The following is a 52,136-nucleotide window of genomic DNA, read 5'->3' as shown; positions in this document are numbered from 1 at the left end:
GGGTCGGAGCCGTTGCCGAGGTTGATGCACTCGAAGCCGTAGAAGCGGCTGTTGCCGTCGACGGCGCCGGCGCTGCCCTGGTGTTCGCGCGGGGTCGGCGGCCGCACCCCGTACGTCTCGCTGATGACGGCCTGGAGGACGGACGGGTCGCCGCCGCCGGCGTGGTTGGCGCGGCCGGCGGAGATCAGGTGGACGGTGCCGTCCTTGGCGATCACACCGTGGCACAGCGGTCCGGGCAGTCCGGCGTAGCCGTTGTAGCAGAGCTCGACGGTGTTGTCGGTGCCGGCGCTGACCGTGTGGTGGATCACGACGCCGACGACCGGGCCCCAGGCGCCGTGGCCGTTGCGGTCGTGGGTGCGCCAGCCGTCGTGCTCGACGACGGTGACGCCTTCGGCGCGGAGCGCGGCGACGAGCCGGTCGGCGGAGAGGGGAGTGGCCATCTGAGTCCTCCGGGCATGAGAAAACCCCGGCCGGTCCGGCGCGGGGCGTGGGCGTACGGGGTGGGGCGGGTGGTGCTGGCGGTGCGGGCAGTGCTGTTGTTACGGGGCGGGCTGGACCGTCGGCTCGGGAGCCGGCGGGGCCGGGGCCCAGTGGGCGCAGAGCTGGGTGTAGGCGTCGCGGCGTGCGTCGAAGTCGGCGACGGCCGCGGCCACGGCCCGCTGGACGGCGGTCGGGTCGGGGACGGCCGGGTTGCCGTCCTTGCCCGGGACCGTGACCAGGCCGTAGCCGCGCAGCACGGCGTCGCCCGCGCCGTTCTCGGCGAACTGGGCGGTGACCTGCACCGACGGGTACTGGCCGGTCACCGGGTCCCGCTCCAGGGCGCCGCCGAGGGTGTTGTCGTAGACGCGGATGGTGAAGGTGTGGCCGTTCTCGACGACGGTGGCGCGGCCCGCGTAGTCGATGGCCACGCCCCAGGGCTGGGTCGGGTCGATGTTCAAGGTGTGCTCCTCGTGGTCCTCGTGCTGCTCGGTCGGCTGCTGGGTCGGCTGATCGGGCGCCGGATCAGGTCTGGGTGCCGTAGATGAGGACGGGCTGGGCGTAGACCGTGCCGCCGGTGGCCATGGCCTGGATCTCGATCTTCATCGTGGTGCCGAACTTGGTCTTCATGTCGCCGGGCAGCAGGTTGACGTGGTCGTACGTGGAGCCGGCGGTGACGGTGGGGCCGAACTGGACGTCGTCGACCATGACCCGCACCTGGCCGGTCGCGCCGCTGGACGCTCCCGTGTTGACGGACAGCCGGAGCTTCGGCTGCCAGACCGGGTTGAACGAGCGGGCGATGGTGGTGAAGGTGGCGCTGGTGGTGGACGGCCACTTGGTCATGTCGACCGGGACCGGCGGCATCAGGTGCAGCCAGGGCCGGGCGAGACCGCCCGTCATGATGTCGTCGGCGAAGATCTCGTGGTCGTAACCGTCGAAGATCCGGAACAGCGGCCGGGTGATGGTGACGCTTCCGGTCTGCGTGGGCGGACGGATCTCGCTGACCGCGGGCCGGGTGTTGACGGCGGTCGAGAGGGCCTTCAGCCGGCGCTCCATCTGGTTGAGCCGGTCGATGATGTCCTCGGGCAGCTGGGGCATCAGGCCTCCTCAAGGTAGAGCTCGGCGGTGTCGGGTCGGCCGCGTTCCGGCGGGGTGATCTTGACGCCGATGATGCGGTAGCGGGCGTCGAGGCCCTGCGAGTACCACTCGTCGGTGATGCGGATGCGGGCCACCCGCCCGATGAGCGCGGGCGGGACCATCCCGCCCAGGTGGATGCTGATCGCCGGGATGACGACGGCGCCGCGCGCCTCGTCGAGCTCGGCCTTGGCCAGCGAGTTGAGCGTCAGCTGGTCGCTGATCTCGTTGTGGTCCGAGGACAGGTCGATCAGCGGCCAGCCGTCGGCGAGCAGGTCGGTGGCGGTCTGCGGGTCGGAGACCAGCGGCCGCGACTCGGTGCCGGCGTTGCCGTTGGGCGACGAGCCGCGGGCCACGGCGGTGGTGCCGCCGCGCGTCGCGTCGTACGGGAAGGAGTACGACAGGATCACGCCGGGCCGGTCGAAGAGCAGGTCGGTGGCGCCGGTACGGATCTTCGGGTGGCCGAGCCGCAGCTGCCGGATGCGCTCGCCGGAGAACGGGTCGCGATAGACCAGGAACTGGTACTCGAAGCCGTCCTGGAGCGAGGCGAGCTGGTCCAGGGCCTCCAGATAGACCGTCTCGTCGCCGTTGCGCCAGCTCACCGTCCGCTTGACGTCGGACTGCTCGTCGCCGTACGTGATCTTGAAGCAGGGGCCGCTCTTGGCCGTCATCTGCTTCCACAGACCGCGGGCGATGTCGAGCTGGTCGACGTCGTTGTAGACGAGCTCGTCGGTACGGATCCGGCGGCGGCCCGCGTACGAGTCGAAGGTGGCGGCCTGGATGCCGAGGGTCAGCACGCCGCGGCCGCTGGACTGCAGGGTGGTGGTCCAGATGATGCCGCCCCACCACAGGTCCCCGCCGCGCTCCAGATAGACCGCGGTCCGGCCCTCGCGGACCTTCTTGACCCGGTCCGCGATCTCCTTGTTGGGGATCGGGATGGTGCCGGACAGGGAGCCGGCCTTGCCGATGTAGTCGTCGAAGGAGACGTCCCGCAGCGGCAGGATGTCGATGGTCTGATCGGTGATCAGGTCGCAGAAGATGGCCCGGTAGGGCGTGTCGAGTGCCATGGCGGGCCTCCCTTACAGGACGTAGGTGGCGGAGATGCGGATGGCCTTGCCGCTGGCCAGCGTCGCGTTGGGCGACCAGGTCCGCAGGTTGATCACACCGCCGGTGGTGATGTCGGCGGCGCCGTTGGCGTAGCCGTCGGAGGCGACGGACTCGAGCCCGAAGGCGGGACGCCAGCCGGAGGGCAGGGTGCACATCGGCTCGTCGGCGATCTGCCCGGCGTTGTCGGCGGTGACGGTGGGGCCGGTGCGGCTGACGGTGACCGTGACGGTGCACACCCCGCCCTTGGTCTTGCGGCCCGAGAACGCCACCACGGACCAGTTGGCGAGGGCGGTGACACCGGTGGTGGCGGTGTCCACCTCGACCGAGGCGTAGTTCACCCAGGTGCTGCCGTTCCAGCGCTGCAGGTTCCCGCCGTTGTCGCGGTACTGGCCGGTGTAGCTGCCGGTGGCGACGGTGCCGTTGGGCGCGATGCCGCCGATCTCCTTCGGGTAGGCGACCCAGGCGGTGCCGTCCCAGCGCTGGAGGAAGTGCGCGTTGTTGTTGTCCTGGTACTGGCCCGGGTAGGAGCCGGGCATGCCGGCGTTGTTGTAGACGGGCAGGATGCCGCCGACGCTCACCAGCGTCTGCCGCAGGTCGGTGGCCGCGCCGCCCGCCCAGTCGATGCCGCCGTTGCCGGCCGACGCGCCCTTCTTGACCAGGACCGAGTACAGCGTCACGGTGCGCTCGGGAGCGGTCGGGGCCTCGGGCAGGGCCTTCGGCGTGCCCTTGATGATCTCGATGGCGGCGTCGTACTTGCCGAGGGAGTCCACGTCGTTGTCGTAGACGCGGACCACGACGAGGTCGATGCGCGGGTTGAGCGGGTCGCCGTCGGCGAAGGTGAGGGTGGTGTCCTGGTCGAGCGCCACCTGGTAGGCGCCGTCGGTGGTGTTGCCCTGGATGACGGCCTTGCCGTGGTAGACGGTGGCCGTCATCGGGCCGGTGCCGTTCATCCACAGGCCGCCGACCTGGTACTTGCCGTCGTACGTGCCGGGCAGGATGCCGGTACGGGACGCGAGCGGGTTGACCGGTGTGGTGGCGCCGATGGAGGTGATACGGGTGTTCTGACGGGTCTGACCGGTGGGCAGCAGCCAGCCGGAGCGTACGGGCATGGAGAACTCCTGGAGGGTGGGGCGGTCGGTCGGCGGCCTCGCGGGCTCAGTACTGCGGGGTCACCTGGATGAAGGTGTTGTCGAACCAGGCCCGCACGTTGGCGTTGGAGGTCCGGTAGTACGCGGTGACGGTGTAGGTCGCGCCCGGCGTCAGGGTGTGCAGCCGCTGGGTCGTCGAGGCGGAGAACGCGTCCGTCGGGTCGGCGGACTTGGAGGCGATGGCGGCGAGCTCGTCGTCCAGGTCGCGGTGGACGGTGGTGCCCTGCATCACGCGGACGCACATGTACGCCGAGCTGGCGATGCCCGTGGTGCCGCTGTTCAGGCTCAGCTCCATCCGGGAGCCGAAGGTGAGGATCGCCTGCCGCGACTCCGGCGCCACGAAGGTCACCGTCAGCGGGTTCTCGGCCCGCTCGATCAGGCTGTTCACGTAGGTGGTCGAGGTGGTGTAGCCGGCGTCGATCGAGTCGTTGAAGTACGGACCCGGGTACGCCGCCGCCCACTTGGCGCCGTCCCAGCGCTGCAGCGGACCGGACGTCATCGCCCGGTACTGGCCGGTGTAGCTGGCCTGGGTGGTGGCGGCGGAGGTGGGGATGATGCCGCCGACCGCCTCCGGGTAGGAGACCCACTTGCCGCCGTCCCAGCGCTGGAACTGGTTGTTGGAGGTGTCCTGGTACTGGCCCGGGTGGGCGCCCGGCAGCACCGCGCCCTCGACCGGGAGGATGCCGCCGACGGAGACGACCGGGGTGCGCAGGTCCTTCAGGGCGGTGGCCCACGGGATGCCGCCGTTGCCGGCGCTGGCGCCGGCCGGCACCGTCACCTGGTACAGCGGGAGGCTGCGCACCGGCGTCGGCGGGACCTTCGGGGTCTGCTCGGCGACGCCCTTGACGATCTCGATGACGGCCTCGTTGCGGGTGCCGCCGTCGTAGAGCTTGTCGTAGACCTTGAGGACGACCAGGTCGATTCGGGCGTAGGCCTCGCCCGGCGCGAAGGTGATCTGCTCGGCGACCGGCAGGGCCACCGGGAAGACGCCCTGCGAGATGTCGCCCTGGATGACGGCGCGGCCCTCGGAGACGGTGGCGCTCATGGCGGAGGCGCCGTCCATCCAGAAGCCCGACAGCCGCCACTTGCCGTCGTAGGAGCCGGGCAGGATGCCGGAGCGGACCTGCACCGGGTTGATCATGGTGGTCACGCCGACCTGGTTGAGGCGGGTGTCCTCACGGGTCTGGCCGGTCTCGGCGACCCAGCTGCTGCGCAGGTTCATGGGGTTCTCCAATCAGGGAAGTTGACGGGACGTCAGGACGTGATCGTCAGGACTTGATCCACTCGGCGGACAGGTTGCAGGCGTAGCCGGAACCGCCGAGCGTCTTCACCGCTGCCGTGTGGGAGTGGTAGGCGGCGAGCTGCAGCGTGTTGCCCGCGGTGAGCTTGACCAGGCCGCTGCCGCCGACGGTGATGGCGCCGTTGCCGGCCGCGATCAGCCAGGTGGTGCGGTTCAGGCCGGCGCCGTTGACGAGGATCCGGGCGCCGCGCGTGCCGGTCTGGCCGTCGTTGGCGAAGGCCACGAGCCCGGAGACCCGCCACCAGCCGGTGCGCGGGACGGTGTAGGTGGTGGTCCCGTTCCAGGCCGAGGCGTCGTCGACGTCGACGGTCGGCAGGTTGACCGTCGTCCAGGTGGTCGGGTTGATCGTCTGCTGGTGTGCCGTGAGCAGCTGCGAGGCACTGAGCAGGACGCTCGCCGTGCCCTGCGCGTACTGCCAGGCCGAACCGTCCCAGCGCTGCAGGATCCCGGAGTTGTCCCGGTACTGGCCGGCGTAGCTGCCGGTCGAGACCAGGGAGGCGGGCGCGATGCCGCCGATGGGCCGCGGATACGACACCCAGGTCGTGCCGTCCCAGCGCTGCAGCATGCCGGCCGCGTCGCGGTACTGGCCGACGTACGCGCCCTTGAAACCGCTGGTCGGGGTGATGCCGCCGAGCGCCACCGTCGGCCAGTGCTGGGTGGCGACGCCGCCGGTGGTCCAGGCGATGCCGCCGGTGCCGGCCGAGGTGCCCTTCGGTACGCGGACGGTGTAGAGCGGCTGGGTGGTGCCGGGGCCGCCGGCCGGGGCCACCGGGGTGGCCGAGGGCGTGCCCTTGACCAGGCGGATGACGGCGTCGGTGGTGCCGGTCTTGTCGTAGTCGTCGTCCAGGACGGCGAGTTCGATCAGGTCGATCCGGTCGTTCTGCGGATCGCCGTCCTCGACGGTGATCGTCTCCGGCGACACCACGGTGACCAGGTAGGCGCCCTGGCGGGTGTCGTTGCCCTGCAGGATGGCGCGGCCGGTGCCGATCGTGCACTGCATCGGAGCGGTCCCGGTCAGGACGAAGCCGCCCGGCAGGATGCCCGGCCGGGAACGCAGCGGGGTCTCCTCCGGGCTGGCGCCGCTCGGGGTGAGCAGCGCGGCCAGGGTGAGACGGGTGTCCTCGCGGGTCTGGCCGGTGGGCTTCAGCCAGGCGGCCCGTACGGTCATGGGTTCACCTCTTCTGGGGGGAGCGGACGGGGATTCGGTTCACGCGGAGGGAGCCGGGACGCGGCTCGGGGCCCGGACGGGGCCGGTGGCCGAGGCCCGGACGGTGGCCGGGGCCCGGGCGGGGCCGGGGGCCCCGGTCACCACTCGGCGCTGCGCCAGCGGACCGTCATCAGGGCGTCCGGCGTCGACGAGTCGGCGCGGAAGGACAGCTCCGTGCGGCCCGGCTCGAGCAGGAACAGCTCCTCGGGGCTGGAGTCGGCCATCGCGGTGTGCCGGCGCGACGCGGTGTTGTTGAGCATCACCGTGCCGTTGGCGGTGTCCACGACCAGCTCGTCACCGGCGGCCAGATCGATCGCGTACCGCAGCCGCCGCTTGCTGACCCGCTCGGTGACGGTCGGCATGGAGCAGGGACCGCGGAAGACGATCACCGGGTGGGTCGCCGCGGAGCCGGTGTTCTCGGCGACCGCGTCACCGGTGGACTTGGCCTGGCCCCAGTTGAGCGGCCAGGTCAGCGGCCAGGTCAGACCGGACTCCGGCTGCGGCGGGGAGGTGGTGGCGACCTGCTCGTTGACGGCGTAGCGGCGCGGGTCGGAGGCCAGCCACTGGATCGACATCTTCGAGCTGCCCTGGGTGGCGAAGCCCTGGTCGGCCGGGACCACCCGCTGGGCGATCCGGGCGCGTACGGCGAGCATCTCGCCGTGCAGCTGGACGGTGAGCCAGCGCTCCTCGTCGAGCAGGGCGAGCGCCTGGCGCAGCGCGCGGATGGCCGGCACGGCCTCGCTGTACTCCGGCACCAGCACGATCGTGCCGCTGATCTTGCGCGGCTTGGCGTACCGGGAGCCGGGCCAGGCACCGTGCGAGGTGGGCCGGTCGGCGTCGGAGGAGTCGTACTCGGGCAGGTCCTCCCAGCCCTGGAGACCGGCCCGGTCGACGGCGAACGGCGTGTCGGGACCGATGAGAAGCCCGGCCCACTGGATCTGCCCGTCCTGGGTGATCAGCGAGCCGGGCGCGAGGTCGGCGGTGAAGTTGCTTCCGGCATATGCGGTTGTGGTCTCGGCCATGGGGCCGTCACCTCACTTCTGAGCGGGCTGTCGGGTGAGAAGGGGCTTCAGCGGTGGGCGGCGACGAGGAAGAGCAGGTCCTCGGCGGTCGCCCGCGGGCCGGCCCCCGGCTCCTCGTGGAACTCCCGGATGCGGTGCGGCTGTCGCGGAGCCTCGGTGAGCGCCGGCACACGGCGGGACTCGAGCACGGTGAGCGGATCGATGCGCGGCGCGCTGTCGGCACCGGGGAAGACGACACCGCCATCGGCGAGCATCGGGATCTTGTCGATGTCGACGCCGAAGTGCTTGCCGAGGAAGTCGAAGCTCAGCTTGTTGAGCCCGTCGATGATCCAGTTGGCGAAGGCGATGAGACCGTTGATGGGGCCCTTGACGACCCCGATGACGGCGGTCAGAGCGCCCTTCACCAGCTCACCCATGCCGTGCAGGGCGTTGCCGACCGCGTCCTTGGCGTGGCGGAAGAAGCCCGGGATCTTGTCGGTGAAGAAGGACAGGAACGGCTGGACGGCGCTCCGGATCCCGCCGATGGTGCGGGAGGCGATGCCGCGCAGCGCGTTGGAGGCGGAGGTGACGGAGGAACGGACGCGGGAGAACCCGTTGATGGCCGCGCCGATGAGCGTCAGGGCCGTCTTGAACAGGGTCAGGTAGGCCTTGAAGTAGGTCCCGACGGCGTTGCCGATGAGCTTCATGACCGGCTGCAGGAACTTCCAGACGGACTGGAAGCCCTTCAGCGCTGCCTGGAAGACCTGCTTCATGATCTTCTGGCCGGTCTTCGTCTGCATCGCGTACTCGATGAACCAGGCGGCGACGGGCACGAGGATGCCGACGAGGAAGCCGATCGGGTTGGCGCGCATGGCGAGGTTGACACCCGTCATGGCGACGGAGGCGACCGTCATGACGGTGCCGTACGTCTCCATCAGCTTGGTGATGGTGTCGGTGATCGGGATCAGCGGCGCGAGGATCGACAGGATCCCGCCGATCGCGGGGCCGAACTTCCCCGCGGCGGTACGGGCCTTGCCGGCCGCGGTGCCGAGCTTCTTGGCGCCGGCGCCGGCCTTGGACCGCTCGATCTTACGGACGGAGGTCGCCGCGCCGGAGGCAGTGGAGCCGAGGGTGCGGACGGAGGTGCCGGCGGTCCGGATCTGGGAGACGAGCGCGTCCAGCCCGCCGCCGGCGCGCTGGACGTTCTGCTTGAGCTGCCCCAGCGCCTCCGACGCGGGGCGGAGGGTCCGCTCCAGTGACGCGAACACCGGTGCGACCCCCGCGAACGGGTTCCGCATGGCGAACGCACTCATCCGCGTGCCTTCGCCAGGTACATCAGCGCGTCCGCGGTGGACTGCGGGTCACTGTTGCGGGCCGCGTGGTAGTGCTCGATGTGCAGCCCGGCACCGACGCCCTGGCCGGCCTGCATCTGCGCCGTCATACGGGCACGCCGGGCGGTCATGGCGAGCAGCCGGTCCAGCTTGGACAGCGGCAGGACGGCCTCGGCCTCGCCGGCCTCGGCGAGGATCGCCGGGACACCGCCGCTGCGCGGCATGACGACACCACCGGTGGCGAGCATCGGGATGGTCGGGATGTGCACGCCGAAGGTCTTGCCGCCGACGAGCGGCACCCAGCCGGGGACGCTGACCTTGACGCCGTTGACGGCGCTGATCATCCGGTTGATCAGGCCGATGACGGCGTTGATCGGGCCGGACACACCGCTCTTGATGCCGTTGAACGCCCGGGACGCGATGTCCTTGAGGCCGTTCCAGATGGACGACATCTTGTCCTTGACGGCGGAGAAGGCGTTCGGGATCGCGCTCTTGATCCAGTTCACGACCGGCGTGATGACGGACTTGATGCCGTTCCAGACGGTGCTGATGACCGCCTTGATCGCCTTCATGACGGTCGTGATGACCGTCTTCCAGATGTTGACGTAGGTCTTGATGACGGTGGCGACCGCCTTGACCACGGTCGAGATGGCCTTCTTGATGCCGTTCCAGACCGTCTTGATCAGCGCGCCGGCCTGTTTCATGATCGGACCGACGGCCTTCATGACGGCGCTGATCACGACCTTGATGCCGTCGAAGGCCTTCTTGAGGACCTTCTGCATCGTCTTCGACTGCAGGGCCATGTCGACGATCTTCTCGATCAGCGGCATGAAGAGGTCGATGAGGCGGGCGAGGAAGTTGCCCTTCATCGACTTGTTGAGCTTGTCCTGGCCCTTGGACGCCTTTCCGGCGCCGGACTCGTACTTGCCGAGCTTCTTGCCGGCGGTCTCGGCGGTCTTGCCCGCCTTGGACATGGCCTTCTCGGCCTGGTCCGAGGACGTCTTGAGGTTCTTGAGCTGGGTGTGGGAACCCTGGGCGTTGGTCTTCAGGGTCTTGAGCTGGCCGGATGCGGACTTTCCGGCATCTCCCACCTTCTTGACCGAGCTGCCGGCGCCGGAGGCCTGCGTCTTGAGATTGCGCAGGGCGTCGGACGCCTTCTTCGTGGAGCTTGCGAGGGACACGGGGGACCTCCTTTCGTGGTGGGATCAGGCCATCCGGGCCGCGAGCTCGGCCGCGTCATCCTTGAGGGCCGCGAATCGGCCCTGCAGGCTCAGGCCCGCGCGGTCGAGCCGCTCGGCGGCCTGCGCCGAGAGCTTGAGGTCACGCGCCTTGGGGAGCTTGTCGCGGTCGAAGTGCTTCACGGCGCCGGTGAGCTTGCCGGTGGTCCGGGCGACCTCGGCCACCTTGGCGGTGTTCACGCCCTCGACGGCCTTGCCGATCTTCTCGATGCCGCCGGCTGTCTTGTTGAGCTCACGGGGCTTGGGCGTCTTGGCGATCTCTCTGGTGAAGATCTGGAGCTGCGGGTTGAGCGCGGTGAGCCGCTCACGCAGGGTCGCGAGCCGGTCCGGGTCCAGGTTCTCTCCGGTCGCGCCGCCCCCGCCTGCCGCGCCTTCCCGTTGCTGTTGCTGCTCGTTCAGAACGTCATCGACGGGACGCAGATGAGGCAGGCCGTAGCGGCTGGCCGGGTTCGCCGTGAGCGTCTGACGTTGCCTGGTGCCGTCCTCGGCCGTGGCTCGGGGCAGCACGAAGCTGGTGAGCTGGCGGGTGATGGTGCCCGCTGCGATGGTGGCGGACTGCTTGATCGCGCCCACCAGAAGGGCGCCACCGGCGATGGCGCCCGCGGTCGCCAGGGCGACCCAGCCGCCCTCGGTGAAGAGGTGGTAGAGCTTGGGGACGATGCCGAGTTCGAGATCCTCCATCGTCTGTTCCCATTGGGGCTTCTCCTCTTCCTTCTTCTCACCGCCTTCTGCCGGTGCCGAGGACTGACCGCCCGTCGGTTCTGCTGGTTCTGCCATGGGTTTCTCCGCTTCTGCGATGGGGGCAAGACGACGAGACCCCTGCCGCTGGGGCGGCAGGGGTCTGCTGAACGCGGAACTGAGTCCGTCCGGGGCGCGATCCCGACCACTCGGGAGTGGTCGGCGGCGGTGGTGCGGGCCCTCTCGCCCGCGCCGCGGCCATGAACTAGCATCCGGCGGATGACCGCCCTCAAGATCGCACTGCTTGCCTTGGGAGTTCTGTCCTGCGTCCTCGGGGTCTTGGTGCTGCCGTCCGTTTCGAGCGCACGCTCGCGGGTCGGACGGCTCAAGGAACTGGAGGACATCGGGATAGAGACCGAGGCGCAGGTGGTATCCGTCCGACAGGGAACCGGCGGCGGCTCCCGCGCGAGCGTGACGCTCAAAGTGGGAGCGGCGGGCGGTGACGTGTCTCAGCGAACACAGTGGATGACGCTCACGCCCGGCCTGGCAGCGGGGAACGCGTACCCGGTGGTCCGCCATCCTCAGTTCTCGGGCCAGTTCGAGCCCGGCACCAAGGCGGATGTCGCTCGCAAGCGTCGGAACGAGGAGACGGCGACGATTCCGCGGCTTCGCAGGTATGTGGTGAGCGCCGTCGTGATCGGTGCGGGCCTGATCGCGGCGGGCGTTCTCCTCTAGCGTCGGCCCACCTGGCGCTGGGGCGTCGGAAACGAGGTCAGGCGTCCTCGCTCCGGCGGGAGCCGCGGCGCAGCGTCGCGAGGGCGTCGTTCCAGCCGGCCGCGTAGGCGACGGCCTCGCGGCGGTTGACTTCGGCGTACAGCGTGCCGAGCAACGCTCTCTTGTCGAGGGCCGCGGGCCCGTCCAGCAGCTGGGCGAGGCGGTCGTGGAGCGGGATGTGCGGTCGCGATGCCTCGGCCTCGGCCTGCTGGGTCATGGACGCCTGCCTTCCGGTTGCTTGCCCGTGCGTGCGTGGCGGCGCCGCGGAGTGAGGCGGGGGCACCACGTTTTCGAACTACTGTGCGAACAGAGTGTGGAACATCTGTTCGGTGTTTGTCGAGCGGGAAACGTCTGACGGCGTGTCTTCATCCGTATCCCGGGTAGGGGTTGGTCCTGAACGGAGCTGGTGTTCGAGCCGGGGTACCCTGGAGGACGCGTTCCCCGGGCCTGACACAGTCGGGGGGCGGGGGGCGCGAGGGGCGCGTGGGGACCCCAGGGGGTTGGAAGGCAGTGCTGACGCATGGACACGGAGCCGGGCGCTAACCGGCGGGAACGGGCCACAGACTGGCTTGAATCCCACCCGGACCTGCCCCATCTCTTCGCACGCCTCGCAGAGCTCGTCCACGTCGCCGGGTACGCCCCGGAGGACCTCGTCGTCATGCCCCGCGCCGAAGTGGACCGACGGGAGACCGCCGCGTTCACCGCGGGCTGGGCCGAGGCCGTGTCGGACGAACTCCCGCGCATCCGCAGGGAGTACGAGAGACGCGTTGCGGACGCATACGCCCAAGGGCAGGGTGACGCGCGTGGAATCCGCCGCCCGCAACGGCGTACGGACGTCAGCCAGGACGGGGCCCGGGTCATCCCGCTGCCCTTCGCCCGGCTGCTCGAACCGCCGGCCGTGGTCGTCCAGGCCGAGGAGCGGGTCCGCCGGGAGCGCGAGCTGTTCGAACAGCGCCCCGAGCCGGAGCCCGTGCACGAGGTCGAGCCCGAGCCCGATCCCGCGTACGTCCCCGAGCCCAAGCCCGAGCCCGGGCCGGAGCCTGCGGCCGAGCGCGCGCCCGAGCCGGAGGCGGACGTCCTGGTGACCGCCCAGGAAAGCCGCACCCGCAGGAACGCCCAGTCGGTGCGGAAGGTCGTCCGCGGCAAGGGCGGCCGCCCGATCGTGCCGCCGCTCGCCGGCGTGCCGGCCCAGACCGGCGGCGGCCCCGAACGGCGCGCCGCCGACCCGGGCGAGGCGGACGCGCGCGCGAGCGCGCGTGGCCGCCGGCTCTCCGACCGGGCCAAGGCCCTGGAGGAGGAGCTGGCCGCCGAGCGAGCACAGCAAGCGCCCCCGGAGCCCGCTCCCTGACGGGAACGGGCTTCGGGGGCCGTGGGGAGTGAGTGTGACTTCTGCGGCTGGGGAGGTCAGCCGAAGAACCGGGCGAGCTGGTGCGGGGAGATGGCCGGAGTGGCCTCTTCCGAAGCCTCCCCGTCCCGCTCCTCCTCGTCCTCGTCGTCCACTCCCGGACGCGGGACCGGCTTCGGGGGATCGGGCTGATCGCCGTCCTCGTCGGTATTGACCATCTGGAACATCCAGTTGGAGACGGCCAGATGGTCCACGGCCGCGGCGAGGAGGTGATCACTGATCGACCACTCCGCCGCCTCCCCGTGCAGCTGCCGCTGTACCGCGCCGTCCTGCGGAAGGTGCTTGATCAGCACCATCAGCCGCCGGCTGGACAGTTCGCCCCGGTGCCAGTCGAGGAGGTCGACGTTGTAGTGACGGAGCAGGTCGGCTTCGAGGGCCTCGGCGTGTTCGTCGACGAACTCGACGAGGCTCAGTCTTCCCCCAGGCCGAGCCCGGTCTCCTTGCCGTAGGCCTCCAGGATGGCGGCGATGTCCTGCATCGTGAGGTCGTGCTCCTCGAAGCGGACGTACTGCTCCTCACCCATCAGGAGTTCGAGCAGACCGTCCACGTCGTTGTCGTCGAGCTTGCGCAGGGCCTTCGCGGTCTTGCGGGAGAGCTCGGTGGGCAGCGTGTAGGACTCGCCGTCCAGCTCGAAGGACCAGGTGCGGCCGTGGGCCTCCAGTCGCTGGGCGCGAGCGGCGTTGACGTCGAAACGGGCCATGGTGTGCGTACTCCTTGTTCGCGTGGTGCGCGTGGGTGAAGAGGAGAAGGGGCGGGGGGGGGGGGGGGGGGGGGGGGCCCCCCCCCCCCCCCGGACGGGATCCCTGCCGAGGACGGACCTCCGCAGGGAGCCCTGTGGGGATGGATCAGACGGACGCGCTGTACTGCGTGTCCTTCATGAGGAAGGTCGCCAGCGGCTTGCCGTCGCCGTTCGACATAGCGCTGAAGGTGACGCCGAGGGTGGCGGCACCCTTGCGGTTCAGCTTGATGTCGTCGGTGGCGGTCACCTGGCCGCGCGGGATGATGAAGCGGTAGGTGACGGCGGTGGTGCCACCGGCCTTGACGTCGGTGAACTCCAGGCCGAGGGCGCGGGCGTCCGCGAACGGGCGCTCGGCGATGTCGTACGTGTAGACGTCGGTCGCCGGGGCCGGGGCGGCCTTGACGCTGCCACCGCCCATGAAGAACGGCAGCGTGTCCTCGTTGAACTGGAGCAGCGAGAACTTCAGGGACAGGTCACGGGCCGAGTAGATGTAGTGGATCGGGGAGACCGACTGCCACGAGTCGATGGCCTCCAGCTTGTCCTTCTTCGAGAAGGTGACGCCGTCACCGGTGGTGTAGCCGAGGTTCGTCCAGGTCGTGGACGCCCAGTCGGTCGCCGGGTCCGCACCGAAGGCCGGGGCGGTGGCACCGGCGTTGGCGACGAAGAGCTTGCCGACGCCGGCGACGCGGATCTCGGCGGAGTTGTTTCCTGCCATGGTGGGGTTTCTCCTTGGTGAGAGGGTGAGGGCGCCGCCCCGGCCGGAGGGACTCCGGGTCCGGGTACGGCAAAGGCCCCGCCGGATGGGCCGGCGAGGCCTGGTCTGTGGGGAGCGGCCGCGAGGGCGACGAGCTCGGAGTGGGGCGCGGAAGCGCGCGGAGGCGCGGAAGCGCGTGGAGGCGCGGAAGCGCGCGGCGGTGCGGAGGCGCGCGGCGGTGCGCGGAGGTCTAGAAGACGTCCAGCGAGAGCTGGATGACGCAGAGGTAGCGGTTGGCGCCGCGGTAGAGGTAGTCGGGCATCCAACGCGGCCCGTCCTGCTCCTCGACGTCGCTCACGAAGGCGTTGCCGAGCTGCTTGCCCATCGTGGCGAGCAGCGCCTTGCGGGCCGCGTTCGCCGTGACGTGGGCCGCGGTCTTCGTCGGTCCGTACACCTCGAACTCGATCAGCGGCTTGTCGACGTGCAGGTCGCCGATCCAGGCGCCGCCGCGGCGGTTCACCAGGACGGCGTTCTGCGTGCCGTCGAAGCCGGCGGCCGCCTGGGCGGCGACCGTGACGCCGGCCAGCGCCGGGTCGGCCTTGAGGACGTCGACGACCAGCTTCTCGACGTCCGGGAACGCACTCGGGGGAGTGGTCATGACGATGCTCCTCAGGAGACGGGGGCTTGGTGGCGGGGTGCCGTCCGGGGCGCTCGACGCGGGGAAGGGGGCGAGGGCGCGGAGCGCTCCCGGACGGCGTGCGGCGGAGTCTGCGGCCCGTCTCGCGGGCACAGCTCCGCCGCTGCACCAACTGTGACAGAGAGCGTGCGCGCACGCAACTAGTTCGGTGATCAGATCCGTCGATCTCGAAAAAGCCCAGGTGGGAGGCGTAGGAGCGGGTCTAGGACTCCGGCCGGACGGCCGCTAGGTTGGGGATCCGCCCGCCTCAGCAGCCCCAGGAGCCGCCCGTGTCACCCGCCCGACCCCGTCTCCTCTACGTCACCGACCTCGCCTATCCCGCCCGCGGGCGGCGCTACTGCGACGAGGACATCGACCTGACCGCCCGGCTGCGGGCGCACTTCGACCTGGCGCTGTGCCACCCGGGCGAGGCCGCGGCCCTGATGGACGGCTTCGACGCCGTCGTCGTCCGCAACAGCGGGCCCGTCCTGCACTACCGGGAGGACTACGACGCCTTCCGCGCCCGGGCGGAAGCGCTCGGCGCCCGCGTGTACAACCCGCTGCACGGGCGCGGGGACATGGCAGGCAAGCAGTACCTGCTCGACCTCACCGCCGCCGGCTATCCCGTCATCCCGACCGTCGACCGGGCCGAGGACCTCGGCCGGCTGCCCGAGGCCGTGGAGTACGTGGTCAAACCCAAGGCCGGCGCCGACTCCATAGGCCTGGAGTTCCTGCCGTACGAGCGCCTCGCCGGGCTCGCGTACGGAGGCGTCCTCGTCCAGCCGCGCGTCGACTTCGCGTACGAGGTGTCCTTCTACTTCGTCGACGACCGCTTCCAGTACGCCCTCCACGCCCCCGACCCCGAGCGGCGCTGGGTCCTGGAGCCGTACGAGGCCACCGAGGCCGACCTCGCCTTCGCCCGCCGCTTCGTCGACTGGAACACGCTCGACCACGGCATCCAGCGCGTCGACGCCTGCCGTACGCGGGAGGGCGAGCTGCTGCTTGTCGAACTGGAGGACCTCAATCCGTATCTGTCCCTGGACCGGGTTCCGGAGAAGACCAGGGAGGCGTTCGTGGCGGCGATGACGGAGTCGCTGCACGACTTCCTGAGCGCGTCAGGCGCATGACGACAGCGAAAGCGCCCCGTGTCTCTCGTGAGAGACACGGGGCGCTTCGCGATGCGGCGACGAGGTGACTAGGCGAGGCGAGGGCGGCGGCGGGCCGCGCGCTCCGCGGCGAAGACGTCCTCCAGGCGGAAGAGCTGCGCCCGGCCGGCCTTGCCCGCCGCCCGCAGGTGGCCCAGCTGGACCCACTTGCGGATGGTCGCCGGGGCGACTCCCGCCTCCTCGGCGGCGAGCGGGCCCGGGATCAGCGCGGGCAGGGAAAGCGCGGTCGAGCTCAGCATGAGGTCTCCTTGGTGTCGTCCATCGCCGCTTCGATCTCGTCCGTACGCGCTCCCGACGCGTCCGCCAGCGCCGCCCAGTCGTCCTCCGGCCACAGGTGCCGGTAGGAGGGGTCGTCCTGGCAGCCGCAGGCGCCGTCGGTGCAGACGCAGGCCGGGTTCACGCACAGCACCGCGCGCCGGTCCGGGAAGGCCCGCAGCGACACCGAGTCGCACCAAGGGCAGCGGCCGGAGACCCGTACGACGGTCTCCGCGTCGCCGAGCGTGCGCGCGCAGCGGCGGGCCATGCGGCGGATCTCGTCCCGTACGTGCCGGGCGAGCAGGGCGTGTCCGGCGATCTCGTCCAGGAGCCCGACGACCCGGCGGAGCCGCTCGACGACACCGGCGCGGCGCGGCCGCGGCAGACCGAGGCGGGCGCAGACGGCCTCCTCCAGCTCCACCACGCCGTCGGTGATGTCGCGGATGGCGTCCGAGATGTGCAGCCGGATCGGCGCGGCGCCGTGGCCGGGGACGGACAGGCCGTGCCGCTGCTCCAGGAGCAGCGCCTCCCGGCGCTCGGCGCGGATCAGCTCGTCGCGGCCGGGGTGCGGGGCGGTGGGCGCGCTGCCGGCGGGCGCGCGGCGGCCGGGCGCCAGCTCCTCGCTGAGCTCGGGGAACTGCCGTACGAGGGAGGCGGTCCAGAGGGTGATGTCCCGGACGATCCGCTCGTCGGCCGCGGCGGTGGCCGGCTCGTACGGGTCAGTCACGGCCGCCTCCGGAGGTGGCGAGCAGGAGTGAGCGGCCGGCGGCGTCGAGGGCGCCGGCGAGTGCGGTCGCCTCGTCGCGGGCCTCGGTGGTGCCGGGCGTCCCGGGCGTCTCGGGGGCCTCGGCGGCCTGGCCGCGGCGGCGGCGCGGCTTCACCGGGCGGCCGTTGCGCCACAGGCGGCCCGCGCAGACGCCGTCGAACCAGCTCTCGGCCGGGGCGACGGCCGCTTCGCACTCGCGGCTGACGGGGCAGACGGCGCAGGCCCGCAGGGCCGGGGCCGCCTCCTTGCCGCGACGGGAGAAGACGACGGACGGGGAGAGGCCGGCGCATGCGGCGGCGGCCTGCCATGGGGAGGTGTCGTGCTGGTGCAAGGTGGATCTCCACGTTCCGGGGCCCCGTAACCCATGGGGCGTATGGGGCCCTTGGGACTCAGGAGACCGACGAGTGCGGCGAGCAGCACGATAGGCATGTTGCGTGCGAGCTCGCAACTAGCTTCATGGAGACCCCTTCACCGATTCGACACGATTGCGTGCCCGAAAGCACGTAATTCCGTGCGCGCAAGCACGCTAAAGTAAGGGGCCCGAAGGGTGGGGGAATAAGAGGGAGCGGTACACATATGAGCACTCAAGGGCTCGACGAGTTCGCGGGATGGGTCGAGGACCTGATGCGGGCGCGCGGCTACGACATCGACAGCCCCCGCGGTGGAGGGAAGTCCCGGATCGCCGACGAGGCGGGCGTGCATCGCGCCGCCGTCACGCGGCTGCTGCAGCGGCAGAGCATGCCGGACCTGGAGACCATGCGCAGGATCGCCCCGCTCCTCGGGGTCTCGGTCCGCGACATGCTGATCCGGTCGGGTCGTGTGACGCCGGAGGAGCTGCCGCTGGCGGCGGACCTGCTGCCGCCGGGCGACTGGCAGCCGACGATGGAGGACTTCGCGCGCTGGCTCGGCGTCCCCGACGAGCGGATGGACGTCTTCGTCAAGGTCGTGACGCAGTTCCTGGAGCCGGAGTCGGAGGGCGGCGACCCGGCCGCCGCCCGCCGCGCCGCCCAGGACTGACCCGGGTCCGGACCCCGTGTCCGGACCGGCGTCCGCCCCGCCCCGACCTGCCCGCACGTCCGACCCCGCCGGCGACCACTTCGTCCGGCCCCGCCACCCCGGCCGCAGCGCCCGGGCCTCCGGCCCCGCGCGGGCCGGGGCCGGTCGACCGTCGGCCCGCGCGCCCGGCGCCCGACCACGCCGCCCGCGCGCGGCCGATCCTGCGCGCACCGGCCGCCCGACGCCGCGCTCGCCGGCGCCCGCGCTCACCGGCCCGCGGCCGGCACCCGCGCCCGCGCGCGGGCGGCCCTGCGCCGGCCGACCGACCGGCGCCGCTCGTCGGCCCGCGGCCCGCGGCCCGCGGCCGGCACTCGTGCCCGCGCTCGCCGGCGCCGCGCTCGTCGGCCCGCGGTCGGCACCCTCGCCGGCAGGCGGCCCCGCGCCCCTCGGCGTATCATGCGCGCGGCCCTTCGCGTGGCGGATTCCGGCACGTCGGGCGGGGCGTGGGGTGCGTGGGCATTTGTTTTGACCGGAGTCCATGCGATAGGTACGCTCATGCCTTGTGCCTGGGGTGTGCCCGGAGCCGTGTGCGTGTCCTCAACCGCACGCGGAGTTCCGAGACCGGCCGCCGCAATCCGCGCTTTTTTCCGCCCCCGGCGGAGGTCCGCGCGATTCGACACACCCGACCGCGTGGGTCGGCGACGTTCCAGGTTAGTTTTACCGACGGCACACAGAAACCGGAGAAGTAGTGCCTACGATCCAGCAGCTGGTCCGTAAGGGCCGGCAGGACAAGGTCGAGAAGAACAAGACGCCCGCACTCGAGGGTTCCCCTCAGCGTCGCGGCGTCTGCACGCGTGTGTTCACGACCACCCCGAAGAAGCCGAACTCGGCCCTCCGTAAGGTCGCGCGTGTGCGTCTGACCTCGGGCATCGAGGTCACGGCCTACATTCCGGGTGAGGGTCACAACCTGCAGGAGCACTCCATCGTGCTCGTGCGCGGTGGCCGTGTGAAGGACCTGCCGGGTGTTCGTTACAAGATCATCCGCGGTTCCCTCGACACGCAGGGCGTCAAGAACCGTAAGCAGGCTCGCAGCCGCTACGGCGCCAAGAAGGAGAAGTAAGAATGCCTCGTAAGGGCCCCGCCCCGAAGCGCCCGGTCATCATCGACCCGGTCTACAGCTCTCCTCTTGTCACCTCGCTGATCAACAAGATCCTGCTGGACGGCAAGCGTTCCACCGCCGAGCGCATCGTGTACGGCGCCATGGAGGGTCTTCGTGAGAAGACCGGCCAGGACCCCGTCATCACGCTGAAGCGCGCTCTCGAGAACGTCAAGCCGTCCCTCGAGGTCAAGTCCCGCCGTGTCGGTGGCGCCACCTACCAGGTGCCGATCGAGGTCAAGCCCGGTCGCGCCTCCACCCTCGCGCTGCGCTGGCTGGTCGGCTACTCCCGCGCCCGTCGCGAGAAGACCATGACCGAGCGCCTCATGAACGAGCTCCTCGACGCCTCGAACGGCCTCGGTGCTTCGGTCAAGAAGCGCGAGGACACGCACAAGATGGCCGAGTCCAACAAGGCCTTCGCGCACTACCGCTGGTAGTCGCAACCCACATCGAGACCGAGAGAAGACTGAAGCCTTATGGCTACCACTTCGCTTGACCTGGCCAAGGTGCGCAACATCGGCATCATGGCCCACATCGACGCGGGCAAGACGACCACCACCGAGCGGATCCTGTTCTACACCGGCGTTTCGTACAAGATCGGTGAAGTCCACGACGGCGCTGCCACGATGGACTGGATGGAGCAGGAGCAGGAGCGCGGCATCACGATCACGTCCGCCGCGACGACCTGCCACTGGCCGCTCGAGGATGTCGATCACACGATCAACATCATCGACACGCCGGGTCACGTCGACTTCACCGTCGAGGTGGAGCGTTCGCTGCGCGTGCTCGACGGTGCTGTGACGGTGTTCGACGGCGTGGCCGGCGTCGAGCCGCAGTCCGAGACCGTCTGGCGTCAGGCGGACCGCTACGGCGTTCCGCGTATCTGCTTCGTCAACAAGCTCGACCGCACCGGTGCCGAGTTCTTCCGCTGCGTCGGCATGATCGAGGACCGCCTCGGCGCCCAGCCGATCGTCATGCAGCTCCCCATCGGTGCCGAGGCCGACTTCCAGGGCGTCATCGACCTCGTCCGCATGAAGGCTCTTGTCTGGTCCGCCGAGGCCACCAAGGGCGAGATGTACGACGTCGTCGACATCCCGGCTTCGCACACCGAGCTCGCCGACGAGTACCGCGGCAAGCTGATCGAGGCCGTCGCCGAGAACGACGAGGCGATCATGGAGCTGTACCTCGAGGGCGAGGAGCCCACCGAGGAGCAGCTGTACGCGGCCGTCCGCCGCATCACGATCGCCTCCGGCAAGTCCAAGGACACCACGGTCACCCCGGTGTTCTGTGGCACCGCGTTCAAGAACAAGGGTGTTCAGCCCCTGCTCGACGCGGTCGTGCGCTACCTCCCCTCCCCGCTTGACGTCGAGGCCATCGAGGGCCACGCCGTCAACGACCCGGAGGAGGTCGTCAAGCGCAAGCCGTCCGACGAGGAGCCGCTGTCGGCGCTCGCGTTCAAGATCATGAGCGACCCGCACCTCGGCAAGCTCACCTTCGTCCGCGTGTACTCCGGTCGCCTGGACTCCGGTTCTTCTGTCCTGAACTCCGTGAAGGGCAAGAAGGAGCGCATCGGCAAGATCTACCGCATGCACGCGAACAAGCGTGAGGAGATCGACTCGGTGGGCGCCGGCGACATCATCGCCGTGATGGGTCTCAAGCAGACCACCACCGGTGAGACGCTCTGTGACGACAAGGCCCCGGTCATCCTGGAGTCCATGGACTTCCCGGCCCCGGTCATCCAGGTCGCCATCGAGCCCAAGTCCAAGGGCGACCAGGAGAAGCTGGGTGTCGCCATCCAGCGTCTCGCGGAGGAGGACCCCTCCTTCCAGGTCCACTCGGACGAGGAGACCGGCCAGACCATCATCGGCGGTATGGGCGAGCTGCACCTCGAGGTGCTGGTCGACCGCATGCGCCGTGAGTTCAAGGTCGAGGCCAACGTCGGCAAGCCGCAGGTGGCCTACCGCGAGACGATCCGCAAGGCCGTCGAGCGCGTGGACTACACGCACAAGAAGCAGACCGGTGGTACGGGTCAGTTCGCCAAGGTCCAGATCGGCATCGAGCCGATCGAGGGCGGCGAGACCTCGTACGAGTTCGTGAACAAGGTCACCGGTGGCCGCATCCCGAAGGAGTACATCCCTTCGGTCGACGCCGGCGCGCAGGAGGCCATGCAGTTCGGCATCCTCGCCGGTTACGAGATGACCGGCGTCCGCGTGATCCTTCACGACGGTGCGTACCACGAGGTCGACTCCTCCGAGCTCGCGTTCAAGATCGCCGGTTCGCAGGCCTTCAAGGAGGCCGCGCGCAAGGCTTCTCCCGTGCTCCTTGAGCCGATGATGGCCGTCGAGGTCACCACTCCCGAGGACTACATGGGCGAGGTCATCGGCGACATCAACTCCCGCCGTGGCCAGATCCAGGCCATGGAGGAGCGTCACGGTGCCCGCATCGTGAAGGGCCTCGTGCCCCTGTCGGAGATGTTCGGCTACGTCGGCGACCTCCGCAGCAAGACCTCGGGTCGCGCAAGCTACTCGATGCAGTTCGACTCCTACGCCGAGGTTCCGCGGAACGTCGCCGAGGAGATCATCGCGAAGGCCAAGGGCGAGTAACTCTCCCGAGTTCACGCTTTAGGCTTGACACCGTTCGCCGGGGCTCGACCTCGAACCCGAGGAAGAGCCCCCGGCGGACGGCATCCCAGCAAAGATCACCTGGCGCCGATGAGTAAGGCGTACAGAACCACTCCACAGGAGGACCCCAGTGGCGAAGGCGAAGTTCGAGCGGACTAAGCCGCACGTCAACATCGGCACCATCGGTCACATTGACCACGGTAAGACGACCCTCACGGCCGCCATTACCAAGGTGCTGCACGACGCGTACCCGGACCTGAACGAGGCCTCGGCCTTCGACCAGATCGACAAGGCTCCTGAGGAGCGCCAGCGCGGTATCACGATCTCCATCGCGCACGTCGAGTACCAGACCGAGTCGCGTCACTACGCCCACGTCGACTGCCCCGGTCACGCGGACTACATCAAGAACATGATCACGGGTGCGGCGCAGATGGACGGCGCCATCCTCGTGGTCGCCGCCACCGACGGCCCGATGCCGCAGACCAAGGAGCACGTGCTCCTGGCCCGCCAGGTCGGCGTTCCGTACATCGTCGTCGCCCTGAACAAGGCCGACATGGTGGACGACGAGGAGATCCTGGAGCTCGTCGAGCTCGAGGTCCGTGAGCTCCTCACCGAGTACGAGTTCCCGGGCGACGACCTGCCGGTCGTCCGCGTCTCGGCGCTCAAGGCGCTCGAGGGCGACAAGGAGTGGGGCGAGAAGCTCCTCGGCCTCATGAAGGCCGTGGACGAGTCCATCCCGCAGCCCGAGCGTGACGTCGACAAGCCGTTCCTGATGCCGATCGAGGACGTCTTCACGATCACCGGTCGTGGCACCGTCGTCACCGGTCGTATCGAGCGTGGTGTCCTCAAGGTCAACGAGACCGTCGACATCATCGGCATCAAGACCGAGAAGACCACCACCACGGTCACCGGCATCGAGATGTTCCGCAAGCTGCTCGACGAGGGCCAGGCCGGTGAGAACGTCGGTCTGCTCCTCCGTGGCATCAAGCGCGAGGACGTCGAGCGCGGCCAGGTCATCATCAAGCCCGGTTCGGTCACGCCGCACACCGAGTTCGAGGCCCAGGCCTACATCCTGTCGAAGGACGAGGGTGGCCGTCACACCCCGTTCTTCAACAACTACCGCCCGCAGTTCTACTTCCGTACCACGGACGTGACCGGCGTCGTGACCCTCCCCGAGGGCACCGAGATGGTCATGCCGGGCGACAACACCTCCATGACCGTCGCGCTGATCCAGCCCGTCGCCATGGAGGAGGGCCTGAAGTTCGCCATCCGTGAGGGTGGCCGGACCGTCGGCGCCGGCCAGGTCACCAAGATCAACAAGTAAGTTCTTCCGAACTTCGTTGGTGTGACCTGGTAGCTCCTGGAGCTGCCTGAGAGAGCCCCGTACCGCATCCGCGGTGCGGGGCTCTCCGCTTTACCACCCCGGTGGCAACCGCAAACCTGATCTCCCGTAACATGCGGCGGTCAGCCGTTTGAAGACCGAACAGCGGTCTGAATCAGGGGTGGAGACAACTTGAAATCGGGACGTCGAGCACGTCGCAGGACGAGTACGCGGGTCAGCCGTACGGCGATCGGAGCCGCCCTCGCCGCCACCGCGGTCCTGGGCATCCAGGCCGTGGCCAACGGCGCCGGCACCGGGGAGGGCGACGGGGCCAAGGACAGCCCCGGTCTGTACAGCGCCGCCGCGGCCAAGGGCGCTGCCGCCAGTGAGCTGCACAAGCTCGCGCTGACCGACAAGGGCAAGGGCGAGGCCGCCCTCTCCCAGCGCTCCACGGAGCCCTTCGGTCTGCTCGGTGTGTCCTGGACCGACCAGAACGCCAAGATCAAGGGCACCATCGAGGCGCGCACCCGCAGCATCGAGACCGGCGAGTGGTCCCACTGGATCGAGCTGGAGCCGCACCCGGTGGGCATGGACGGCTACCGTCCCGGCGCGCCCGGCTCCACCGAGCCCGTCTGGGTCGGCGCCTCCGACGGCGCCGAGGTCCGCATCAGCGACGGCGCCGCCGCCGGCACCCTGCCCGCCGGCCTCAAGCTCAACATGGTCGACCCGGGCGGCGCGGGCGCCGCGGCCAAGCGCGACGGCGACCTCCACGCCGAGCCGGCCGGCTTCGTGGCCGCCGACCCGCCGACCACGCCGCCGAGCGTCCCCGGGCCGGCCTCCACCGCCCCGAAGCCGAAGATCGTCACCCGCGCCGAGTGGGGCGGCCAGGCGATCGAGGACAAGACGCCCGAGCCGGCCCAGTACCTGCCCGGCGGCAAGATCAAGGCCGCGTTCGTGCACCACACGACGAGCGCGGACTACGACTGCGCCCAGTCGGCCACCGTCGTGCGCAGCATCCTCGACTACCACGTGGACGTCGAGAAGTGGCGCGACATCGGCTACAACTTCCTCGTCGACAAGTGCGGCACCGTCTTCGAGGGCCGTAAGGGCGGCATCGACCAGCCCGTCTACGGCGCGCACACCTACGGCTGGAACGCCGAGTCGACCAGCGTCGCCTTCATCGGCGAGTACACCAACCAGACGGCGCCCGAGGCCGCGCTCGCCTCGGCCTCCAAGGTCATCGCGTACAAGCTCGGTCAGTACGGTGTCGACCCGCTCAGCAAGGCCACGCTGACCGCCGGCGCCACCCAGACCAACTTCTTCGGCCAGTCGTTCACCACCGGGCAGACGTACGCGTTCGACGCCGTCTCCGGCCACCGCAACGGCTTCAACACCCAGTGCCCCGGCAACAGCCTCTACCCGCAGCTGCCCACCATCCGCAGCTACGCCACGGGCTCCGTCTCCGGCCTCTCCGTCACCTCGCTGGGCGGCGCCACCAAGGCCGGCGCCGGCTACGAGACGCCCGGGCCGGTCACCGTGAACTGGTCCACCACCACCGCGAACACCTTCATCGACAAGTTCGAGGTGCTGGTCGACGGCCAGCCGGCGACCACCACCGCCGGGTCCGCGCGCAGCTGGTCCACCACGCTCACCGGCTACGGCGCCCACACCGTCGCCGTCCGCGGCACGCACACCTCCGGCAAGGTGACGACCTCGGCGCCGGTCACCGTGACCGTCCCGGGTCCGAAGACCTTCAAGCCGGTCACCCCGACCCGTCTGATGGACACCCGCTCCGGCCTCGGCATCGGCGGCGCGGCGAAGAAGATCGGCGCCGGCCAGGAGGCCGTCCTCCAGGTCACCGGCGCCAACGGCATCCCGGCCACCGGCGTGGGCGCGGTCGTCCTCAACGTGACCGCGACCAACCCGACCGACGTCAGCTTCGTCTCGGTCTACCCGAACGGCACCAACCGCACCAGCGCCTCCAACCTGAACTTCAACGCCGGGAAGACCATCCCGAACCTGGTGACCGTCCCGGTGATCGACGGCAAGGTGCGCTTCTACAACCACAACGGCTCGGTCGACCTGCTCGCCGACATCACCGGCTACTACCTCACCGACACCAGCGGCTCCACGCACGTCAACACCGGCCCGCAGCGGCTGATGGACACCCGTGAGGGCCTGGGCGTGCCGAAGGCCAAGGTCGGCGCCAGCGGTGTGGTCTCGCTCCAGGTCACCGGCGCCAACGGCATCCCGGAGACCGGCGTGACGGCCGTCGTCCTCAACGTGACGGCGACCAACCCGACCGCGGGCAGCTTCGTGTCCGTCTACCCGGGCGGCACCACCCGCACCTCCGCGTCGAACCTGAACTTCACCGCCGGCCAGACGATCCCCAACCTGGTGGTCGTGCCCGTGGGCGCCGACGGCAAGGTCAACTTCTACAACCGGGCCGGCACGGTCGACCTGCTCGCCGACGTCACCGGCTACTTCGTGTCCGGCACCGAGGGCGCCTCGCACATCAACCTCGGCCCGCTGCGGCTGATGGACACCCGCTCCGGCCTCGGCGTGGCCAAGGCCAAGATCGGTGCCGGCGGCGTCGCCAAGCTCCAGGTGACGGGCAAGAACGGCGTGCCCGCCACCGGCGTGACGGCGGTCGTCCTCAACGTGACGGCGACCAACCCGACGGCGGGCAGCTTCGTGTCCGTCTACCCGGGCGGTACGACCCGCACCTCCGCGTCGAACCTGAACTTCACCGCCGGGCTCACCATCCCGAACCTGGTCGTGGTTCCGGTCGGCGCCGACGGCAGCGTCGAGTTCTACAACAAGTCCGGCTCGGTCGACCTGCTCGCCGACATCACCGGCTACTTCACCAAGTGACCTGATTCCAGGCCGCGTTCGGGCCCGTCTCCCTTCCCGGGAGGCGGGCCCTTCCGCGTCGCAGGGGCCTCAGGAGGACGGGCGCCAGAGCCACGGCCGGGCGCCCGCGCCCAGGCCCACCACCACCGCGCCCCGGTGCAGCACCGGATCGCCGACCGGCGTCTCTCCCCGCGTACGGACGGACAGCCGGCCCCCGCGCGACAGCTGGACCCGGTGGCGCGGGTCGCGGCCGAGGAGCACCGGGCGGCCGTCCCTCCCGCGGGCCGCGGCCAGGCGGCCGTAGCCCTCGAAGGCCGGCGCCTCGCCGCGCGCGGCCCGCAGCCGCCCGTCGGCGGGCGCGCGGAAGAAGACCTGGACGCCGGCCGGGCCCGGCGCCGGAACCGCGGCGACCGGGTCGCCGGCCGGCGGCAGCGGCTCGGCGGCCACGCCGTCGACCCAGTGCAGGACGTGCGCCCGGCCCGCCGCCAGCAGATGGACGGCGCCCGCGTCGTCGACCAGCGCCGTCAGACCGTCCTGCACCTCCTCGGCGCCCGGCAGCGCCCGCCACGGGCCCCAGGCGCCGCCCACCTCCCGTACCCGCGTCGACACGCCCTTGTCCGCGTTCCGTACGAAGAGGTGCACCCGCCCGTCCGGAGCGGTGACCGCCACCGGCGCGCCGATCCGGCGGCCCCGGTCGTCCTCGCGCTCCGGGTTCCCGAGGCCCCGCCAGGCCAGGAACGGGCCACCGGGCGTGCGCTGCTCCAGCAGGACCAGCTCGCGCCGGTTGGCGCCGCCGCGGCCGGAGAGCGCCGCGAAGCGCACGCCGAGGAGCAGCACGCGGCCGTCGGCGAGCACGGCGGAGGCGAGCGCCGGCACCAGCGGGCCGCCGCCCAGGTCCTCGGGCTCGCCGAAGACACCGGACGCGCGCCCGGTCTCGCGCCAGCGGACCGCGCGCAGCCCGAGGACGCCGTACGCGGCGAGCCGGCCGTCCGGCTCCTCGGCCACGGCCGGACCGGCGGCGGGCCAGCGGTAGTGGGTGGAGCGCACCCAGCCCTTCCAGTTGGTCAGCGGCCGGTCGCCGCCGACGCCGTAGTCGCCGCAGCCGGACGGATTGCCGCAGTCCCAGGACGGGTCGCCGCCGTACGGGACGAGGTGGGCGGCCTTCTCGGCGAGGACCGCGGGCGGCAGGTTCTTGGGCCAGTGGCGGTTGTAGTAGCCGCGGAAGGCGTTCACCGTGAACGCCGGCACCGGCCCGCCGCGGGCGGTCGAGTCGGCGACCCAGCGCAGCAGCCCGGCCCAGGTGAAGCAGGCGACGGCGGTGTGGTCGCCGTGGTCGGAGTAGCCCGGCTGCTCGCTGTCGCGCTTGCGGGTGGCCTCCGGGCTGTGCTGGACGTCCGGGTCCGGGTCGAGGGTGTGCACGACGGTCGGCCGGTAGGAGGCCAGGAGCCCGGCGATCACCTCGACGAGCCGGTCGTGGTCGTAGGTGTCGGCGCGGGCGACGGGCGAGCCGGTGGACAGATGGGTGCGCAGTTCGAGGGCGCGGTCCTCCCACAGGGCGGGCAGCGCCATGGAGCGCAGCGGCGCGTGCATGGGCAGGTTGAGGAAGACCAGCTCGACCCGGCGGCCCTCGTGGACGAGGGTGTCGACCTCGGCGTGCCGCCCGCCCGCGAGCTCCACCGCCCGCCGCGTCCACGGCGTGAACGTTTCCGCGCCGAGCGCGTCCGCGTACGCCTGCCGAAGACCCTGGTGGCGGGCGGAGGAGTAGGCGGCCGGGTCCGGCCTGCTCTCCGGCATGCCCGCGATCCGGTTCTTGCCGTTGTGCTCGCCGGCCGTGACGTACACGGAGACGACCGGGACGCCGGCGTCGAGCAGCCGCTGCGTGTCCGGGTTCATGAAGTACAGGTCGTCGTCGGGATGCGCGGCGAACTGCATGAGCAGGGCGCGCCGGCCGGTCGAGACCGGCCGGCCCGGCGCCGGATCGGCGGAGGCCGCGTCACGGGGCGGCGCGGGCACCGAGCACCCGGCGACGGCCGCGGCCGCGAGACCGCCCGCCGCTCCCGCGAGCACCGTGCGCCGCGCCACCCTTCTGTTGTCGTCCACCGGTCGAGCGCCCCCGTACGTACGTGCGTGTGCCTGGTCGCGTGCGACTGGCTAGACGGAATCCCGGGGCGCGGGGTTCAGCGCCGGACGGGGCGCGTTCCGAGCGGCACGGCCGCCCGCACCCGCATCGGGCCGTCGGCGCGGCGGGACAGCAGCACGAGCTCGGTGACCCGGACGGAGAAGGTGCCGAGCAGCTCCTCGCACCTCGCCGCGAGGGCCCGCGGGTCGCGGGTGCGGCCGAGGGACAGATGCGGGGTGAAGGCCCGGGACTCCGCGCCGCACAGCGGGAACCGCTCCTCCAGCGCCTCCCGCAGCCGCGCCCACGGCTCGCCGCCGGCCGCCGCCGGATCCAGCCATACGGTGGAGTCCTCGCGGTGCCCGAACCAGTGCACGCCCTGGAGCCGGGCCCGGAACGGCGGGACCTCGCGCAGGGCGGCGGCGACCAGGACGCGGGCGACGACGAACTCGGACTCCGGCACGAAGCCGTAGAGCACGTTGACGTGCGGCGGCCAGCGGTGGACATGCCGGTCGTGCGCCCGCCGGACGTGCTGGATCGGCTCCCACAGGGCCTCGGGCGGCAGCCAGGCCACGGCGGTCCGGTACGTCGGCGGTACGGCGAGCACGCCACCGGCGGCGCCGTCCCGCGCGTCCGCCTCGGGCCGCACCCGGCCGGCCAGCGTCTCGTCCAGCCGGTCCACCCCGGAGGCCCGGTCCCAGACCAGCTCGCCGTCCGCCTCGAAGAACAGCACCCGGTGCCAGGGGATCTCGCCGCCCGCCACGAAATCGACCAGACCGATCCGCGTCGCCACGGCCGTCCCGCGCTCCGCGACGCCCATCACGAACCGCTCGGGATCCAGGCTCGGGTCCCACCGCACCCGGTGGTAGATCTCGTCACTGGTGCGCATGCTCCGCCTCTGCCCCGATCCGGCCGGTCACGAACTGATCAAGACGCCCTGACCAGCCTGTTCCGGCCGTCCGGCGGCATGAGAACGTCCGGATCGCACGAGGTGGAAGGCAAGCCAGGGGTGGGGACATGAGCGAGAAGCCGACGGTGTCGGACGAGGAGTGGGCGTCGTTCGTCGAAGCGGCGCGCGAGCAGGGCCTCGGGACGAAGGAGCAGGAGAAGCTCCTGCGCAAGGCCAAGCGGCCGAAGGCCCCGAAGGCCCCGAAGGCCCCGAAGGCCCCGAAGCCGGCGAGGCGCGAGGAGCCGGCGGGCTGGCGCACCGGGCCGGCCTGGCGGGAGATGAACGGCCGCGCCGCCCGCCGGCGCCGCGTCAAGGCCGTCGCCGGCATCGCGCTGGCCGCCGCGCTCGCGGCGGTCGCCGTACGCCCGCAGCTGCTGACCGACCACCTCCCGGCCGGTGTGACCTCCGCCCTCCCGGCCAGCTGGACCGACCGCCCCGAGGACACCACGCCGCTCGCCGCCGAAACCGCCCGCCCCACCGCCGCCCCGCCCGCCGCCGACCCGCACCGCCCGACCCTGAAGTCCCCCTTCAGCGGCTCCCCGGCCGCGCGCTGGGCAGACGGCCCGTCGGGCATCACGCCCCCGCCGGTGAAGCCGACGGGCTGGATGTCCAAGCCCCAGATCGAGGCGGCCCTGAAGCAGGTCAGGGATTTCCTGGTGGCCTCGAACCTGGACCCGGCCGTCGTCAAGGGCGGCAGGCCGGACGCGGCGCTGAAGATGATCGACCCGAAGCAGCCCCAGACCCGCCAGGACCTGGAGTCGGCCCTGTCGAAGCCGACGAAGGACAACGACCCCACCACGCTCTTCAGCCGTTTCTCCCCGGCCGAGGTCAAGCCGGTCGGCACGGTGGTGAAGACACGCGGCCACATGACCGTGGAGGCCGGCCACGGCAAGGCCGGTGGCGCGGTGCTCGTGCGCGCCGACTACACCTTCGTCTACCCGGTGGTGAAGGCCCGGCCGGGCGCCGACGAGGTCACCCGCACGATCGTCCGCCGCGAGGTGACGTTCGCCTTCTACGAGCCCGGGCGGTACGACGTGACGCGGGGCAAGCTGATCCTCCACTTCTGGGACGCCAGCGTCGGCAACGACGACTGCGCGCGGGACGAGGACGGCTACTACCACCCGACGTTCCGGGAGGACGCCACCGTGGACCCTGACACGGGTTCCACCGGCCCCGAGATCGACCCCTACGACCGCACCAAGCCCCTCGCCCAGAGGGCCCGAGGCTGCGGCACCGTCTCCCGTGTCTGACACGGTCCGCACCCTCCGCCTCCGCTTCCGACGCGCGGCCCTCGCCGGGGCCGTGGTCGCGCTGGCCGGTCTCGCCGGGCCGGCCGCCTGCCAGTCCCCGGGACGCGCCGGGCAGCCCGTCGACGACGGCCCGCCCACGGCCGCGGAGCCCTTCCGCGGCTCGCCCGCGTCCTCGTGGGCGGACGGCGCCGACGGCATCACGCTGCCGCAGGCACAGGCCGTGAACGGGCTGCCCGCGAGCCATGTCGACGCCGCGTTGCGGAAGGTCAAGGCGTTCCTGGTGGCGGCGAACCTGGACCCCGGCGTGCTGCGGGGCGGCTCGGCCCTTCCCGCCGTGCTGCTGATCGACTCGACCGACGGCGTCCGGGCCGACGCGCAGAGCTGGCTCGACCGGCCGGACGCCGAGCGGCGCAACCCGCTGTGGCTGTTCACCCGCTTCGACCCGGCCGAGTCCCGGCTGCTCGGCCCGGTGAAGACGCGCGGGACGACGACCGTCGAGGCCGGCGACGACCCCGGGGTCGTACGGATCAGGGCGGTGTACACCTTCGTCTACCCGGTGGCGGACGCCGTGCCCGGCCGCAACCGGGCGACCCGCGCCGTCGTGCGCCGCGATCTGACCTTCGAGGTGTACGACGCCGGCCGCTACGAGACGGACCCCGGTTCGGTGAGCCCCGTCGCGTACGCGTACTGGCTCGGCAACCACGACTGCGGGGCCTTCGACGGCGTCGTGCACCCGTGGTTCGGCGGCGAGGGGATCACTCCGGGGCGCGGAGCCGACCCGTACGACCTGGGCCGGGAGGTCGCCGACCTGCCGCGGGACTGCGCCCCGGTCTCCCGCGTCTGAGTCCCGCCACCGCGGGGCGGGTACGTGACCCGGTGCGCCCCGTGTGTACCTCTGCGTGACGTGGGGTACAGTCTTGGGCCCGATTGGCGGCCACATGGTCTCGTATGGCAGACTGTCGGGGTTGCTCGGTTGAGTGCCGATGCTGCGCGCCTCCCGCCGGGAGGACCGGAAGCGAGTCCCACAGTACTCGTCGCTCCTGCTCAGGAGCGGACGTACGGGAATCTTCCGGGAAGTGTCAGCGGGGCGCCGACCAGGCACCCGGTGGGTGTTCCGCCCCCGGCTTCGCGGGTTTTCAGGGCCCGCACCCCCTTGGTTGGGAAATCCTTCGGGACTTCTTCGTAGAGGGAGTGCGACACGCCCGACCGCGTGGGTCGGAGGAGGGAGTCTTCAGATCCCCCGGGTTCCAGAGCGTTAAACGAGACAAAGGACTACTGAGTAGCCATGGCGGGACAGAAGATCCGCATCCGGCTCAAGGCCTACGACCACGAGGTCATCGACTCCTCGGCGAAGAAGATCGTCGAGACGGTGACCCGCACTGGTGCGTCGGTCGCGGGCCCGGTGCCGCTGCCCACTGAGAAGAACGTGTACTGCGTCATCAAGTCGCCGCACAAGTACAAGGACTCGCGCGAGCACTTCGAGATGCGCACGCACAAGCGCCTCATCGACATCCTCGACCCCACGCCGAAGACGGTCGACTCGCTCATGCGTCTCGACCTGCCGGCCGGCGTCGACATCGAGATCAAGCTCTGAGGTGACGCGCGAGATGGCTAAGAACATCAAGGGCATCCTGGGCGAGAAGCTCGGCATGACGCAGGTCTGGGACGAGAACAACCGGGTCGTCCCGGTGACCGTCGTCAAGGCCGGCCCGAATGTCGTGACCCAGGTGCGTACGAACGACAACGACGGCTACGAGTCGGTCCAGATCGCCTTCGGCGAGATCGACCCGCGCAAGGTGAACAAGCCCCTCAAGGGCCACTTCGCCAAGGCCGACGTCACCCCGCGCCGTCACCTCGTCGAGATCCGTACCGCTGACGCCAGCGAGTACACCCTCGGCCAGGAGATCACCGCCGAGGTCTTCGAGGCGGGCATCAAGGTCGACGTCACCGGCAAGAGCAAGGGCAAGGGCTTCGCCGGTGCCATGAAGCGCCACAACTTCCGTGGTGGCAAGGCCTCCCACGGTGCCCACCGCGTGCACCGCAAGCCCGGTTCGATCGGTGGCTGCGCCACCCCGGGCCGCGTCTTCAAGGGCATGCGCATGGCCGGCCGCATGGGCAACGAGCGCGTGACCACCCAGAACCTGACCGTTCACGCCGTTGACGCGGAGAAGGGCCTGCTGCTCATCAAGGGCGCGGTTCCTGGTCCGAACGGCGGCCTCGTCCTGGTCCGCACCGCGGCCAAGGGGGCCTGAGGATATGAGCACCATTGACATTCTGTCGCCCTCCGGCGACAAGACCGGGACCGTCGAGCTCCCGGCCGAGATCTTCGAGGCCAAGGTCAGCATCCCGCTGATCCACCAGGTCGTCGTCGCGCAGCTTGCGGCTGCCCGCCAGGGCACCCACAAGACCAAGACGCGTGGCGAGGTCCGCGGTGGTGGCAAGAAGCCGTACCGCCAGAAGGGCACCGGCCGCGCCCGTCAGGGTTCGACCCGCGCCCCGCAGTTCGCCGGTGGTGGCGTCGTGCACGGTCCCGTGCCGCGTGACTACTCGCAGCGGACCCCCAAGAAGATGAAGGCCGCCGCCCTCCGCGGTGCCCTCTCCGACCGGGCGACCCACTCCCGTGTCCACGTCGTCTCCGGCGTGGTCGAGGGTGGCATCTCCACCAAGGCCGCCAAGACGCTGTTCGGCAAGATCTCGGAGCGCAAGAACCTGCTCCTGGTCGCCGAGCGCTCCGACGAGGCCGCGTGGCTGTCCGCCCGCAACCTGCCCCAGGTCCACATCCTGGAGCCGGGCCAGCTGAACACGTACGACGTGATGCGATCCGACGACGTGGTCTTCACCCAGGCCGCCCTCGAGTCCTTCGTGTCTGGCGCTGCGAAGTCTTCGGCTGCTGACACCGAAGGGAGCGAGGCCTGATGTCCGAGGCCACGATCACCAGCAAGACCTTCACGGACCCGCGCGACGTCCTCGTCAAGCCGGTTGTCTCCGAGAAGAGCTACGCGCTGCTGGACGAGAACAAGTACACGTTCATCGTCGCGCCCGGCGCCAACAAGACCCAGATCAAGCAGGCCGTCGAGGCGGTCTTCTCGGTCAAGGTCACCGGGGTCAACACGATCAACCGCCAGGGCAAGCGCAAGCGCACCCGCACCGGTTTCGGCAAGCGCGCCAACACCAAGCGCGCCATCGTGACCCTTGCCGAGGGCAACCGTATCGACATCTTCGGCGGTCCGACCGCCTAAGGGCGGTCTGGATCGTCCGGAATCGGACGAGGACTGAGAAATGGGAATCCGCAAGTACAAGCCGACTACGCCGGGCCGTCGTGGCTCCTCCGTAGCCGACTTCGTCGAGATCACGCGGTCCACGCCGGAGAAGTCGCTGGTCCGCCCCCTGCACAGCAAGGGCGGCCGTAACAACACCGGTCGTGTGACCGTCCGTCACCAGGGCGGTGGCCACAAGCGCGCCTACCGCGTGATCGACTTCCGTCGTCACGACAAGGACGGCGTGCCGGCCAAGGTCGCTCACATCGAGTACGACCCCAACCGCACCGCGCGCATCGCGCTGCTCCACTACGCGGACGGCGAGAAGCGCTACATCATCGCCCCGCGTGGTCTCTCGCAGGGCGACCGGGTGGAGAACGGCCCCACGGCCGACATCAAGCCCGGCAACAACCTGGCCCTCCGCAACATCCCGGTCGGTACCACGATCCACGCGATCGAGCTCCGTCCCGGCGGTGGCGCCAAGTTCGCCCGCTCCGCAGGTGCCTCCGTGCAGCTGCTCGCGAAGGAGGGCACGATGGCCCACCTTCGTATGCCTTCCGGCGAGATCCGTCTGGTCGACGCCCGCTGCCGCGCCACCATCGGCGAGGTCGGCAACGCCGAGCAGTCGAACATCAACTGGGGTAAGGCCGGCCGCAAGCGCTGGCTGGGCGTTCGCCCGACCGTCCGCGGTGTGGCGATGAACCCGGTTGACCACCCGCACGGTGGCGGTGAGGGCAAGACCTCCGGTGGTCGCCACCCGGTCTCCCCGTGGGGTCAGAAGGAGGGTCGTACTCGTTCGCCGAAGAAGGCTTCGAACAAGTACATCGTCCGCCGCCGCAAGACGAACAAGAAGCGCTAGGAGCGGGTTTAGATGCCGCGCAGTCTCAAGAAGGGACCCTTCGTCGACGGCCACCTCATCAAGAAGGTGGACGCTCAGAACGAGGCCGGTACCAAGAACGTCATCAAGACCTGGTCCCGTCGCTCCATGATCGTGCCGGCCATGCTCGGCCACACGCTCGCGGTGCACAACGGCAAGACCCACATCCCGGTGTTCGTCACCGAGTCGATGGTCGGCCACAAGCTCGGCGAGTTCTCGCCGACGCGCACCTTCCGGGGTCACGTCAAGGAAGACCGGAAGTCGAAGCGCCGCTAGCAGCGGATCGCATTCAGACACGTAAGTAACTGAAGGGACAACCATGGAAGCCAGGGCCCAGGCGCGGTACATCCGCGTCACGCCCATGAAGGCCCGCCGCGTGGTGGACCTCATCCGTGGCATGGACGCCACGGAGGCCCAGGCGGTCCTGCGATTCGCCCCGCAGGCCGCTTCCGTGCCGGTCGGCAAGGTGCTCGACAGCGCCATTGCCAACGCCGCGCACAACTACGACCACACGGACGCCTCCTCGCTGTTCATCAGCGAGGCGTACGTCGACGAGGGCCCGACCCTGAAGCGGTTCCGTCCGCGTGCTCAGGGCCGTGCCTACCGGATCCGCAAGCGGACCAGCCACATCACCGTGGTCGTCAGCAGCAAGGAAGGAACCCGGTAATGGGCCAGAAGGTAAACCCGCACGGGTTCCGGCTCGGCATCACCACCGACTTCAAGTCGCGCTGGTACGCCGACAAGCTGTACAAGGACTACGTCAAGGAAGACGTCGCCATCCGTCGGATGCTGACGTCCGGCATGGAGCGCGCCGGCATCTCGAAGGTGGAGATCGAGCGCACCCGTGACCGTGTCCGCGTGGACATCCACACCGCTCGCCCGGGCATTGTCATCGGTCGCCGTGGCGCCGAGGCCGACAAGATCCGTGGCCAGCTCGAGAAGCTGACCGGCAAGCAGGTCCAGCTGAACATCCTCGAGGTCAAGAACCCCGAGGTCGACGCTCAGCTGGTGGCCCAGGCCGTCGCCGAGCAGCTGTCCTCCCGCGTCTCCTTCCGTCGGGCCATGCGCAAGAGCATGCAGTCCGCCATGAAGGCCGGCGCCAAGGGCATCAAGATCCAGTGTGGTGGCCGTCTCGGCGGCGCCGAGATGTCCCGCTCGGAGTTCTACCGCGAGGGCCGTGTGCCGCTGCACACGCTCCGCGCGAACGTCGAGTACGGCTTCTTCGAGGCCAAGACGACCTTCGGCCGCATCGGCGTGAAGGTCTGGATCTACAAGGGCGACGTCAAGAACATCGCCGAGGTCCGCGCCGAGAACGCCGCTGCCCGCGCCGGCAACCGCCCGGCCCGTGGCGGCGCTGACCGCCCGGCCCGTGGTGGCCGCGGTGGCGAGCGTGGCGGTCGCGGTCGCAAGCCGCAGCAGGCTCCCGCTGCCGAGGCCCCCAAGGCCGACGCCGCCGCCGCTCCGGCTGCTGAGAGCACCGGAACGGAGGCCTGACCGAAATGCTGATCCCCCGTAGGGTCAAGCACCGCAAGCAGCACCACCCGAAGCGCAACGGTATGTCCAAGGGTGGCACGCAGGTTGCGTTCGGCGAGTACGGCATTCAGGCCCTCACCCCGGCCTACGTGACCAACCGCCAGATCGAGGCCGCGCGTATCGCGATGACCCGCCACATCAAGCGTGGCGGCAAGGTCTGGATCAACATCTACCCGGACCGCCCGCTCACGAAGAAGCCTGCCGAGACCCGCATGGGTTCCGGTAAGGGTTCTCCGGAGTGGTGGATCGCGAACGTCAAGCCCGGTCGGGTGATGTTCGAGCTGTCCTACCCGAACGAGAAGATCGCGCGTGAGGCTCTGACTCGTGCCGCCCACAAGCTGCCGATGAAGTGCAAGATCGTTAAGCGCGAGGCAGGTGAGCTGTGATGTCGGCCGGTACCAAGGCGTCCGAGCTGCGCGAGCTGGGCAACGAGGAGCTTGTCGCCAAGCTCCGCGAGGCCAAGGAAGAGCTGTTCAACCTCCGCTTCCAGGCGGCGACGGGTCAGCTCGAGAACCACGGTCGGCTCAAGTCCGTCCGTAAGGACATCGCCCGGATCTACACCCTGATGCGCGAGCGCGAGCTGGGCATCGAGACGGTGGAGAACGCCTGATGAGCGAGAACAACGTGACTGAGAAGACCGAGCGCAACGCCCGCAAGGTCCGTGAGGGCCTCGTCGTCAGCGACAAGATGGACAAGACCGTCGTCGTCGCTGTCGAGGACCGCGTCAAGCACGCGCTGTACGGCAAGGTCATCCGCCGTACGAACAAGCTCAAGGCTCACGACGAGCAGAACCAGGCCGGCGTCGGCGACCGCGTCCTCCTCATGGAGACCCGGAAGCTGTCGTCGACGAAGCACTGGCGCGTCGTCGAGATCCTCGAGAAGGCCAAGTAATCCCTCCTAGGGGGACCCCCTAGGAACAGTTCCGCCAGGCTCGGCGCGGGGCCTCACTCGCTGAGGCCCCCGCCGGGAACCGGCAGACAATCAGGAGATAGACGTGATCCAGCAGGAGTCGCGACTTCGCGTCGCCGACAACACTGGTGCCAAGGAGATCCTTTGCATCCGTGTTCTCGGTGGCTCGGGTCGCCGCTACGCGGGCATCGGTGACGTCATCGTCGCCACCGTCAAGGACGCGATCCCCGGTGGCAACGTGAAGAAGGGTGACGTCGTCAAGGCGGTCATCGTTCGCACCGTCAAGGAGCGCCGCCGCCAGGACGGCTCGTACATCCGCTTCGACGAGAACGCCGCCGTCATTCTGAAGAACGACGGCGACCCTCGCGGCACCCGTATCTTCGGCCCGGTGGGCCGTGAGCTGCGCGAGAAGAAGTTCATGAAGATCATCTCGCTCGCGCCGGAGGTGCTGTAAGCATGAAGATCAAGAAGGGCGACCTGGTCCAGGTCATCACCGGCAAGGACAAGGGCAAGCAGGGCAAGGTCATCGCGGCCTACCCCGCCGAGTCCCGCGTCCTCGTCGAGGGTGTCAACCGGGTCAAGAAGCACACGAAGGCCGGCCCGAACCAGGCCGGCGGCATCGTGACCACCGAGGCTCCGGTCCACGTCTCCAACGTCCAGCTGGTCGTGGAGAAGGACGGCAAGAAGGTCGTCACGCGTGTGGGTTACCGCTTCGACGACGAGGGCAACAAGATCCGCGTTGCCAAGCGGACGGGTGAGGACATCTGATGGCTACCACCACTCCGCGTCTCAAGACGAAGTACCGCGAGGAGATCGCGGGCAAGCTGCGTGACGAGTTCAAGTACGAGAACGTCATGCAGATCCCCGGCCTCGTGAAGATCGTGGTCAACATGGGTGTCGGCGACGCCGCCCGTGACTCGAAGCTGATCGAGGGCGCGATCCGCGACCTCACCACGATCACCGGTCAGAAGCCGGCCGTCACCAAGGCCCGCAAGTCCATCGCGCAGTTCAAGCTGCGTGAGGGTCAGCCGATCGGTGCCCACGTCACGCTCCGTGGCGACCGCATGTGGGAGTTCCTGGACCGCACCCTGTCGCTCGCGCTGCCGCGCATCCGCGACTTCCGCGGCCTGTCCCCGAAGCAGTTCGACGGCCGTGGCAACTACACCTTCGGTCTCACGGAGCAGGTCATGTTCCACGAGATCGACCAGGACAAGATCGACCGCGTCCGGGGTATGGACATCACCGTGGTCACCACGGCGACCAACGACGACGAGGGCCGTGCCCTTCTGCGTCACCTCGGCTTCCCGTTCAAGGAGGCGTAAGCGAGATGGCGAAGAAGGCTCTCATCGCGAAGGCTGCCCGCAAGCCCAAGTTCGGTGTGCGTGCGTACACCCGCTGCCAGCGCTGCGGTCGTCCCCACTCCGTGTACCGCAAGTTCGGCCTCTGCCGCGTGTGCCTTCGTGAGATGGCTCACCGTGGCGAGCTGCCGGGCGTGACCAAGAGCTCCTGGTAATTCCCCCTCGCCCCTAGGGCGTTGAGGAAACACAGGAGTCTCTCGGTAAGCATTGGGTTGGCGGAGGCCCTTCCCCTGATGGCTTAGGCTAGTGGGGTTGGGCGTCCGCCGCCCGTACGACTTACTACGCCGTAGGTCCACCGCACCGCACCCGCCCCGTCTCGGATCGGGGAGAGGGATGGTGCACCAGGAAACCCCGGCGAGAGAGGCCGAAGGCCAATTCATGACCATGACTGATCCGATCGCAGACATGCTCACGCGTCTGCGGAACGCGAACTCGGCGTACCACGACACCGTGACGATGCCGCACAGCAAGATCAAGTCGCACATCGCGGAAATCCTCCAGCAGGAGGGCTTCATCTCCGGCTGGAAGGTCGAGGACGCCGAGGTCGGCAAGAACCTCGTGCTCGACCTCAAGTTCGGTCCGAACCGTGAGCGCTCCATCGCGGGCATCAAGCGGATCTCGAAGCCGGGCCTCCGGGTTTACGCGAAGTCCACCAACCTGCCGAAGGTTCTCGGCGGCCTGGGCGTGGCGATCATCTCCACGTCCCACGGTCTCCTGACCGGCCAGCAGGCTCAGAAGAAGGGCGTGGGTGGGGAAGTCCTCGCCTACGTCTGGTAGTCGGGAACGGAGGAAAAGCCAATGTCGCGTATCGGCAAGCTCCCCATCACGGTTCCCGCCGGCGTGGACGTCACCATCGAGGGCCGCACGGTCACGGTGAAGGGTTCCAAGGGCACCCTCACCCACACCGTCGCCGCGCCGATCGAGATCGTTAAGGGCGAGGACGGCGTTCTGAACGTCACCCGTCCCAACGACGAGCGTCAGAACAAGGCCCTGCACGGCCTGTCCCGCACGCTGGTGGCCAACATGATCACCGGTGTGACCCAGGGGTACACGAAGGCGCTCGAGATCAGCGGTGTCGGTTACCGCGTGGCCGCGAAGGGCTCCAACCTGGAGTTCCAGCTCGGTTACAGCCACCCGATCCTGGTGGAGGCCCCCGAGGGCATCTCCTTCAAGGTCGAGTCGCCGACCAAGTTCTCGGTCGAGGGCATCGACAAGCAGAAGGTCGGCGAGGTCGCCGCGAACATCCGCAAGCTGCGCAAGCCCGACCCGTACAAGGCCAAGGGCGTGAAGTACGCGGGCGAGGTCATCCGCCGCAAGGTCGGAAAGGCTGGTAAGTAAGCCATGGCATACGGTGTGAAGATCGCCAAGGGCGACGCTTACAAGCGCGCTGCCAAGGCGCGCCGTCACCTGCGCATCCGCAAGAACGTGTCGGGTACGGCGGAGCGTCCGCGCCTCGTCGTGACGCGTTCCAACCGCGGCATCACCGCGCAGGTCATCGACGACCTCAAGGGTCACACCCTGGCGTCGGCGTCCCACCTGGACGCCTCCGTCCGCGGTGGCGAGGGCGACAAGTCCTCGCAGGCCAAGCAGGTCGGCGCCCTGGTCGCCGAGCGCGCCAAGGCCGCCGGTGTCGAGGCCGTCGTGTTCGACCGTGGTGGCAACAGGTACGCCGGGCGCATTGCCGCTCTGGCTGACGCCGCCCGCGAAGCCGGGCTGAAGTTCTAAGCCCCGGTTCCGGGACTAACGGACGTAACAGAGAGAGGTATTCCAATGGCTGGACCCCAGCGCCGCGGCAGCGGTGCCGGTGGCGGCGAGCGGCGGGACCGGAAGGGCCGCGACGGTGGCGCTGCCGCCGCCGAGAAGACCGCGTACGTTGAGCGCGTAGTCGCGATCAACCGCGTCGCCAAGGTTGTCAAGGGTGGTCGTCGTTTCAGCTTCACCGCGCTGGTCGTGGTGGGCGACGGTGACGGCACCGTGGGTGTCGGTTACGGCAAGGCCAAGGAGGTGCCGGCCGCCATCGCCAAGGGTGTGGAGGAGGCCAAGAAGCACTTCTTCAAGGTCCCCCGTATCCAGGGCACCATCCCGCACCCGATCCAGGGTGAGAAGGCCGCGGGCGTCGTCCTGCTCAAGCCGGCTTCCCCCGGTACCGGTGTTATCGCCGGTGGCCCGGTGCGCGCCGTGCTCGAGTGCGCCGGCGTTCACGACATCCTGTCGAAGTCGCTCGGCTCCGACAACGCGATCAACATCGTGCACGCGACCGTGGAGGCCCTGAAGGGCCTGCAGCGTCCCGAGGAGATCGCGGCTCGCCGCGGTCTGCCGCTCGAGGACGTCGCTCCCGCGGCTCTGCTCCGTGCGCGTGCCGGGGCGGGTGCGTAATGGCTCGCCTCAAGATCACGCAGACGAAGTCGTACATCGGCAGCAAGCAGAACCACCGCGACACCCTGCGTTCGCTCGGGCTCAAGCGCCTGAACGACGTGGTCGTCAAGGAGGACCGCCCCGAGTTCCGCGGAATGGTGCACACCGTCCGCCACCTCGTGACGGTCGAGGAGGTCGACTGACATGGCGGAGAACAACCCGCTGAAGGTCCACAACCTCCGTCCCGCCCCGGGCGCCAAGACCGCCAAGACCCGTGTGGGTCGTGGTGAGGCGTCGAAGGGTAAGACGGCCGGTCGTGGTACGAAGGGTACGAAGGCCCGTTACCAGGTTCCGGAGCGCTTCGAGGGTGGCCAGATGCCCCTCCACATGCGTCTTCCGAAGCTGAAGGGCTTCAAGAACCCCTTCCGCACCGAGTACCAGGTCGTGAACCTGGACAAGCTGGCCGCGCTCTACCCGCAGGGTGGCGAGGTCACGGTGGCCGACCTGGTCGCCAAGGGTGCGGTTCGCAAGAACCAGCTCGTCAAGGTCCTGGGCCAGGGCGAGGTCTCCGTGGCGCTGCAGGTGACGGTCGACGCCGTCTCCGGCTCCGCCAAGGAGAAGATCGCCGCCGCGGGCGGCACCGTCACCGAGCTCGTCTGAGACGACTCGATGGCCTGAACATCCGACCGGGGATGCCTCTCAAAAGGGGCATCCCCGGTTGGTCGTTCCTAGGGGGCCGTAGTCGCCGGTAAGGTGGCGTCCACTGTCTAGAGTGCGTGCGGTATGCCCGCGGGCGCTCCGGGCGGAAACTCTCATCGTCGAACCTCAAGACCGTCACCTCTGACGCACGTGCGCGGGGGTCGCAGGAGGCACCGTGCTCACCGCGTTCGCCCGGGCGTTCAAGACGCCCGACCTGCGCAAGAAGCTGCTCTTCACGCTCGGCATCATCGTGCTGTACCGGCTCGGGGCACACATCCCCGTCCCCGGCGTCAGCTACGAGGCCGTCCAGCAGTGTGTGGATCAGGCGAGCCAGGGCAACAACAGCCTGTTCGGCCTGGTCAACATGTTCAGTGGCGGGGCGCTGCTGCAGATCACCATCTTCGCGCTCGGCATCATGCCGTACATCACGGCGAGCATCATCCTGCAGCTGCTGACCGTCGTGATCCCGCGCCTGGAGAACCTCAAGAAGGAGGGCCAGTCCGGCACCGCCAAGATCACGCAGTACACGCGTTATCTGACGGTGGCGCTCGCCATCCTCCAGGGCACCGGCCTCGTGGCCACGGCCCGCACCGGTGCGCTGTTCAGCGGCTGCACGGTCGCGAGCCAGGTCGTCCCCGACCAGTCGATCTTCACCACCGCCACCATGGTCATCACCATGACCGCGGGCACCGGCGTCGTCATGTGGCTCGGTGAGCTCATCACCGACCGCGGCATCGGCAACGGCATGTCGATCCTCATGTTCATCTCCATCGCCGCCGGCTTCCCGGGCGCCCTGTGGGCCATCAAGAAGAGCGGCGACCTGGCGGGCGGCTGGATCGAGTTCGGCACCGTCATCCTGATCGGCTTCGTGATGGTGGCCCTCGTCGTCTTCGTCGAGCAGGCCCAGCGCCGCATCCCGGTGCAGTACGCGAAGCGGATGATCGGCCGCAGGTCCTACGGCGGTACGTCCACTTACATCCCGTTGAAGGTGAACCAGGCAGGTGTGATTCCTGTCATCTTCGCGTCGTCGCTGCTCTACATCCCGGCGCTCGTGGCGCAGTTCTCGAACTCCACCGCCGGCTGGAAGACCTGGATCGAAGCCCACTTCGTCAAGGGTGACCACCCCTACTACATCGCCGCGTACTTCCTTCTGATCGTGTTCTTCGCCTTCTTCTACGTGGCGATCTCGTTCAACCCCGAGGAAGTCGCGGACAACATGAAGAAGTATGGTGGCTTCATCCCGGGTATCCGGGCTGGTCGACCTACTGCCGAGTACCTGAGCTACGTGCTCAACCGGATCACTTGGCCGGGCTCGCTGTATCTGGGTCTGATCGCTCTTGTGCCGACGATGGCGTTGGCAGGCTTCGGCGGTGCCAATGCCAACTTCCCGTTCGGCGGGACGAGCATCCTCATCATCGTGGGTGTGGGCCTCGAGACCGTGAAGCAGATCGAGAGCCAGCTCCAGCAGCGCAATTACGAAGGGTTCCTCCGCTGATGCGAATCGTCCTCGTCGGACCGCCCGGGGCCGGCAAGGGAACGCAGGCCGCGTTCCTTGCCAAGAACCTGGACATCCCGCACATCTCCACGGGCGACCTGTTCCGTGCCAACATCTCTCAGGGCACGGAGCTGGGCCTGGCGGCGAAGGGTTACATGGACCGGGGCGAGCTCGTCCCGGACGAGGTGACCATCGGGATGGCCAAGGACCGCATGGAGCAGGCGGACGCCGCCAAGGGCTTCCTGCTCGACGGGTTCCCGCGCAACGTGGCCCAGGCCGAGGCGCTGGATGTCGTCCTCAAGGAGGACAACATGCAGCTCGACGCGGTCCTGGACCTGGAGGTCCCCGAGGACGAGGTCGTGAAGCGGATCGCGGGTCGCCGCGTCTGCCGCAACGACTCCGCGCACGTCTTCCACGTGACGTACAACGCCCCGAAGACCGAGGGCGTCTGCGACGTCTGCGGCGGCGAGCTCTTCCAGCGGCCGGACGACTCCGAGGAGACGGTCCGCACCCGCCTTGAGGTCTACCACACGCAGACCGAGCCGATCATCGACTACTACAAGAAGCAGGGGCTCGTCGCGACGATCTCCGCGCTCGGCAAGGTGGACGAGGTCACGGCGCGGGCGATGGCCGCGCTGAAGAAGTAACCCACGGTTCGTCGATACGGCCGCGGTGCCCGGGAGGGGCGCCGCGGCCGTATCGTTGTTCCGACCCCCGTAATCGACGAAAGGCCGCGGCCGAGATGGTGCAGATCAAGACCCCCGAGCAGATCGCGAAGATGCGCGAGGCGGGGCTGGTCGTCGCCGCCATCCACGCGGCCACCCGTGAGGCCGCCGTGCCGGGCGCGACGACGAAGGACCTGGACGAGGTCGCGCGCAAGGTGATCGCCGACCACGGCGCGAAGTCGAACTTCCTCGGCTACGGCGGTTTCCCCGCGACGATCTGCACCTCGGTGAACGAGGTCGTCGTCCACGGCATCCCGGACGAGAAGACCGTCCTCAAGGACGGCGACATCATCTCCGTCGACGCCGGCGCGATCGTCGACGGCTGGCACGGCGACGCCGCCTTCACCGTCTTCGTCGGCAGCGGGCACGCGCCGGAGCTGATCGAGCTCTCCCGGGTGACGGAGGAGTCGATGTGGGCCGGCATCGCCGCGATGCGGGTGGGCGCGCGCCTGGTCGACATCTCCAAGGCGATCGAGACCTACATCAAGCGCCAGCCGCGGCCGGCCGTGGGCGAGCACAGCCTGGGCCGCTACGGGATCATCGAGGACTACGGCGGCCACGGCATCGGCACCGAGATGCACATGGACCCGCACCTGCTGAACTACGTCTCCCGCAAGCGCGGCAAGGGCCCGAAGCTGGTGCCCGGCTTCTGCCTGGCGATCGAGCCGATGGTCTCGCTCGGCACCCCGCGCACGGAGGTCCTGGCGGACGACTGGACGGTCATCACGACCGACGGCACCTGGTCCTCCCACTGGGAGCACAGCGTCGCCCTGACGGAGGAGGGCCCGCTGGTCCTCACCGCGGTCGACGGCGGCAAGGCGAAGCTGGCGGAACTCGGCGTGACGGCGGCGCCGGACCCGCTGGCGTAGTCCCGCGTAACGATCTCCGACGTTGGGCAGATATCCCGGATTCGTCTTTTCCAGGCGCCTGACGTAGACTGATGCGTCGGCTCTCGTGTACCCGTGTGTCTTCGCGCGGCGGCGAGAGTCGATCAAGGTAGCCGATTCGAAGGGCGAAGCGTGGCCAAGAAGCAAGGTGCCATCGAAATTGAGGGCACCGTGATCGAGTCCCTGCCGAACGCCATGTTCAAGGTGGAGCTCCAGAACGGTCACAAGGTCCTCGCGCACATCTCCGGCAAGATGCGGATGCACTACATCCGTATCCTCCCGGACGACCGGGTCGTCGTGGAGCTGTCTCCGTACGACCTGACGCGTGGCCGGATCGTCTACCGGTACAAGTAGATCTTGCCCGCACCCCGCCTCCGCGCGCGGGTGGTGGCACTGACCCGGAGAACCTCACATCCCATGAAGGTCAAGCCGAGCGTCAAGAAGATCTGCGACAAGTGCAAGGTGATCCGCCGCCACGGCCGGGTCATGGTCATCTGCGACAACCTGCGCCACAAGCAGCGCCAGGGCTGACGCACGCCGACCGACCTGCATCTCGCAGTTCTTCGCGCGACGCATAGCAATTCGTACATACGCAGAGCCCGCCCAGCCCATGACAGGGTCGGCGACACCTCCGGCGGGGGCCGGGGACCCGATTCGTACCTCGTACGGCGGTCGGGAGCGGTTCTGCGGCAGACCCCCGAACACACAGGAGCCATTGAATGGCACGCGTTTCCGGTGTTGACATCCCGCGTGACAAGCGTGTGGTGGTAGCACTCACCTACGTCTTCGGTATCGGGCGCACCCGTTCCGAGGAGATCCTCGCCGCCACCGGCGTGAACCCGTCCACCCGTGTCCGCGAGCTTGCCGAGGAAGACCTCGTCAAGATCCGCGAGTACGTGGACGCCAACCTCCAGACCGAGGGTGACCTCCGCCGTGAGATCGCCGCCGACATCCGCCGCAAGGTCGAGATCGGCTGCTACCAGGGTCTCCGTCACCGTCGCGGTCTGCCCGTCCGCGGTCAGCGCACCAGCACGAACGCCCGTACCCGCAAGGGCCCGCGTCGCGCCATCGCCGGCAAGAAGAAGCCGGGCAAGAAGTAGTCCACAGCGGACGACTGTCCACGGTCTTCGCTGCAGGACCGACCACCTCCCGTAGGAGTAAGAGATGCCCCCCAAGGGACGTCAGGGCGCCGTCAAGAAGGTGCGCCGCAAGGAAAAGAAGAACGTCGCTCACGGCCACGCGCACATCAAGAGCACGTTCAACAACACGATCGTCTCGATCACGGACCCCTCGGGCAACGTGATCTCCTGGGCCTCCGCCGGCCACGTCGGCTTCAAGGGCTCGCGCAAGTCCACCCCCTTCGCCGCGCAGATGGCCGCCGAGTCGGCCGCCCGCCGCGCGCAGGAGCACGGCATGCGCAAGGTCGACGTCTTCGTCAAGGGTCCCGGCTCCGGCCGTGAGACCGCGATCCGCTCCCTCCAGGCCACCGGCCTCGAGGTCGGCTCGATCCAGGACGTCACCCCCACCCCGCACAACGGCTGCCGTCCGCCGAAGCGCCGCCGCGTCTGACGTAGCGGGCGCACTTGTGCGTCTTTGAGTGTCCGGGCGGTACGACCCCGTAAGGGGACGTGCCGCCCGTACCCTTGGCAGTACCTTGCAGTTCCTGTCGGACGTCAAATAGTGGGCGTCCACAAACGAAGGAAACGAAGACATGCTTATCGCTCAGCGTCCTTCGCTGACCGAAGAGGTCGTCGACGAGTTCCGCTCCCGGTTCGTCATCGAGCCGCTGGAGCCGGGCTTCGGCTACACCCTCGGCAACTCGCTCCGCCGCACCCTCCTCTCGTCGATCCCCGGCGCCGCTGTCACCAGCATCCGCATCGACGGTGTCCTGCACGAGTTCACCACCGTGCCGGGCGTCAAGGAGGACGTCACCGACCTCATCCTGAACATCAAGCAGCTGGTCGTCTCCTCGGAGCACGACGAGCCGGTCGTGATGTACCTGCGCAAGCAGGGCCCGGGTCTGGTCACCGCCGCCGACATCGCCCCGCCGGCCGGTGTCGAGGTGCACAACCCCGACCTGGTCCTCGCCACGCTCAACGGCAAGGGCAAGCTGGAGATGGAGCTGACCGTCGAGCGCGGCCGCGGCTACGTCTCCGCCGTCCAGAACAAGCAGGTGGGCCAGGAGATCGGCCGTATCCCGGTCGACTCCATCTACAGCCCCGTGCTGAAGGTCACCTACAAGGTCGAGGCGACCCGAGTCGAGCAGCGCACCGACTTCGACAAGCTGATCGTCGACGTCGAGACCAAGCAGGCCATGCGCCCGCGTGACGCCATGGCGTCGGCCGGCAAGACCCTGGTCGAGCTGTTCGGTCTCGCCCGCGAGCTGAACATCGACGCCGAGGGCATCGACATGGGCCCGTCCCCGACGGACGCCGCCCTGGCCGCCGACCTGGCGCTGCCGATCGAGGAGCTCGAGCTCACCGTTCGGTCCTACAACTGCCTCAAGCGCGAGGGCATCCACTCCGTGGGTGAGCTCGTCGCCCGCTCCGAGGCCGACCTGCTCGACATCCGCAACTTCGGTGCGAAGTCGATCGACGAGGTCAAGGCGAAGCTGGCCGGCATGGGCCTGGCCCTCAAGGACAGCCCGCCCGGATTCGACCCGACCGCCGCCGCCGACGCCTTCGGCGCCGACGACGACGCGGACGCGGGCTTCGTCGAGACCGAGCAGTACTGATAGCTGCCCGCAGGCATCCGCCTGCGGGGCCCTGACACCGGTACCTGATACGGCCGGTGCAGATCTCAAGGAGAAACACCATGCCGCGTCCCACCAAGGGCGCCCGCCTCGGCGGCTCCGCCGCGCACGAGAAGCTGCTGCTCGCCAACCTGGCGAAGTCGCTCTTCGAGCACGGCCGCATCACCACGACCGAGGCCAAGGCCCGCCGCCTGCGTCCGGTCGCCGAGCGCCTGATCACCAAGGCGAAGAAGGGCGACATCCACAACCGTCGCCTGGTGCTGCAGACCATCACGGACAAGGGCGTCGTCCACACGCTCTTCACCGAGATCGCCCCGCGCTACTCCGAGCGCCCGGGTGGCTACACCCGCATCACCAAGATCGGCAACCGTCGTGGCGACAACGCCCCGATGGCCGTGATCGAGCTGGTCGAGGGCGAGATCGCCAAGAAGGCGACCGTCGCCGAGGCCGAGGCCGCCACCAAGCGCGCCGTCAAGGAGGCCGACGAGGCCCCCAAGGCCGAGGAGACCACCGAGGACGCGCAGGACGCCTGAGCGTTCTGACGATCTCGTGGCCGGGCCCGCACCCCTCGGGGTGCGGGCCCGTTCCGCGTGTTTGAGAGGATTTACGGCGTGAGTGATGACGTGCAGCCCGGGTTCGTACGCGTACGGCTCGACCTTTCGTACGACGGCAGGGACTTCTCCGGCTGGGCCAAGCAGGCCCGCGGCCGGCGCACCGTCCAGGGCGAGATCGAGGACGCCCTGCGCACCGTCACCCGGTCCCAGGAGACGTACGAGCTGACCGTCGCCGGCCGCACCGACGCCGGCGTGCACGCCCGCGGTCAGGTCGCGCACGTCGACCTGCCCGTCGCGCTGTGGGAGGAGCACCGCGAGAAGCTGCTCAGGCGGCTCGCCGGGCGGCTCTCGCACGATGTCCGGGTGTGGAGCCTCACCGAGGCTCCCGAGGGCTTCAACGCCCGGTTCTCGGCGATCTGGCGCCGCTACGCCTACCGCGTCACCGACCACCCCGGCGGCGTCGACCCGCTGCTGCGCGGACACGTCCTGTGGCACGACTGGGCGCTCGACATGGACGCCATGAACGCCGCCGCCGAGCGGCTCGTCGGCGAGCACGACTTCGCCGCCTACTGCAAGAAGCGCGAGGGCGCCACCACCATCCGCACGCTCCAGGAGCTGCGCTGGGAGCGCCGGCCGGACGGCATCCTGGAGGCCACGGTCAAGGCCGACGCCTTCTGCCACAACATGGTGCGCTCGCTGGTCGGCGCGCTGCTGTTCGTCGGCGACGGCCACCGCCCGGTGGAGTGGCCCGGCAAGGTGCTCGCCGCGGGCGTGCGGAACTCCGCCGTGCACGTCGTACGACCGCACGGGCTCACGCTCGAAGAGGTCGGCTACCCGGCCGACGACCAGCTCGCCGCCCGCAGCAGGGAGGCCCGCAACAAGCGGTCACTCCCCGGGAGCGCCGGCTGCTGCTGAGGCCTGGCTGCGCCCGCGGGCGTAGATCTGGTTGAAGGCGAAGGTGCCCAGGTCGTCGCTGGCCGTGAAGACGGCCTCGTCGGCCTTGGTGACCTTCTTGCCGTTGATGAAGCCGGCGTACGTGAGGTAGACGTAGCGGCCGATGGAGTTGGTGCGGCGCAGGCAGACGGTCTTGCCGTGGCAGAAGTCGGCCACGCCGGCGCCGGCGAGCGGGGCGATGTTGCCCACGGCCGCGTCCTTGGCCTTCAGGGCGGCCGCCTCCGACGGGAAGACCGCGACGCCCAGCGTGATGGCGACGCCGTCCTTGACGTAGGTCGCGCGCAGCACGCGCTGGCAGCCCTGGGCCTTGAGGACGGCGCCGAGGCCGTTCTCGGTGGGCGCGGCGCAGTTGGTGGTGGCGGTGGTGGCGCCCTTGGCGTAGGCGCGGCCGTTCATGGTGAGCTTCTTGCCCGGGAAGAGGCCCTCGGGCGTCAGCGGCGCCTTGTCCTTCTTCGGGTCGGAGATGTAGTCCTTCGGGTTCGGCGGAGGCGGCGGGGCCACCGAGGAGAAGGACGGCGCGGGGCTCGCGCTCTCGGTCGGGGCCGCGGAGCCGGTCGGGGTGACGCCGTTGTTCTTGGCCTCGTCGTTGCTCTTGTTGGTGGTGACGACGGCGGTGGCGACGACCGCGCCGACCGCGATCGCGGCGACGGCGCCGCCGCCGATCAGGAGCAGGCGCTTGCGCCGGCCGCGGGCGGCCGAGGCCTCGGCGAGCGCGCCCCAGTCGGGTGTCTGCGCGGCGTGCGCGCCGGCGAAGGGGTCCGGCTGCTGTCCGTAGGGCTGCGGCTGCGGGGCCGGTGGCTGCTGCGGCGGGTAGCCGTACCCGTACGGCTGCTGCTGCTGTGGCTGCTGCGGGTATCCGTACCCGTGGCCCTGCTGTCCCTGCTGCTCGCCGCCAGGCTGCGGTCCCCCAAAGCTCATGCCGCGCATCCTAAACCGGTTGGGATACGGCGGTGGCGGCGGCGACAATGCCCCTCATGGGACATGTCGAAGCCGCGCACCTGGAGTACTACCTTCCGGACGGGAGGGTGCTCCTCGCCGACGCCTCCTTCCGGGTCGGGGAGGGCGCCGTCGTCGCCCTGGTCGGCGCGAACGGGGCCGGCAAGACGACCCTGCTGCGGCTCGTCTCCGGGGAGCTCCAGCCGCACGGCGGCACGGTCACCGTCAGCGGCGGGCTTGGCGTGATGCCGCAGTTCGTCGGCTCGGTCCGCGACGAGTCCACGGTCCGTGACCTGCTCGTCTCCGTGGCCCCGGCCCGTATCCGTGCGGCCGCGAAGGCCGTCGACGAGGCCGAGCACCGGATCATGACCGTCGACGACGAGGCCGCGCAGATGGCGTACGCGCAGGCGCTCAGCGACTGGGCCGAGGTGCAGGGCTACGAGTTCGAGACCCTCTGGGACATCTGCACCACGGCCGCGATGGGCGTGCCCTACGACAAGGCGCAGTTCCGTCAGGTGCGCACGCTCAGCGGCGGCGAGCAGAAGCGGCTGGTCCTGGAGTACCTGCTGCGCGGCAACGACGAGGTGCTCCTGCTCGACGAGCCGGACAACTATCTGGACGTGCCGGGCAAGCGCTGGCTCGAGGAGCGGCTGCGGGAGACCCGTAAGACCGTGCTCTTCATCTCCCACGACCGGGAGCTGCTGGCCCGGGCCGCGCAGAAGATCGTGGCCGTGGAGCCGGGGCCGGCCGGGTCGGACGTGTGGGTGCACGGCGGCGGTTTCGACACCTTCCACGAGGCGCGGCGGGAGCGGTTCGCCCGCTTCGAGGAGCTGAAGCGGCGCTGGGAGGAGAAGCACGCGCAGCTGAAGAAGCTGGTGGTCAATCTGCGCCAGGCGGCCGCGGTCAGCCACGAGATGGCGTCGCGTTACGCGGCGGCGCAGACCCGCCTGAAGAAGTTCGAGGAGGCCGGCCCGCCGCCGGAGCCGCCGCGTGAGCAGGACATCCGGATGCGGCTGCGCGGCGGCCGGACCGGCGTGCGGGCGGTCACGGTGGAGAACCTGGAGCTGACCGGCCTGATGAAGCCGTTCTCCCTGGAGATCTTCTACGGGGAGCGGGTCGCGGTGCTGGGCTCGAACGGCTCCGGCAAGTCCCACTTCCTGCGGCTGCTGGCCGGTGACGAGACGGTGGCGCACACGGGCGCGTGGAAGCTGGGCGCGCGGGTCGTGCCGGGCCACTTCGCGCAGACGCACGCCCATCCCGAGCTCTTCGGCCGGTCGCTCGTCGACATCCTGTGGACGGAGCACGCCAAGGACCGGGGCGGCGCGATGTCGGTGCTGCGGCGCTACGAGCTGGAGCAGCAGGGCGACCAGCCGTTCGAGAAGCTCTCGGGCGGCCAGCAGGCCCGCTTCCAGATCCTGCTGCTCGAACTGGCCGGCACCACGGCGCTGCTGCTCGACGAGCCGACGGACAACCTGGACCTGGAGTCCGCGGAGGCGCTCCAGGACGGCCTGGAGTCGTACGAGGGCACGGTCCTCGCGGTGACCCACGACCGCTGGTTCGCCCGCTCCTTCGACCGGTATCTGGTGTTCGGGTCGGACGGTGTGGTGCGGGAGACGAGCGAGCCGGTCTGGGACGAGCGGCGGGTGGAGCGGGCTCGCTAGGAGGCAAGGGCCTCAGGGGACCAGGACCAGCCGGCCGCGCCGGCCGCCCTTCTCCAGGGCGCGGTGGGCCTCGGCGGCCTCGGCGAGCGGAAGGGTCCGCTCGACGCGCGGCGTCAGGGTGCCGGCGTCGGTGAGGGCGGCCAGGCGGGCCAGGCCGGCCGCGTCGGCGCGGACCCAGACCGGGAGCACCCGGATGCCGCGCAGCGGGTACGGGGCGCCGCCCGCGACCAGGGCCGCGAAGGCGCCGCCCGAGCGGACCGCGTCCAGCGCGGCCGGCCCGAGCACCGCGCCGTCGAGCGCGGCCGCGACGCCGCCGGGGACCAGGGCGCGGACGGCCTCGCCGAGGCGGGGCGCGTCGGCCGGCACGAAGTGCTGGGCGCCCAGTCGCCGTACCAGCGCCTCGTCGCCGGGGCGGGCGGTCGCGACGATCCGCAGGCCGCGGGCGGCGGCCAGCTGCACCGCGTAGCCGCCGACCGCGCCCGCCGCGCCCGTGACCAGGAGCGTCCGGCCGGCCGGCAGGGCCAGCGCGTCCAGGGCCTGGAGGGCGGTGAGGCCGGCCAGCGGCAGGGTGGCGGCGGCGACGGCGTCGGTGGTGGCGGGCGCGGGCGCGACGGCGTGGGCGTCCAGGGCGACGTACTCGGCCTGGGTGCCGAGCTCGACGTCGAGGCGGTCGTTCATGCCGATGACCCGGTCGCCGGGCCGCAGCCCGGTCACCTCGGGCCCGGTGCTCTCGACGACACCGGCGACGTCCCAGCCGAGGCCGGTGCGGCCGTGGCCCGCCATCAGCCCGGCCTCGGCGAGGACGCCGGACCGGGTGGCGAGGTCG

General features: G+C 69.9%; 66 protein-coding genes (2 of these 66 cut by a window edge). 43 read left to right on the top strand and 23 right to left on the bottom strand.

Annotation, left to right across the window (positions count from 1 at the left end; translation table 11 throughout):
• From ACIGO8_RS04960 to ACIGO8_RS04910, 11 genes are all read right to left on the bottom strand, one after another.
• A protein-coding gene (locus ACIGO8_RS04960) for a peptidoglycan-binding protein (RefSeq protein ID WP_399723809.1) crosses the window boundary here: on the bottom strand, positions 1 to 440 show its 5' portion. 472 nt of this gene lie to the left of the window's left edge; the window shows 440 of its 912 coding nt (coding positions 1-440); the start codon lies at positions 438 to 440; its stop codon lies beyond the left edge, outside the window.
• Positions 441 to 539: 99 nt separating this feature from the next.
• The gene (locus ACIGO8_RS04955; protein WP_399723806.1) at positions 540 to 938 is read right to left on the bottom strand and encodes an ATP-binding protein; all 399 of its coding nucleotides are present in this window, start codon (positions 936 to 938) and stop codon (positions 540 to 542) included.
• 64 nt (positions 939 to 1,002) lie between these two features.
• A complete protein-coding gene (locus tag ACIGO8_RS04950; protein ID WP_399723804.1) occupies positions 1,003 to 1,575 on the bottom strand; it encodes a hypothetical protein in 573 nt (190 codons plus the stop codon).
• Entirely contained in the window at positions 1,575 to 2,678 is a 1,104-nt protein-coding gene (locus ACIGO8_RS04945; protein ID WP_399723801.1) for a hypothetical protein, read from the bottom strand. The genes ACIGO8_RS04950 and ACIGO8_RS04945 overlap by 1 nt, the downstream gene beginning before the upstream one ends.
• A gap of 12 nt (positions 2,679 to 2,690) precedes the next feature.
• A complete protein-coding gene (locus tag ACIGO8_RS04940; RefSeq protein ID WP_399723798.1) occupies positions 2,691 to 3,827 on the bottom strand; it encodes a hypothetical protein in 1,137 nt (378 codons plus the stop codon).
• Between the two features lie 46 nt (positions 3,828 to 3,873).
• A complete protein-coding gene (locus ACIGO8_RS04935) occupies positions 3,874 to 5,088 on the bottom strand; it encodes a hypothetical protein (protein ID WP_399723795.1) in 1,215 nt (404 codons plus the stop codon).
• A gap of 46 nt (positions 5,089 to 5,134) precedes the next feature.
• Entirely contained in the window at positions 5,135 to 6,334 is a 1,200-nt protein-coding gene (locus ACIGO8_RS04930) for a hypothetical protein (protein WP_399723792.1), read from the bottom strand.
• Positions 6,335 to 6,471: 137 nt separating this feature from the next.
• Complete coding sequence (locus tag ACIGO8_RS04925; RefSeq protein ID WP_399723789.1) at positions 6,472 to 7,395, bottom strand: phage distal tail protein; 924 nt, start codon at positions 7,393 to 7,395, stop codon at positions 6,472 to 6,474.
• Between the two features lie 47 nt (positions 7,396 to 7,442).
• The gene (locus ACIGO8_RS04920; protein WP_399723786.1) at positions 7,443 to 8,687 is read right to left on the bottom strand and encodes a tape-measure protein; all 1,245 of its coding nucleotides are present in this window, start codon (positions 8,685 to 8,687) and stop codon (positions 7,443 to 7,445) included.
• Positions 8,684 to 9,886, bottom strand: a complete 1,203-nt coding sequence (locus tag ACIGO8_RS04915; protein WP_399723784.1) for a phage tail protein — start codon at positions 9,884 to 9,886, stop codon at positions 8,684 to 8,686. The genes ACIGO8_RS04920 and ACIGO8_RS04915 overlap by 4 nt, the downstream gene beginning before the upstream one ends.
• Before the next feature lie 24 nt (positions 9,887 to 9,910).
• Complete coding sequence (locus tag ACIGO8_RS04910) at positions 9,911 to 10,720, bottom strand: hypothetical protein (RefSeq protein WP_399723781.1); 810 nt, start codon at positions 10,718 to 10,720, stop codon at positions 9,911 to 9,913.
• Positions 10,721 to 10,900: 180 nt separating this feature from the next.
• Here ACIGO8_RS04910 and ACIGO8_RS04905 point away from each other — a divergent pair, with 180 nt between their 5' ends.
• Entirely contained in the window at positions 10,901 to 11,356 is a 456-nt protein-coding gene (locus ACIGO8_RS04905) for a hypothetical protein (RefSeq protein WP_399723778.1), read from the top strand.
• 37 nt (positions 11,357 to 11,393) lie between these two features.
• On the opposite strand, the gene ACIGO8_RS04900 is transcribed toward ACIGO8_RS04905, so the two are convergent.
• Positions 11,394 to 11,612, bottom strand: coding sequence for a hypothetical protein (locus ACIGO8_RS04900; protein WP_399723776.1), 219 nt, complete (start codon positions 11,610 to 11,612; stop codon positions 11,394 to 11,396).
• A 441-nt stretch (positions 11,613 to 12,053) separates the two neighbouring features.
• Here ACIGO8_RS04900 and ACIGO8_RS04895 point away from each other — a divergent pair, with 441 nt between their 5' ends.
• On the top strand, positions 12,054 to 12,743 hold the full coding sequence (locus tag ACIGO8_RS04895; RefSeq protein ID WP_399723773.1) for a hypothetical protein: 690 nt from the start codon (positions 12,054 to 12,056) through the stop codon (positions 12,741 to 12,743).
• Between the two features lie 56 nt (positions 12,744 to 12,799).
• Here the strand turns inward: ACIGO8_RS04895 and ACIGO8_RS04890 are convergent, their stop codons facing one another.
• From ACIGO8_RS04890 to ACIGO8_RS04875, 4 genes are all read right to left on the bottom strand, one after another.
• Positions 12,800 to 13,096, bottom strand: coding sequence for a hypothetical protein (locus tag ACIGO8_RS04890; protein WP_399723770.1), 297 nt, complete (start codon positions 13,094 to 13,096; stop codon positions 12,800 to 12,802).
• A 113-nt stretch (positions 13,097 to 13,209) separates the two neighbouring features.
• Entirely contained in the window at positions 13,210 to 13,500 is a 291-nt protein-coding gene (locus ACIGO8_RS04885; RefSeq protein WP_030687847.1) for a hypothetical protein, read from the bottom strand.
• 145 nt (positions 13,501 to 13,645) lie between these two features.
• Entirely contained in the window at positions 13,646 to 14,254 is a 609-nt protein-coding gene (locus ACIGO8_RS04880) for a phage tail protein (protein ID WP_399723767.1), read from the bottom strand.
• A 229-nt stretch (positions 14,255 to 14,483) separates the two neighbouring features.
• Complete coding sequence (locus ACIGO8_RS04875) at positions 14,484 to 14,891, bottom strand: hypothetical protein (protein ID WP_399723765.1); 408 nt, start codon at positions 14,889 to 14,891, stop codon at positions 14,484 to 14,486.
• 308 nt (positions 14,892 to 15,199) lie between these two features.
• On the opposite strand from ACIGO8_RS04875, the gene ACIGO8_RS04870 reads away from it, so the two are divergent.
• A complete protein-coding gene (locus tag ACIGO8_RS04870) occupies positions 15,200 to 16,036 on the top strand; it encodes a hypothetical protein (RefSeq protein ID WP_399723762.1) in 837 nt (278 codons plus the stop codon).
• A 68-nt stretch (positions 16,037 to 16,104) separates the two neighbouring features.
• Here the strand turns inward: ACIGO8_RS04870 and ACIGO8_RS04865 are convergent, their stop codons facing one another.
• From ACIGO8_RS04865 to ACIGO8_RS04855, 3 genes are read right to left on the bottom strand one after another with little or no spacing between them, the layout of a single operon-like run.
• On the bottom strand, positions 16,105 to 16,314 hold the full coding sequence (locus ACIGO8_RS04865; protein ID WP_399723760.1) for a hypothetical protein: 210 nt from the start codon (positions 16,312 to 16,314) through the stop codon (positions 16,105 to 16,107).
• Entirely contained in the window at positions 16,308 to 17,057 is a 750-nt protein-coding gene (locus tag ACIGO8_RS04860; RefSeq protein ID WP_399723757.1) for a hypothetical protein, read from the bottom strand. Before ACIGO8_RS04860 ends, ACIGO8_RS04865 begins: the two co-directional genes overlap by 7 nt.
• Positions 17,050 to 17,427, bottom strand: a complete 378-nt coding sequence (locus tag ACIGO8_RS04855) for a WhiB family transcriptional regulator (protein ID WP_399723754.1) — start codon at positions 17,425 to 17,427, stop codon at positions 17,050 to 17,052. Before ACIGO8_RS04855 ends, ACIGO8_RS04860 begins: the two co-directional genes overlap by 8 nt.
• Positions 17,428 to 17,672: 245 nt before the next feature.
• Between ACIGO8_RS04855 and ACIGO8_RS04850 the strand changes: the two genes are divergently transcribed.
• The 6 genes from ACIGO8_RS04850 (at position 17,673) to ACIGO8_RS04825 (ending at position 26,064) form a co-directional block, all read left to right on the top strand.
• The gene (locus ACIGO8_RS04850) at positions 17,673 to 18,113 is read left to right on the top strand and encodes a helix-turn-helix domain-containing protein (protein ID WP_399723752.1); all 441 of its coding nucleotides are present in this window, start codon (positions 17,673 to 17,675) and stop codon (positions 18,111 to 18,113) included.
• Between the two features lie 727 nt (positions 18,114 to 18,840).
• Positions 18,841 to 19,212, top strand: a complete 372-nt coding sequence (rpsL, locus tag ACIGO8_RS04845; RefSeq protein WP_003948652.1) for a 30S ribosomal protein S12 — start codon at positions 18,841 to 18,843, stop codon at positions 19,210 to 19,212.
• Between the two features lie 2 nt (positions 19,213 to 19,214).
• The gene (gene rpsG / locus ACIGO8_RS04840; RefSeq protein ID WP_345486254.1) at positions 19,215 to 19,685 is read left to right on the top strand and encodes a 30S ribosomal protein S7; all 471 of its coding nucleotides are present in this window, start codon (positions 19,215 to 19,217) and stop codon (positions 19,683 to 19,685) included.
• Positions 19,686 to 19,724: 39 nt separating this feature from the next.
• Positions 19,725 to 21,851, top strand: a complete 2,127-nt coding sequence (gene fusA, locus ACIGO8_RS04835) for an elongation factor G (RefSeq protein WP_399723747.1) — start codon at positions 19,725 to 19,727, stop codon at positions 21,849 to 21,851.
• Positions 21,852 to 21,999: 148 nt separating this feature from the next.
• The gene (gene tuf / locus ACIGO8_RS04830) at positions 22,000 to 23,193 is read left to right on the top strand and encodes an elongation factor Tu (protein WP_399723745.1); all 1,194 of its coding nucleotides are present in this window, start codon (positions 22,000 to 22,002) and stop codon (positions 23,191 to 23,193) included.
• 189 nt (positions 23,194 to 23,382) lie between these two features.
• The gene (locus ACIGO8_RS04825; RefSeq protein ID WP_399723742.1) at positions 23,383 to 26,064 is read left to right on the top strand and encodes an N-acetylmuramoyl-L-alanine amidase; all 2,682 of its coding nucleotides are present in this window, start codon (positions 23,383 to 23,385) and stop codon (positions 26,062 to 26,064) included.
• 69 nt (positions 26,065 to 26,133) lie between these two features.
• On the opposite strand, the gene ACIGO8_RS04820 is transcribed toward ACIGO8_RS04825, so the two are convergent.
• Both ACIGO8_RS04820 and ACIGO8_RS04815 read right to left on the bottom strand, forming a co-directional pair.
• Positions 26,134 to 28,143 (bottom strand): PIG-L family deacetylase, encoded by a 2,010-nt coding sequence (locus ACIGO8_RS04820; RefSeq protein WP_399723739.1) that lies wholly within the window; start codon positions 28,141 to 28,143, stop codon positions 26,134 to 26,136.
• Between the two features lie 77 nt (positions 28,144 to 28,220).
• Positions 28,221 to 29,048, bottom strand: a complete 828-nt coding sequence (locus ACIGO8_RS04815) for an RNA repair domain-containing protein (RefSeq protein ID WP_399723736.1) — start codon at positions 29,046 to 29,048, stop codon at positions 28,221 to 28,223.
• A 128-nt stretch (positions 29,049 to 29,176) separates the two neighbouring features.
• On the opposite strand from ACIGO8_RS04815, the gene ACIGO8_RS04810 reads away from it, so the two are divergent.
• The 33 genes from ACIGO8_RS04810 to truA all read left to right on the top strand — a co-directional run bounded on the left by ACIGO8_RS04810 (position 29,177) and on the right by truA (position 48,674).
• Entirely contained in the window at positions 29,177 to 30,358 is a 1,182-nt protein-coding gene (locus tag ACIGO8_RS04810) for a hypothetical protein (protein WP_399723734.1), read from the top strand.
• Positions 30,351 to 31,202, top strand: a complete 852-nt coding sequence (locus ACIGO8_RS04805) for a hypothetical protein (RefSeq protein ID WP_399723731.1) — start codon at positions 30,351 to 30,353, stop codon at positions 31,200 to 31,202. The genes ACIGO8_RS04810 and ACIGO8_RS04805 overlap by 8 nt, the downstream gene beginning before the upstream one ends.
• 441 nt (positions 31,203 to 31,643) lie before the next feature.
• On the top strand, positions 31,644 to 31,952 hold the full coding sequence (gene rpsJ / locus ACIGO8_RS04800; protein ID WP_003948644.1) for a 30S ribosomal protein S10: 309 nt from the start codon (positions 31,644 to 31,646) through the stop codon (positions 31,950 to 31,952).
• A 13-nt stretch (positions 31,953 to 31,965) separates the two neighbouring features.
• Positions 31,966 to 32,610, top strand: coding sequence for a 50S ribosomal protein L3 (gene rplC / locus ACIGO8_RS04795; RefSeq protein ID WP_189974766.1), 645 nt, complete (start codon positions 31,966 to 31,968; stop codon positions 32,608 to 32,610).
• A 4-nt stretch (positions 32,611 to 32,614) separates the two neighbouring features.
• The gene (gene rplD / locus ACIGO8_RS04790; RefSeq protein WP_399723728.1) at positions 32,615 to 33,274 is read left to right on the top strand and encodes a 50S ribosomal protein L4; all 660 of its coding nucleotides are present in this window, start codon (positions 32,615 to 32,617) and stop codon (positions 33,272 to 33,274) included.
• Entirely contained in the window at positions 33,274 to 33,597 is a 324-nt protein-coding gene (gene rplW, locus ACIGO8_RS04785) for a 50S ribosomal protein L23 (RefSeq protein ID WP_265864044.1), read from the top strand. Before rplD ends, rplW begins: the two co-directional genes overlap by 1 nt.
• A gap of 40 nt (positions 33,598 to 33,637) precedes the next feature.
• The gene (rplB, locus tag ACIGO8_RS04780) at positions 33,638 to 34,474 is read left to right on the top strand and encodes a 50S ribosomal protein L2 (protein ID WP_046908246.1); all 837 of its coding nucleotides are present in this window, start codon (positions 33,638 to 33,640) and stop codon (positions 34,472 to 34,474) included.
• Between the two features lie 12 nt (positions 34,475 to 34,486).
• The gene (rpsS, locus tag ACIGO8_RS04775; protein ID WP_384421343.1) at positions 34,487 to 34,768 is read left to right on the top strand and encodes a 30S ribosomal protein S19; all 282 of its coding nucleotides are present in this window, start codon (positions 34,487 to 34,489) and stop codon (positions 34,766 to 34,768) included.
• A gap of 43 nt (positions 34,769 to 34,811) precedes the next feature.
• Positions 34,812 to 35,159, top strand: a complete 348-nt coding sequence (gene rplV, locus ACIGO8_RS04770; RefSeq protein WP_009327087.1) for a 50S ribosomal protein L22 — start codon at positions 34,812 to 34,814, stop codon at positions 35,157 to 35,159.
• Positions 35,159 to 35,986 (top strand): 30S ribosomal protein S3, encoded by an 828-nt coding sequence (rpsC, locus tag ACIGO8_RS04765; protein ID WP_128985132.1) that lies wholly within the window; start codon positions 35,159 to 35,161, stop codon positions 35,984 to 35,986. Before rplV ends, rpsC begins: the two co-directional genes overlap by 1 nt.
• A gap of 5 nt (positions 35,987 to 35,991) precedes the next feature.
• The gene (gene rplP / locus ACIGO8_RS04760) at positions 35,992 to 36,411 is read left to right on the top strand and encodes a 50S ribosomal protein L16 (protein WP_030494257.1); all 420 of its coding nucleotides are present in this window, start codon (positions 35,992 to 35,994) and stop codon (positions 36,409 to 36,411) included.
• Positions 36,411 to 36,635 (top strand): 50S ribosomal protein L29, encoded by a 225-nt coding sequence (rpmC, locus tag ACIGO8_RS04755; protein ID WP_128985131.1) that lies wholly within the window; start codon positions 36,411 to 36,413, stop codon positions 36,633 to 36,635. Before rplP ends, rpmC begins: the two co-directional genes overlap by 1 nt.
• Positions 36,635 to 36,916: a 30S ribosomal protein S17 gene (rpsQ, locus tag ACIGO8_RS04750; protein ID WP_399723721.1), complete on the top strand. Its 282-nt coding sequence runs from the start codon at positions 36,635 to 36,637 to the stop codon at positions 36,914 to 36,916. Before rpmC ends, rpsQ begins: the two co-directional genes overlap by 1 nt.
• A 103-nt stretch (positions 36,917 to 37,019) precedes the next feature.
• Positions 37,020 to 37,388: a 50S ribosomal protein L14 gene (gene rplN, locus ACIGO8_RS04745; protein ID WP_003956455.1), complete on the top strand. Its 369-nt coding sequence runs from the start codon at positions 37,020 to 37,022 to the stop codon at positions 37,386 to 37,388.
• A gap of 2 nt (positions 37,389 to 37,390) precedes the next feature.
• The gene (rplX, locus tag ACIGO8_RS04740) at positions 37,391 to 37,702 is read left to right on the top strand and encodes a 50S ribosomal protein L24 (protein ID WP_282694363.1); all 312 of its coding nucleotides are present in this window, start codon (positions 37,391 to 37,393) and stop codon (positions 37,700 to 37,702) included.
• Positions 37,699 to 38,256 (top strand): 50S ribosomal protein L5, encoded by a 558-nt coding sequence (rplE, locus tag ACIGO8_RS04735; protein ID WP_265864084.1) that lies wholly within the window; start codon positions 37,699 to 37,701, stop codon positions 38,254 to 38,256. Before rplX ends, rplE begins: the two co-directional genes overlap by 4 nt.
• Before the next feature lie 5 nt (positions 38,257 to 38,261).
• Positions 38,262 to 38,447: a type Z 30S ribosomal protein S14 gene (locus ACIGO8_RS04730; protein ID WP_003956452.1), complete on the top strand. Its 186-nt coding sequence runs from the start codon at positions 38,262 to 38,264 to the stop codon at positions 38,445 to 38,447.
• Positions 38,448 to 38,670: 223 nt separating this feature from the next.
• Complete coding sequence (gene rpsH / locus ACIGO8_RS04725; RefSeq protein WP_399723717.1) at positions 38,671 to 39,069, top strand: 30S ribosomal protein S8; 399 nt, start codon at positions 38,671 to 38,673, stop codon at positions 39,067 to 39,069.
• A 21-nt stretch (positions 39,070 to 39,090) separates the two neighbouring features.
• Complete coding sequence (rplF, locus tag ACIGO8_RS04720) at positions 39,091 to 39,630, top strand: 50S ribosomal protein L6 (protein WP_031076678.1); 540 nt, start codon at positions 39,091 to 39,093, stop codon at positions 39,628 to 39,630.
• A 3-nt stretch (positions 39,631 to 39,633) separates the two neighbouring features.
• Complete coding sequence (rplR, locus tag ACIGO8_RS04715) at positions 39,634 to 40,017, top strand: 50S ribosomal protein L18 (RefSeq protein ID WP_399723714.1); 384 nt, start codon at positions 39,634 to 39,636, stop codon at positions 40,015 to 40,017.
• Positions 40,018 to 40,062: 45 nt separating this feature from the next.
• The gene (rpsE, locus tag ACIGO8_RS04710; protein WP_030201551.1) at positions 40,063 to 40,668 is read left to right on the top strand and encodes a 30S ribosomal protein S5; all 606 of its coding nucleotides are present in this window, start codon (positions 40,063 to 40,065) and stop codon (positions 40,666 to 40,668) included.
• The gene (rpmD, locus tag ACIGO8_RS04705; protein ID WP_005313525.1) at positions 40,668 to 40,850 is read left to right on the top strand and encodes a 50S ribosomal protein L30; all 183 of its coding nucleotides are present in this window, start codon (positions 40,668 to 40,670) and stop codon (positions 40,848 to 40,850) included. Before rpsE ends, rpmD begins: the two co-directional genes overlap by 1 nt.
• A gap of 1 nt (position 40,851) precedes the next feature.
• Positions 40,852 to 41,307, top strand: a complete 456-nt coding sequence (rplO, locus tag ACIGO8_RS04700; RefSeq protein WP_128985125.1) for a 50S ribosomal protein L15 — start codon at positions 40,852 to 40,854, stop codon at positions 41,305 to 41,307.
• Between the two features lie 214 nt (positions 41,308 to 41,521).
• The gene (gene secY, locus ACIGO8_RS04695; RefSeq protein WP_399723709.1) at positions 41,522 to 42,841 is read left to right on the top strand and encodes a preprotein translocase subunit SecY; all 1,320 of its coding nucleotides are present in this window, start codon (positions 41,522 to 41,524) and stop codon (positions 42,839 to 42,841) included.
• Positions 42,841 to 43,488, top strand: a complete 648-nt coding sequence (locus tag ACIGO8_RS04690) for an adenylate kinase (protein ID WP_399723705.1) — start codon at positions 42,841 to 42,843, stop codon at positions 43,486 to 43,488. Before secY ends, ACIGO8_RS04690 begins: the two co-directional genes overlap by 1 nt.
• Positions 43,489 to 43,583: 95 nt before the next feature.
• Positions 43,584 to 44,435, top strand: a complete 852-nt coding sequence (map, locus tag ACIGO8_RS04685; RefSeq protein WP_399723702.1) for a type I methionyl aminopeptidase — start codon at positions 43,584 to 43,586, stop codon at positions 44,433 to 44,435.
• Positions 44,436 to 44,585: 150 nt separating this feature from the next.
• Complete coding sequence (gene infA / locus ACIGO8_RS04680) at positions 44,586 to 44,807, top strand: translation initiation factor IF-1 (RefSeq protein ID WP_003956442.1); 222 nt, start codon at positions 44,586 to 44,588, stop codon at positions 44,805 to 44,807.
• A gap of 63 nt (positions 44,808 to 44,870) precedes the next feature.
• Positions 44,871 to 44,984, top strand: coding sequence for a 50S ribosomal protein L36 (rpmJ, locus tag ACIGO8_RS04675; RefSeq protein WP_003956441.1), 114 nt, complete (start codon positions 44,871 to 44,873; stop codon positions 44,982 to 44,984).
• Positions 44,985 to 45,172: 188 nt separating this feature from the next.
• Entirely contained in the window at positions 45,173 to 45,553 is a 381-nt protein-coding gene (gene rpsM, locus ACIGO8_RS04670; protein WP_399723700.1) for a 30S ribosomal protein S13, read from the top strand.
• Between the two features lie 64 nt (positions 45,554 to 45,617).
• Positions 45,618 to 46,022 carry a 30S ribosomal protein S11 gene (gene rpsK / locus ACIGO8_RS04665; RefSeq protein WP_017949643.1) on the top strand — a complete coding sequence of 135 codons (405 nt, stop codon included), beginning with the start codon at positions 45,618 to 45,620 and terminating at the stop codon, positions 46,020 to 46,022.
• 142 nt (positions 46,023 to 46,164) lie between these two features.
• Positions 46,165 to 47,187 carry a DNA-directed RNA polymerase subunit alpha gene (locus tag ACIGO8_RS04660; RefSeq protein ID WP_003966937.1) on the top strand — a complete coding sequence of 341 codons (1,023 nt, stop codon included), beginning with the start codon at positions 46,165 to 46,167 and terminating at the stop codon, positions 47,185 to 47,187.
• A gap of 80 nt (positions 47,188 to 47,267) precedes the next feature.
• A complete protein-coding gene (gene rplQ, locus ACIGO8_RS04655) occupies positions 47,268 to 47,738 on the top strand; it encodes a 50S ribosomal protein L17 (protein ID WP_391102670.1) in 471 nt (156 codons plus the stop codon).
• A 78-nt stretch (positions 47,739 to 47,816) separates the two neighbouring features.
• Positions 47,817 to 48,674 carry a tRNA pseudouridine(38-40) synthase TruA gene (gene truA, locus ACIGO8_RS04650; protein ID WP_399723695.1) on the top strand — a complete coding sequence of 286 codons (858 nt, stop codon included), beginning with the start codon at positions 47,817 to 47,819 and terminating at the stop codon, positions 48,672 to 48,674.
• Here the strand turns inward: truA and ACIGO8_RS04645 are convergent.
• On the bottom strand, positions 48,645 to 49,631 hold the full coding sequence (locus ACIGO8_RS04645) for a hypothetical protein (protein ID WP_399723693.1): 987 nt from the start codon (positions 49,629 to 49,631) through the stop codon (positions 48,645 to 48,647). The genes truA and ACIGO8_RS04645 overlap by 30 nt on opposite strands.
• Before the next feature lie 56 nt (positions 49,632 to 49,687).
• On the opposite strand from ACIGO8_RS04645, the gene ACIGO8_RS04640 reads away from it, so the two are divergent.
• Entirely contained in the window at positions 49,688 to 51,310 is a 1,623-nt protein-coding gene (locus tag ACIGO8_RS04640; protein ID WP_399723692.1) for an ABC-F family ATP-binding cassette domain-containing protein, read from the top strand.
• A gap of 12 nt (positions 51,311 to 51,322) precedes the next feature.
• Here the strand turns inward: ACIGO8_RS04640 and ACIGO8_RS04635 are convergent, their stop codons facing one another.
• On the bottom strand, positions 51,323 to 52,136 hold the 3' portion of the coding sequence (locus ACIGO8_RS04635) for an NADP-dependent oxidoreductase (protein ID WP_399723689.1). It continues 125 nt past the right edge of the window; only the last 814 of its 939 coding nucleotides appear in the window; its start codon lies off the right edge, out of view; its stop codon occupies positions 51,323 to 51,325.

Source organism: Streptomyces sp. NPDC053493, from assembly GCF_044544825.1.
Lineage (GTDB): Bacteria > Actinomycetota > Actinomycetes > Streptomycetales > Streptomycetaceae > Streptomyces.
This window is presented reverse-complemented; position numbering and strand designations above follow the sequence as displayed.

What these genes read in the sequence shown, in the direction of transcription:
- ACIGO8_RS04950 (WP_399723804.1), bottom strand. Translation starts at nt 1,575, where the DNA reads ATGCCCCAGCTGCCCGAGGACATCATCGACCGGCTCAACCAGATGGAG.
- ACIGO8_RS04945 (WP_399723801.1), bottom strand. Translation starts at nt 2,678, where the DNA reads ATGGCACTCGACACGCCCTACCGGGCCATCTTCTGCGACCTGATCACC.
- ACIGO8_RS04940 (WP_399723798.1), bottom strand. Translation starts at nt 3,827, where the DNA reads ATGCCCGTACGCTCCGGCTGGCTGCTGCCCACCGGTCAGACCCGTCAG.
- ACIGO8_RS04935 (WP_399723795.1), bottom strand. Translation starts at nt 5,088, where the DNA reads ATGAACCTGCGCAGCAGCTGGGTCGCCGAGACCGGCCAGACCCGTGAG.
- ACIGO8_RS04930 (WP_399723792.1), bottom strand. Translation starts at nt 6,334, where the DNA reads ATGACCGTACGGGCCGCCTGGCTGAAGCCCACCGGCCAGACCCGCGAG.
- ACIGO8_RS04925 (WP_399723789.1), bottom strand. Translation starts at nt 7,395, where the DNA reads ATGGCCGAGACCACAACCGCATATGCCGGAAGCAACTTCACCGCCGAC.
- ACIGO8_RS04920 (WP_399723786.1), bottom strand. Translation starts at nt 8,687, where the DNA reads ATGAGTGCGTTCGCCATGCGGAACCCGTTCGCGGGGGTCGCACCGGTG.
- ACIGO8_RS04910 (WP_399723781.1), bottom strand. Translation starts at nt 10,720, where the DNA reads ATGGCAGAACCAGCAGAACCGACGGGCGGTCAGTCCTCGGCACCGGCA.
- ACIGO8_RS04905 (WP_399723778.1), top strand. Translation starts at nt 10,901, where the DNA reads ATGACCGCCCTCAAGATCGCACTGCTTGCCTTGGGAGTTCTGTCCTGC.
- ACIGO8_RS04900 (WP_399723776.1), bottom strand. Translation starts at nt 11,612, where the DNA reads ATGACCCAGCAGGCCGAGGCCGAGGCATCGCGACCGCACATCCCGCTC.
- ACIGO8_RS04895 (WP_399723773.1), top strand. Translation starts at nt 12,054, where the DNA reads ATGCCCCGCGCCGAAGTGGACCGACGGGAGACCGCCGCGTTCACCGCG.
- ACIGO8_RS04890 (WP_399723770.1), bottom strand. Translation starts at nt 13,096, where the DNA reads ATGGTGCTGATCAAGCACCTTCCGCAGGACGGCGCGGTACAGCGGCAG.
- ACIGO8_RS04885 (WP_030687847.1), bottom strand. Translation starts at nt 13,500, where the DNA reads ATGGCCCGTTTCGACGTCAACGCCGCTCGCGCCCAGCGACTGGAGGCC.
- ACIGO8_RS04880 (WP_399723767.1), bottom strand. Translation starts at nt 14,254, where the DNA reads ATGGCAGGAAACAACTCCGCCGAGATCCGCGTCGCCGGCGTCGGCAAG.
- ACIGO8_RS04875 (WP_399723765.1), bottom strand. Translation starts at nt 14,891, where the DNA reads ATGACCACTCCCCCGAGTGCGTTCCCGGACGTCGAGAAGCTGGTCGTC.
- ACIGO8_RS04865 (WP_399723760.1), bottom strand. Translation starts at nt 16,314, where the DNA reads ATGCTGAGCTCGACCGCGCTTTCCCTGCCCGCGCTGATCCCGGGCCCG.
- ACIGO8_RS04850 (WP_399723752.1), top strand. Translation starts at nt 17,673, where the DNA reads ATGAGCACTCAAGGGCTCGACGAGTTCGCGGGATGGGTCGAGGACCTG.
- rpsG (WP_345486254.1), top strand. Translation starts at nt 19,215, where the DNA reads ATGCCTCGTAAGGGCCCCGCCCCGAAGCGCCCGGTCATCATCGACCCG.
- fusA (WP_399723747.1), top strand. Translation starts at nt 19,725, where the DNA reads ATGGCTACCACTTCGCTTGACCTGGCCAAGGTGCGCAACATCGGCATC.
- ACIGO8_RS04815 (WP_399723736.1), bottom strand. Translation starts at nt 29,048, where the DNA reads ATGCGCACCAGTGACGAGATCTACCACCGGGTGCGGTGGGACCCGAGC.
- ACIGO8_RS04810 (WP_399723734.1), top strand. Translation starts at nt 29,177, where the DNA reads ATGAGCGAGAAGCCGACGGTGTCGGACGAGGAGTGGGCGTCGTTCGTC.
- rpsJ (WP_003948644.1), top strand. Translation starts at nt 31,644, where the DNA reads ATGGCGGGACAGAAGATCCGCATCCGGCTCAAGGCCTACGACCACGAG.
- rplC (WP_189974766.1), top strand. Translation starts at nt 31,966, where the DNA reads ATGGCTAAGAACATCAAGGGCATCCTGGGCGAGAAGCTCGGCATGACG.
- rplD (WP_399723728.1), top strand. Translation starts at nt 32,615, where the DNA reads ATGAGCACCATTGACATTCTGTCGCCCTCCGGCGACAAGACCGGGACC.
- rplW (WP_265864044.1), top strand. Translation starts at nt 33,274, where the DNA reads ATGTCCGAGGCCACGATCACCAGCAAGACCTTCACGGACCCGCGCGAC.
- rplB (WP_046908246.1), top strand. Translation starts at nt 33,638, where the DNA reads ATGGGAATCCGCAAGTACAAGCCGACTACGCCGGGCCGTCGTGGCTCC.
- rpsS (WP_384421343.1), top strand. Translation starts at nt 34,487, where the DNA reads ATGCCGCGCAGTCTCAAGAAGGGACCCTTCGTCGACGGCCACCTCATC.
- rplV (WP_009327087.1), top strand. Translation starts at nt 34,812, where the DNA reads ATGGAAGCCAGGGCCCAGGCGCGGTACATCCGCGTCACGCCCATGAAG.
- rpsC (WP_128985132.1), top strand. Translation starts at nt 35,159, where the DNA reads ATGGGCCAGAAGGTAAACCCGCACGGGTTCCGGCTCGGCATCACCACC.
- rplP (WP_030494257.1), top strand. Translation starts at nt 35,992, where the DNA reads ATGCTGATCCCCCGTAGGGTCAAGCACCGCAAGCAGCACCACCCGAAG.
- rpmC (WP_128985131.1), top strand. Translation starts at nt 36,411, where the DNA reads ATGTCGGCCGGTACCAAGGCGTCCGAGCTGCGCGAGCTGGGCAACGAG.
- rpsQ (WP_399723721.1), top strand. Translation starts at nt 36,635, where the DNA reads ATGAGCGAGAACAACGTGACTGAGAAGACCGAGCGCAACGCCCGCAAG.
- rplX (WP_282694363.1), top strand. Translation starts at nt 37,391, where the DNA reads ATGAAGATCAAGAAGGGCGACCTGGTCCAGGTCATCACCGGCAAGGAC.
- ACIGO8_RS04730 (WP_003956452.1), top strand. Translation starts at nt 38,262, where the DNA reads ATGGCGAAGAAGGCTCTCATCGCGAAGGCTGCCCGCAAGCCCAAGTTC.
- rpsH (WP_399723717.1), top strand. Translation starts at nt 38,671, where the DNA reads ATGACCATGACTGATCCGATCGCAGACATGCTCACGCGTCTGCGGAAC.
- rplF (WP_031076678.1), top strand. Translation starts at nt 39,091, where the DNA reads ATGTCGCGTATCGGCAAGCTCCCCATCACGGTTCCCGCCGGCGTGGAC.
- rplR (WP_399723714.1), top strand. Translation starts at nt 39,634, where the DNA reads ATGGCATACGGTGTGAAGATCGCCAAGGGCGACGCTTACAAGCGCGCT.
- rpsE (WP_030201551.1), top strand. Translation starts at nt 40,063, where the DNA reads ATGGCTGGACCCCAGCGCCGCGGCAGCGGTGCCGGTGGCGGCGAGCGG.
- rpmD (WP_005313525.1), top strand. Translation starts at nt 40,668, where the DNA reads ATGGCTCGCCTCAAGATCACGCAGACGAAGTCGTACATCGGCAGCAAG.
- rplO (WP_128985125.1), top strand. Translation starts at nt 40,852, where the DNA reads ATGGCGGAGAACAACCCGCTGAAGGTCCACAACCTCCGTCCCGCCCCG.
- ACIGO8_RS04690 (WP_399723705.1), top strand. Translation starts at nt 42,841, where the DNA reads ATGCGAATCGTCCTCGTCGGACCGCCCGGGGCCGGCAAGGGAACGCAG.
- map (WP_399723702.1), top strand. Translation starts at nt 43,584, where the DNA reads ATGGTGCAGATCAAGACCCCCGAGCAGATCGCGAAGATGCGCGAGGCG.
- rpmJ (WP_003956441.1), top strand. Translation starts at nt 44,871, where the DNA reads ATGAAGGTCAAGCCGAGCGTCAAGAAGATCTGCGACAAGTGCAAGGTG.
- rpsM (WP_399723700.1), top strand. Translation starts at nt 45,173, where the DNA reads ATGGCACGCGTTTCCGGTGTTGACATCCCGCGTGACAAGCGTGTGGTG.
- rpsK (WP_017949643.1), top strand. Translation starts at nt 45,618, where the DNA reads ATGCCCCCCAAGGGACGTCAGGGCGCCGTCAAGAAGGTGCGCCGCAAG.
- ACIGO8_RS04660 (WP_003966937.1), top strand. Translation starts at nt 46,165, where the DNA reads ATGCTTATCGCTCAGCGTCCTTCGCTGACCGAAGAGGTCGTCGACGAG.
- rplQ (WP_391102670.1), top strand. Translation starts at nt 47,268, where the DNA reads ATGCCGCGTCCCACCAAGGGCGCCCGCCTCGGCGGCTCCGCCGCGCAC.
- ACIGO8_RS04645 (WP_399723693.1), bottom strand. Translation starts at nt 49,631, where the DNA reads ATGAGCTTTGGGGGACCGCAGCCTGGCGGCGAGCAGCAGGGACAGCAG.
- ACIGO8_RS04640 (WP_399723692.1), top strand. Translation starts at nt 49,688, where the DNA reads ATGGGACATGTCGAAGCCGCGCACCTGGAGTACTACCTTCCGGACGGG.